The organism is Rhizobium sp. SG_E_25_P2 (genome assembly GCF_029892285.1).
Lineage (GTDB): Bacteria > Pseudomonadota > Alphaproteobacteria > Rhizobiales > Rhizobiaceae > Rhizobium_E.
The window spans coordinates 114,157-171,827 of record NZ_JARXVM010000012.1 but is presented as its reverse complement, the minus strand read 5'-3'; the positions used below and the strand labels follow the sequence as shown (position 1 = coordinate 171,827).

The following is a 57,671-nucleotide window of genomic DNA, read 5'->3' as shown; positions in this document are numbered from 1 at the left end:
AATCCGACCGGACCGATGCATGTCGGCCATTGCCGCAACGCCGTGGTTGGCGATTCGCTCGCCAATGTGCTGATCGCGGCGGGTTATGACGTCACCAAGGAATATTACATCAACGACGCAGGCTCGCAGATCGACACGCTGGCGCGCTCGGTGTTCCTGCGCTATCGCGAGGCGCTCGGCGAGAAGATCGGCGAGATCCCCGAAGGGCTATATCCCGGCGACTACCTCGTGCCGGTCGGCCATGCGCTCAAGGATGAGTTCGGCTCCAAGCTGCGCGGCATGACCGAGGCCGAATGGATGCCGATCATCCGGGATCGCGCCATCGACGCGATGATGGCGATGATCCGCGACGATCTCGCCATGCTCAAGGTGCATCACGACGTGTTCTTCTCGGAGCGCTCGCTGCATGCCGATGGCGGCGCGCTGATCCAGAGCGCGATCAACGACCTGACCTATAAGGGCCATGTCTATCGCGGATCGCTGCCGCCGCCGAAGGGGCAGACGCCCGAGGATTGGGAGGATCGCGAGCAGGTGCTGTTCCGCTCCACCGATGTCGGCGACGACATGGACCGGGCGCTGATGAAGTCCGATGGCTCCTACACCTATTTCGCAGCCGACGTGGCCTATTTCAAAAACAAATACGATCGCGGCTTCAGCGAAATGGTCTATGTGCTTGGCGCGGACCATGGCGGCTACGTCAAGCGTCTCGAAGCGGTGGCGCGCGCCGTGTCCGAGGGCAAGGCGAAGTTGACCGTGCTGCTCTATCAGCTGATCAACCTCTACAAGGACGGCGAGCCGTTCAAGATGTCCAAACGTTCCGGCAATTTCGTGACGCTGCGCGATGTCGTGGACGAGGTCGGCTCCGATGCCGTCCGCTTCATGATGATCTATCGCAAGAGCACCGAACAGCTGGATTTCGATTTCGCCAAGGTGACGGAGCAGTCCAGCAACAATCCGGTCTTTTATGTGCAATATGCGCATGCGCGTTGCGCTTCGGTGTTGCGCCAGGCGCTCGAAGCCTTTCCGGATCTCGATATCAGCGCCGAAACGCTCTCGGAAGCGGCGAAAAAGCTGATCACAGATCCGAACGAGTTGCAGCTTGTCGCCAAACTGGCAGAATATCCGAGATTGATCGAATCAGCCGCCTCCGCGATGGAGCCGCACCGCCTGCCTTACTACCTCTATGATCTGGCGGGTGTCTTCAGCGCGCATTACAACAAAGGTCGTGACAATCCGGAGTTACGGTTTGTTAAGGCTAACGATAGAGAATTGACGCAGGCCAGGCTTGGGTTGGTGCGCGCCGTTGCTGCTGTTCTGAAATCCGGATTGTCCATTGTCGGCACATCCGCGCCGGATGAGATGTAACGGAAGTCACCATTTGCCCACAATGCTCTGGCATGTCCTGTGTGAGATGCGTGATCGAGTGGTGAAATGGCAGATAACCAGCGGGTGCTGAAGAAAAACGCCGACGGCGGCTTCCTTTCGGAAGACGATCCGTTGTCCGAGCTTGCCCGGATCGTCAATTTCGACCTTCCCGTTACCCCGAGTCGCGCGCGGATTTCGACGCCTCGACGCGAGCCGGAATTCAATCTCGAAGACGAACTCCTCAAGGAGCTCGAACAATACGAGATCGGTGAAGACGCGTCCGCTGCCTCCATTTCCCGCCCACCAGCGATTGCCCCGGCTGTCGATGGCGACGTCCGTTTCGCCGCGACTCCGGTGGCTGAGGCGCCTTTGGTTCAGGCGTTCGACCCGTTTGTCGAGGAAGAGCCGGTCGCCTATGCGCCGGTGGAGCCAGCGCCGTCCGTTGCGCGCTCCGCGTCCGCTCAGGCCTTTGTCGCATCACCCGCCGAACCGGTTTTCCAAGCCCAGACGCAGCCGCGAATCGACCCTGTCGGTCGGTCGCTGTTTGATCTCGAGGAAGAGATCATGCAGGAATTCGCAGCGTTCGACGCCCGAAGGGATGGCGCGATCGCCGCGCCCTCAGCGCCCTTCGTTGAGCCAGTCCTGGTTCGTCGCGAACCGGAACTCCCCGTTTACGAAGTTGCGCCGCAGCCCGAGCCCGTCGATCTTCCGGTCGATGCGGCTCTCGATGCCGACGTCTGGCGTCTGGACGAGAGCGATTTCGTCGATGTCGAGGGTGATCTCGATATTGACGCCGAGCCAGAGGCAGAGCCGCATTACGAGGAAGCGCAAGATCTCGTCGAGGACGAATGGGACGATGCGGCGGATTTCCCTGCCGATACGCTCGTTGCGGCGCTTGAGGATGAACTGCATCGTTCAATGGCCGATGCGGTCGATTTCGCCGATCTGGATGACGCGGAGCCTGCCGCGATAGCCCAGGCGGAACCAGATCTGGCGAGCTGGCCCAAACCTTCGATCGAACCGTCGTCTTTGGATGACGACGCCTTCTGGCGTCAGCCGCTGCAGGCAGAGCCGGTCGCTGTGGTCGAGCCCGTTGCGAATGTCCAGCCTTCCACGGCCGACGCCATGGCGCTTGATCGCCTCCTCTCCGACGTCGAACGCTACCCTGTCGTCACCCGCACTGGATGGTCGCGCTCGACCGCGTTCGGCGTTGCCGCCGAACATGTCGATCCCCGGGCGGCGGAAACGTCCTCGCAGCGCGCGCCTGAGCCGGTTCCAGCCGCCCCCGTCGCTGCTCCGACCTTGGAGGCGTCTGTCGGCCGTAGCCGCGACGCGTTCGTCGAATCGGGTGACGAGGACGACTTTCCGTTCTTCTCCGACGCCGAACTCTTCGACGAGAACGCTTTCGAACTGGATCTTCGTGAAATCGAACTCGACTTGCTCGACGTGATGGACGATGCGCCGGCCGCCAAACCCGCCGCCGCCGCCATCTCCCCCAAGCCGATCGACGATTCCTATCCCGCCGTGGAGAATATCGCGGCGCCCGTTCGCCACGCCTCCGTGGTGGTTGACGCTTCTCCGGTCAAGGCGGGGAGCGCTGATTACGCCTCTCTGCCTTTCGACCCCTCGCAGATCTCGGTCGAGGAGGATGTTCTGGAAGCTCTGGCCGAGATCGATGTGCCGGAACTTCCGGTGGTCGATCAGGAGCCTGGTTCGACGGATCCCGCCGACTACGATCTCGATATCGACGCCGACATGGCGGAGTTCTTCGCTGCGCGTCCGGAACCAGCCGCAGCGACGTTGCCTAATCGCACGGCTTCGCGAGCCGATAGCGGTCTTGCCGCTCCGGCTGCCGCTGCCGACAAGGCGACCGGTGATTTCGACGAATTCGAGAAGGCGCTGGAGGAAGATTTCCGCCGGTCGCTGTCGGAGAATCGCGCCACCGTAAATCTCGATCGCGTCGCGCTGTCGCCTGTGGATCTCGAAGAGACGCGGGAAGATCGCGGCCGCTCAAAGCGCGTTCTTGTGCTCGCCGCCTCGGTCGTCGGCGTTGTCATGCTGGGCGGCGCGGGCGTCTACGCCTTCATGGGCGGCGCAGATGGGCTGGTGGCTTCTTCTGGCGAACCGAAGGTCATTCTCGCCGACAAGGACCCAATGAAGGTTGCGCCCGTGAACCCTGGCGGCCAGAAAGTGCCGAATCAGGACAAGGCGGTCTATGATCGGGTCTCGGGCGTCAGCACGGATGCAGCCAAGCAGCCGCGCCTCGTGACTTCGAACGAAGAGCCCGTCGATGTCGTCCAGAAGACGTTGTTGCCGGAAAATCTGCCGATGGACGACGAGCAGGACGCCATGGGCACGCCGACGCAAGACACGTCCGACGCCCGACTGCTGCCGGAAGGCGCGACGGAGAATGTTTCCACTTCGGAAAAGGTGGCGACCGGCGTCGCCCCGCGCAAAGTGCGCACGATGATCGTCCGTCCGGACGGCTCGCTGGTGCCGCGTGAGGAGATCGTGGAGCAGACTGCCGCCGCGTCGCCCGATGCGCCCGCCGTCGCGCCCCAGGCGACCGACGTTCCCGAGCGCCTGCCGCCGGATGACATTTCACGCACCATCGAACAGGCGTCCGCCGATCCGGCTGTCGGCCAGGAGCAGGCGGCGCAGCCAGTGGCGGACAATCAAACCGACGCCGCCGAAACAGCTGCGGAGGCGCCTGCGGCCAATGTCGACGCCGATCAGTCTGCCATCGCCGCCGTGGCGCAAGCCGAAGTGCCCGCCGCCGCCGCAACTGGCGTGGCGACGGCTGAAACGCCGCCAGCGGCTGCCGAGGAAACCGCGTCCGCGCCGCTCAATATGCCGGTCCCGACCAATCGTCCGGTGGAACAGCCCGTCAATGTCATTGGAGCCGTGACCGATCAGGGCCGCGTCACCGATGGCCAGCCCGCCGAAACCCAGACGGCGAGCGCCGAGCCGCAGACCGAAGCGCCCGCCGCACAGACGCCGACGCCCGCAGGGTCCTACGTGATCCAGATCGCGTCGCTGCCGAGCCAGTCCGACGCCGAAACCTCATACAAGCGTCTGTCGGCGAAATTCTCCGGCGTGATCGGCGGGCGTGGGGTGGACATCAAGCGCGCCCAGATCGCCAACAAGGGCACTTATTATCGCGTTCGCATTCCCGCCGGCTCGAAGCAGGACGCCCAGGAACTCTGCGCCCGCTACAAGGCCGCCGGCGGTTCCTGCCTTGTTTCCAAGTAAGTTTTCCGCTTAATCTGCGCGCGGCCGGGACATCTCGTTCCGGCCGCGCGTGTTTTCCAGCATGTCGCGCAAGCCCGCGCAGCGGTTTGCGATCACGGCGTCTGAAAAATCCACACGAGAGATCATTCATGACCGACGTCAATGCCGTTATCTTCGGGGCGAGCGGCCTCACACTCACTGAAGCTGAGCGCGCCTTCTATCGCGACGCCAATCCCTGGGGCTTCATCCTGTTCGCCCGCAACATCTCCGCCGACGCCGAGCAGATCAAGCGGCTGGTCGCGGATATGCGCGACAGCGTCGGCCGCAACGCGCCAGTGCTGATCGACCAGGAGGGCGGTCGCGTTCAGCGTATCCGTGAGCCGCTCTGCCCGCGTTACCCTTCCGGCCGCGATCTCGGCGATATCTGGCGGCAAGATGCGGAAAAGGGCGTTCGCGCCGCCTGGCTGATGTCACGGCTGCACGCCTTCGATCTCCTCAGGCTCGGCATCAATGTGGACTGCCTGCCAGTGCTGGATGTGCCGGTCGAAGGCGCAAACGACGTGATCGGCAACCGCGCTTACGGCAAGAATCCCGATATCGTCACCCAGATGGGCCGCGCCGCCGCCGAAGGTCTGAAAGCTGGCGGCATGCTGCCGGTGATGAAGCATATGCCCGGCCATGGTCGCGCCTTCGCCGATTCCCATCATGATCTGCCGGTGGTCGACACGCCGCTCGACGACTTGCGCGCCCATGATTTTCCGCCCTTCATGGCCATGACGAATGAGGTGATGGGCATGTCTGCCCATGTTGTGTTCACCGCCATCGATCCTGACAACCCCGCCACCACATCGCGCAAGGTGATCGAGGAGATCATCCGCGGCGAATTTGGTTTCGACGGTCTGCTGATCTCAGACGACAGCTCCATGAACGCGCTCAAGGGGACGCTGGGCGAACGCGCCCGCGCCATCGCCTCGAACGGCTGCGATGTCGTTCTGCACTGCAATGGCGTGATGTCGGAAATGCTGGAGGTGCAGGCCGAAGTGAAACTGCTCGCCGGAAAGTCCAGGGAGCGCGCCGAAAGAGCCGAAGCTGCCTTTACGGCCCCAGATGGCAGCAATGAGCCGGATCTACGCGCGGAATTCGCCGCCCTTCTTCCCTCGGCCTGAGGCGGGGCGATGACGGCGGGACCCGACGCGCAGGATCAGGCGCCTCTCGAAAAGCTCTGGGAGGATCGCCCCATAAGGATCGATGAGACCTTGCCGGTGGCGGAGGCCGAGCCTGCCCTCGTGATCGATGTCGGGGGATTCGAAGGGCCGCTCGACCTGCTTCTGCATCTCGCGCGCAATCAGAAGGTCGATCTCGCCCGCATTTCCGTGCTGGCTTTGGCCGAGCAATATCTCGACTTCATCGAAAGCGCCCGTCGTGTCAGGCTGGAATTGGCCGCCGATTATCTGGTGATGGCCGCCTGGCTCGCTTATCTCAAATCGCGTTTGCTGATCCCGCAGGCGCCGAAGGACGACGGCCCTTCAGGGGAAGAGCTGGCGGCCACGCTCGCCTATCGTCTGAGACGCCTGGAAGCGATCCGCGACGCCGCCATGCGGCTCGTCAATCGCAACAGGCTCGGCCGTGATTTCTTCGCCCGCGGCGCGCCGGAATTCATCCCCGATGAGCGCAAGTCGGCGTACGACGCCTCTCTCTATGATCTCCTGTCCGCCTACGCCAATCTCCGCCAGCGGCAGGCGATCACCAATGTCACCATCCAGAGACGCAAGGTCTGGTCGCTGGCCGACGCCCGGCTGATGCTGGCGCGCATTGTGGGCGCGCTGGACGACTGGACGGCGCTAGACACATTTTTGATCCGCTATGCGGCCGATCCCGAGGAGCGGGCCACCGCCATCGCCAGTTCGTTTGCCGCGACGCTGGAATTGATCCGCGAACGCCGCATCGAGGTGCGGCAGGAAGGGGCCTTCCAGCCGATTTTCATGCGGACGGGATCCAACCCGATCACCGACGCCGATCTCGAAGCCATGGAGGCGGGACGTGACTGACGCGATCGCTCCGGAAACCAAAGCTCTTCTGAGCGATATCTTGAATTCAGATGCGGCGCGGGCGGCCGAAGCGCTGATCTTCGCCTCCGCAAACCCGGTCTCGGAACATTACCTGTCCGAGCGCCTGCCACGCGGCGCCGATGTGCCGCGCATCCTCGCTGAACTCAGCCGATTTTACGCCGCGCGCGGCGTCAATCTCGTCAAGATCGACGGCTTCTGGGCCTTTCGCACCGCCGCCGATCTGTCCTTCGCTGTCCGCCAGGAAGGGCAGGAGCCGAAGAAACTGTCGCGCGCCGCGCTCGAAGTGCTGGCGATCATCGCCTATCACCAACCGGTGACGCGCGCGGAGATCGAGGATGTCAGGGGCGTTCAGACCTCCAAGGGCACGCTCGACGTGCTGCTGGAAGCGGGCTGGGTCAAGTTCCGGGGCCGCCGACGCACGCCGGGGCGGCCCGTGACTTTCGGCACGACGCGCGATTTCCTCGATCATTTCGGTCTTGAGGAAATCCGTGATCTTCCGGGCATCGAGGAGCTCAAGGCTGCGGGCCTGCTCACGGGGCGCATTCCGCCTGGGCTTTCCGCGCCAATTCCGAAGAGCGACGACGAGCTTGCCGGCGACGAAGATCCCATCACCCAGCTCGATCTCGAAGAACTCGGCCTCTTGACACCCGGGGGTGAAGCGGATGAATAGCGTCATCTTAAAATGAGCGGGCGCGATGTCCGCCGGGATAGACGCAATTGCCGAGCACAAATAGCCTGAAGGATGCGCAGAGTCCTCGCCGATCGGCCGGCGTGACCTTCGCCGCCGGCTTGAGCTTCGAAAACATCACCCACAGTTATGGCGACAAGCCGATCCTGTCGGATCTGTCGCTTACCGTGGAGCCGGGCGAGGTGCTCTGCCTTCTCGGCCCGTCTGGGTCAGGCAAGACGACATTGCTGCGCATCGCCGCCGGAATAGAGGCGCAAAGCGCGGGCCGGGTTCTCCTCAATGGCCGGGAGATCGCTGGCCCCGACGCCTTCCTGCCGCCCGAACGGCGCGGCGTTGGGCTGATGTTCCAGGACTTCGCGCTGTTTCCGCATATGACCATCGTCGACAATGTCCGCTATGGCCTGACGGCGCTGCCGAAGCCCGAGGCGCGGGCCGAAGCGCTGAATGCGCTGGAGCGTGTGGGGCTTGCCGACTATGCCGAAGATTACCCGCACCGGCTCTCCGGCGGGCAGCAGCAGCGCGTCGCCTTGGCGCGCGCGCTGGCGCCGCGTCCCGCCGTGCTGTTGATGGACGAGCCGTTTTCAGGCCTCGATTCCCGACTGAAGGATGCGATCCGCGCCGACACGCTGTCAATTCTCCGCGAGGCGAGGGTGACGGCGATCGTGGTGACCCATGACGCGGAAGAGGCCATGCGCATGGCCGACCGGATCGCGCTTCTCAAGGACGGCCGACTGGTGCAGGTCGGCCCTTCCGAAATTCTCTATCGCAACCCGGCCAATTTGTTCGCCGCATCGTTTTTTTCCGAGGTGAATCTGTTCGAGGGCGTGGTTTTGCGCGGGCAGGTGGAAACTCCGCTCGGCGCAATCGCCGCGCCCGATCTCGCCGACAACAAAACTGTGGATGTAGCGCTGCGTCTTTCCGGATTGAAAATCGCGGCCGAAGGCGAGGGGGCGGCGGCGCGCATCCTGTCACGCCGCTTTCTCGGCGTTGTTGACATGTTCACATTGGCCGTCGAAGGGCTCGATGAGCCTATCCGGGCGCGCATCCGGGCGGACGAAGTGCCGCATGGGCTACGGGATGTCGTTGTCTCGATGAACGAACGTGATACATTGGTGTTTGAAAAAGCCATAAAGACCGACTAAGTCTTGTTGGCACAAAACTGGGAGTGTGAGCATGGGTTCCTTTAGCGTATGGCACTGGCTGATTGTTCTGGCCGTGATCCTGATTTTCTTCGGCCGCGGCAAAATCCCCGAATTGATGGGCGATGTCGCCAAGGGCATCAAGAACTTCAAGAAGGGCATGGCCGAGGAAGAAACCGCCGACAAGACGCCGTCCGTGGATCACAAGGCCGACGAAGCGAAGTAACAGGGCGCCGGCAGGGGCGGCCCGAGCCGCTCCAGCCGCAGGATAATTATCATGCTGGAAGTCGGCTGGAGCGAGATCCTTGTCATCGCGCTCATTCTCATTATCGTGGTGGGTCCAAAGGATCTGCCGGGTATGCTCAGGACGTTCGGGCGGATGGCGACCCGCGTGCGCGGAATGGCCAATGAATTCCGTTCACAATTCGATGAGGCTCTGCGCGAGGCGGAACTCGACGATGTCCGCAAGGGATTGAGCGAAGTCAACAAGCTCAACCCGACCAACAGCCTTCGCGACGCGATCAACCCGATCCGCAAACTCGGCGAAGACATCAAGTCCGACCTGCGCAAGGCGACCGATCTGAAGGACGAGCCTTCTACGTCCGCTGGTGTGTCCGCAGTCGAAGAGAAGACGGACGCGGCCTTGCCGGCGTCCAATCCGGTTCTTGAACCGGTGGCGCAACTCGCGCCGACGCAAACCGAGCCGGAAGCGTTGAAGACGCCGCCGGTCGTCGTGCAGCCTGCGCCGCTTCCGGCTGTCGTCGAGCCCAAGCCTGTGCCCGCCGTGGTCGACGCCAAGCCGCTTGCGGTTGCCGCTGACGAGAAACCCAAGGCCAAGCGCACGACAAAGCCCAAGGCCGAAAAAGCCGATGGCGACGTCGAAAAGCCGGCGCGCGCACCGCGCAAGTCCACTGCCAAGGTCGCAAGCGAAACGCCGGACGCGCCGAAGACGCGGAAAAAGTCCGCCAAGAAATCCGATGAGACCGGTGACGCATGAGTGAAGAGATCCAGGACAAGCCGCAGCCGCTCATCGAGCATCTGATCGAACTGCGCCAGAGGCTGATCTGGGCCGTCGTCGCGTTTTTCGCGGCCTTTCTGGTCTGCTTCTACTTCGCCGAACAATTGTTCAATGCGCTGGTGGTGCCGTATCGTATTGCCGTCGATTGGTCGCATCTCGACCCCAGCACGACGGAGATGATTTACACTGCGCCGCAGGAATTCTTCTTCACCCAGATCAAGGTGGCGATGTTCGGCGCCATGGTGATCGCCTTTCCGGTCATCGCGACGCAGATCTACAAATTCGTGGCGCCCGGCCTCTATAAAAACGAACGCGCCGCCTTCATGCCGTTCCTCATCGCCTCGCCAGTGCTGTTCCTGTTGGGCGGCGCCATGGTGTATTTCCTGTTCACCCCGATGGTGATGTGGTTCTTCCTGTCGATGCAGCAAACGGGCGGCCAGGGGCAGATTGCGATTTCGCTGATGCCGAAAGTGTCGGAATATCTCAGCCTGATCATGACGCTGATCTTCTCCTTCGGCTTGGTGTTCCAGCTGCCGGTGGTGACATCGCTGCTGGTGCGCGTCGAACTGCTGAGCTCGAAGACGCTCGCCGAAAAGCGCAAATACGCCGTCGTCATCGCCTTCATCGTCGCCGCCGTGTTGACGCCGCCGGATCCGATCTCGCAGCTCGGTCTGGCGATCCCGACGATCATCCTCTATGAGGTCGCCATCTATGCGGCGCGGCTGATCGAGAAGTCCCGCAAACAGCGGATTTCGGACGAAAGCTCCGAGGGGTCCGCCTGATTTGACCGGCGAGCCGCGCTTGCGGCTTGTCTTTCCGCTCTCCGCGCGCCAAAACCACGGTGATCCGGAATCACGACGCGTCGGGATTCCGCCCCTGAGCCAAGAGACGGTGTTCACATGCTCGATATCAAATGGATTCGCGACAATGCAGCGGCGCTCGACGCCGCGCTTTCCAAGCGCGGAGCCGAAGCCCAGTCCGCCACCCTCATCGCGCTCGACGAGACGCGCCGCGCCATCGTCCAGAAGGCGCAGGACATGCAGTCGCGCCGCAACGCCGCCTCCAAGGAGATCGGCGCGGCGATGGGCCAGAAGAACATGGAGCTGGCGGAAAAACTGAAAGCCGAAGTGGCGGCGATCAAGGTCGATCTGCCGGCGGCCGAAGAAGAAGAGCGCCGCATCACCGCCGAACTCAATGACGCGCTGTCGCGCATCCCCAATATTCCGCTCGCCGATGTGCCTGTTGGCAAGGACGAGAACGACAATGTCGTGACCCGGGTGCTGGGCGACAAGCCCCGCTGGAACCATCCCGCCCGGGAGCATTACGAGATCGGCGAAGCGCTCGGCTGGATGGATTTCGAAGGCGCCGCCAAGATCGCCGGCGCGCGCTTCACCATCCTCAAGGGCCAACTGGCCCGTCTCGAACGCGCCATCGGGCAGTTCATGCTCGACACGCATACGATGGAGCATGGCTATCTCGAAGTGCAGCCGCCCTTGATGGTGCGCGACGACGCCATGTATGGCACCGGCCAGCTGCCGAAATTCGCTGAAGACCTGTTCCGCACCACCGATGACCGCTGGCTGATCCCGACGGCGGAAGTGCCGCTCACCAATCTCGTGCGCGAGCAGATCCTCGAACACGATGTCCTGCCGCTGCGCCTGACCGCGCTCACCCCTTGCTTCCGCTCCGAAGCCGGCTCCGCCGGCCGCGACACGCGTGGCATGCTGCGGCAGCATCAGTTCAACAAGGTCGAACTCGTGTCGATCACCGACGCCCAATCCTCGATCGCCGAGCATGAGCGGATGACCGAATGCGCCGAAACCGTGCTCAAGAAGCTCGGCCTGCATTTCCGCACCATGACGCTGTGCACCGGCGACATGGGCTTCGGCTCGCAGAAGACCTATGACATCGAGGTCTGGCTGCCGGGGCAGAACACCTATCGCGAGATCTCGTCCTGCTCCGTCTGCGGCGATTTCCAAGGGCGTCGCATGAATGCGCGTTATCGCGATCGCACGGATAAGTCGGTCAAGTTCGTGCATACGCTGAACGGTTCGGGCACCGCCGTTGGCCGCGCCTTGATCGCCGTGATGGAAAACTATCTCGATGAAGACGGCTCCATCACAATTCCGGATGTGTTGCTGCCCTATATGGGCGGTCTGAAGAAGATCGAGAAAGCGAGCTGAGTCCATGCGGATCCTCCTGACCAATGACGATGGCGTCCATGCCGAAGGGTTGGCGGTGCTGGAACGTATCGCCCGCACGCTGTCGGACGACGTCTGGATCATTGCGCCGGAGACCGATCAGAGCGGGCTTGCGCATTCGCTGACGCTTTCGGAGCCCTTGCGGCTCCGAAAGATTTCGGACAAGCATTTCGCGCTGCGCGGCACGCCGACCGATTGCGTCATCATGGGCTGCAAGGAAGTGCTGCCGGGCAAGCCGGATCTGGTTCTTTCGGGCGTCAATGCCGGCGCCAACATGGCCGACGACGTCACCTATTCCGGCACCATCGCCGGCGCGATCGAGGGTACGCTACAGGGTGTGAAGTCTTTCGCGCTCAGCCAGGCCGCAGCCTATTTCGACGGCGAGCGCGTCACCCCCTGGGAGATCGCCGAGCTCTTCGCCCCGGACCTGATCAGGAAGCTCCTGGACGTCGATATGCCCGCCTGGACGCTGATGAACCTCAACTTCCCCAATTGCGCGCCCTCCGACGTCAAGGGCGTCGAGGTCACGTCGCAGGGCAAGCTCGATTTCGGCGTCAATGTCGAGCGCCGCATCGATGGTCGCGGCTTTCCCTATTACTGGCTGAAATTCGACAATCGGCAGGGTGATTTCCGCGAAGGCACCGATATTCACGCGCTGAAGGCCGACAAGATTTCGGTGACGCCGCTCAAACTCGATCTGACCGATTACAGCCTGCTCGACCGGATCGATCAGGCTCTCAAGGATTCCTGACATGCCGCAGAGCGTGAGCAGCAAGGAAGGTTTTGCCGCTCTCTGCCTCAGGCTGCGCGCCAAGGGCGTCAACAATCCCGATCTGCTCAACGCGATCGAGCAGACGCCTCGTCATTTGTTCGTTCCGTCCGACTTCAGTGGCAACGCCTGGTCATCCAGAACCTTGCCGCTCGAATGCGGCGCGGTGATGGAAGGCGTCGATCTCTCCGCCATCCTCATTGATCTCCTCAAGCTGAAGCCAAGCCATCGCGTGCTGGAAATCGGCACAGGCAGCGGTTTCACCGCCGCCGTGATGGGGCGCATCGCCGAGAGGGTGTTGACCATCGACCGCTACCGCACGCTGGTCAATCTCGCTCAGGAGCGCATGGACAAGCTGGCGCTGCGCAATGTCATCGTCCGCCAGGCCGACGGCAATGTCGGTCTGCAGGGTGAGGGGACGTTCGATCGCATTCTCATCACCGCCGGTTTTTCGGCTTTTCCGCGAATTTACGCGGAACAGCTTGTCTCCGGCGGCGTCATGCTCGCGCCCGTTCTGGGTGAAGACGGCGTCGCCAGGATGATCCGGCTGGTTAAGGCCGGCAGCCGTTTCGAGCGCGAAGATCTGTTTGATACGCCCTTCCAGCCAATCGTGCAGCAGGTGGCGCAGACGCTGTGAGGCAGGGCTTTGAGGCCTTTTGCAAGATATTGTTAAGGTTATCGTTTTCTAGATTTATTTTACTCATTTCCGCGCAGTTAACCGCACGGTAACTCTAACGCGCTTTAATCATAGCTAAGGTAATGCGTTGCACGGGTTGCAGTCATGCGTAGCTATGAAATCGTAAAGTCAAGAATGTCTTCCATCCGTTTGGTTACGGTGATGCTCCTCGCCGGCGCGGCGACGGGTTGCAGTTCGGACGTCACGCGTTTCGACAGCCTGTTCTCCCGCTCGCGGACGGACACGCTGACGACCGCTTCGGTTCCCCATCGGGTCAATGCCGTCAATGGCAAAGTTCCGACGCCCAGGGCCGACATCTCGAAAGGCGATCTCGCCGGCAATGACGCGCTGAACCAGCCATATCCGGATCAGCCTTATGACGCGCTGGCGACCAGCACGGTGCCCCCGGCTGCGTCCCGCGTGCAGCGGGCGGAATTGAGCGCGCCGGGTCAAAGTCCGGAGCGCGTGGCTCTCGCCCAGCCGATGCCGGCGCGCCAGGTGATGACGCTCGACAGCCAGAAGAACGCCGACCCGATCCGCACCGGCAGCGCCCAGTCGATCTGGAAGGTGACCAGTCGCTCGCCGCGCGTCGAGATCAAGAGCGGTCAGACGCTGTCGGGCCTTTCCGCCAAATACGGCGTGCCGCAGCGGGAAATCCTGCGCGCCAACAATATGCAAACCGCAGCCGACCTGAAATATGGCCGCACGGTTGTGATCCCGGTCACCGACACGATGGCCCAGACCATGCCGCCGGCTGTCGAGAGCTCCAAAAAAGTTCCGGTGCCGGGCAAGGCCCCGAGTCAGGAGCAGGCCGCGCTGCCCGCCTCGCTGCAGGACAAAAAGAAGGTGGTCGACGCCAAACTCGCGGACGCCGGAAGCGCCCCGGATGGCGCTGGCTATGTGGTGAAACCCGGCGATTCGCTCGCCAAGATCGCCCGCGCCAACAAGGTCAGCATCGATGCGCTGAAAAAGGCAAACGGGATGGCGGTCGCCGATATCCGCATCGGCCAGAAGCTCGTCATCCCCGCCGCTGGCGCTGTAGCGGCCGACCCGGTCAAGACTGCGGCCGTTCCGGAAGGTCAGGCCGTCAAGCAGGCGACTGCCGCCAAGCCGAAGACCTATACGCCGCCTGCGGCTGAAAAGAGCGTCGCCGAAGTCCAGAAGTCGTCCGACAGTGGCGAAGACGCACCGGACGCCACGGGCATCGGCAAGTTCCGCTGGCCGGTTCGCGGCGCGGTGATCGCCGGCTACGGCCAGAATGTCGAAGGCGCCCGCAACACCGGCATCGATATTTCGGTTCCGGAGGGAACGCCGGTGAAGGCCGCCGAAAACGGCGTCGTGATCTATTCCGGCAGCGGCCTGAAGGATCTCGGCAACACGGTTCTGGTGCGCCACGACGATGGCACCGTCACCGTCTACGGCAATGCGGCTGATCTCAATGTCAAGCGCGGCGACAAGGTGACGCGCGGGCAGGTCATCGCCAATTCCGGCATGAGCGGCGGCGCGAAACGTCCCAAACTGCATTTCGAGGTCCGGCAGAATGCCGTGGCCGTCAACCCGATGACGTTCCTCCAGTAAGTTGTGCGTCGGAGGATCGCGCGTGAGAAGCCCGGCCCCTCAGCCGGGCTTCCTTACGTTTCGGGACCTGCTTGTCAGAGCGTCTGGCGCAGCCGTCCAGCGAGATCCTGGATGAACTGCCAGGCGACGCGACCGGAGCGCGAACCGCGCGTCGTCGCCCATTCCAGCGCCTCCGCATGCAGGCGCTCGCGCTCGACCGTCAGCTTGAAATAGTCGGCATAGCCGTCGATCATCGCGAGATAGTCGTCCTGGCTGCATTTGTGGAAGCCGAGCCACAGGCCGAACCGGTCTGACAGCGACACCTTTTCCTCGACCGCTTCGGACGGATTGATGGCCGTCGACTGTTCGTTTTCGATCATATTGCGCGGCAGAAGATGCCGCCGGTTCGAGGTCGCGTAGAACACGACATTGTCGGGCCGTCCCTCGACGCCGCCATCCAGCGCTGCTTTCAGCGACTTGTAGGAGGTGTCGTCGTGATCGAAGGAGAGGTCGTCGCAGAACAGCACGATGCGCTCGCTGCTGGTCTTCAGGATCTCCATCAGCGCCGGCAGCGTGCCGATGTCCTCGCGGTGCACTTCCACCAGCTTCAGCCGGATGGAGAGGGCGTCGTTTACGGCGGCGTGCACCGCTTTCACCAGCGAGCTCTTGCCCATGCCGCGCGCGCCCCAGAGCAGCACATTGTTGGCCGGATATCCTGCGCCAAACCGCTCGGTGTTGTCGTGCAGGATTGATTTGACGTGATCGACGCCCTTGATCAGCGAGACATCGACGCGATTGGGGCGCGATACAGGTTGAAGAGCAAGGCGTTCCGGCGACCAGACGAAGCAGTCGGCCGCCGTCCAGTCGACTTCAGGCGCTTTGGGGCCGGCGCTGCGTTCGGCGGCGTCGGCCAGTCGTTTCAACTCCGTGAGGATCGCGGCCAGGATTTCGTCGTTCATCGTGTCGCTCCTTTTTTCAGGTGGAGAGGCAGCTAACATGCAGGCCTGGACCCCGAAAGGTCGGAAGCCGGTGAAAACGTCGGTTTACGAAGTGTTATTTCCATCCGTCCTGTTGCATTGACAGGCCATGTTCCTATATTCCGGCGGCCAGAAAACCGGCCGGACCAGGCCGTCTACGTTTCATCGTCGGGAGTATCAAATGATTTTCACGGAAGCCTTCGCGCAGTCGGCAACGTCGCAGTCCTCGCCGCTGGGTGGCGGGTTGGACATTCTTCTTCTCTTCGTGCCGATGATGGTGGTGTTCTATTTCCTGATTTTCCGGCCGCAGCGCCAGCAGGTCAAGAAGCGCGAGGAAATCCTGAAGAACATCCGTCGCGGCGATCAGGTCGTGCTCGGCGGCGGCCTTGTCGCCAAGGTCACCAAGATCACCGAAGGCCAGGATGAGCTCGAAGCCGAAATCGCCGAAGGCGTGAAGGTCCGCGTCGTCCGCGCCATGATCGCGGAAGTCCGCGTCAAGGGCGAGCCAGTGGCCGCCAACAAGCCCTGATAATTTTGACGGCGCGGTTTCCGCGCCGTTTTGCATTTTCGCCTGACGGAACCATATCGAGACGCTCATGCTGTATTTTTCGCGCTGGAAAGCCATCGCCATCTGGCTCGTGACGCTGGTCAGTATCCTGATCGCCACGCCGAACTTCATCCCCAAGGATGTGCTCGCCAGCATGCCGTCCTGGTTCCCGAAGACGACGATGACGCTGGGCCTCGACCTTCAGGGCGGCTCGCATATCATGCTGCAGGTCGAGCGCGGCGACATCGTCAAGGAGCGCATGGAAACCGTGCTCGACGATGTCCGCGGCAACCTTCGCAAGGCCTCCATCGGCTATACCGGCCTCGCCGTGCGTGGCCAGCAGGTGACCTTCAAGCTGCGTGACGCGTCCCAGATCGACGCCGCCAAGGAATCGCTGAAGGATCTCACGCAACTCGTGAGCGTCGGCGGCTTCGCCGGTTCGTCGATTCAGGAAGCCACGGTCAACAACACTGCGGACGGAACCTTCGAGGTGAACCTCACCGATGAAGGCTTGAATTACCGCATCCAGTCCGCCGTGTCTCAGTCGATCGAAGTGGTTCGCCGCCGCGTCGACGAACTCGGCACCACCGAGCCGCTGATTCAGCGCCAGGGCGTCGACCGCATCATCGTGCAGGTTCCCGGTCTCGACGATCCGCAACGCCTCAAGGCCATTCTCAACAAGACCGCGAAGCTGACCTTCCACCTCGTCGACAATTCGATGCCGGTCCAGGAAGCGATGAACGGTCGTCCGCCGGCCAGCTCGGAAATCGTCTATTCCAATGATGATCCGCCGGTTCCCTATCTTCTGCAGAAGCGCGCCATCCTGACCGGTGAAAACCTCGTCGACGCCCAACCGGGCTTCAATCAGGAAAACAACGCCGCCATCGTGTCGTTCCGATTCGATTCGGCCGGCGCGCAGAAATTCGGCCGCATCACTCAGGAGCATGTCGGCGAGCCCTTCGCCATCGTGCTCGACAATCAGGTCATTACGGCCCCTGTCATCAATGAGCCGATCCTTGGCGGCGCCGGTCAGATTTCCGGCAACTTCACTGCCCAGAGCGCGGCCGACCTCGCGGTTCTGCTGCGGGCCGGCGCGCTGCCCGCGACGCTGACCGTTGTCGAAGAACGCACCGTCGGCCCCGGCCTCGGCGCCGACTCGATCCGCGCCGGTTTCATCGCCGGCGTGATCGGCCTGGTCGCAGTGATCGCCTTCATGCAATTCTTCTACGGCACGCTCGGCGCCATCGCCTCGGCCGCCATGGTCATCAACGTGGTGATGATCATCGCCATCCTGTCGATGCTGGGCGCGACGCTGACTTTGCCCGGCATCGCCGGCATCGTCTTGACCATTGGTCAGGCGGTCGACTCCAACGTGTTGTTCTATGAACGCTTCCGGGAAGAGGTGAAGGCGGGCAGGCCGATAACGCAGGCGATGGAAACCGGCTTCAACAAGGCGTTCGGCACCATCATCGACGCCAACCTGACGACGCTGATCGCCGCCGTGATCCTGTTCTATATGGGCTCTGGTCCGGTGCGCGGCTTCGCAATCACCCTGTCGATCGGCATCATCACCACGGTTTTCACCGCCTATACCGTTTCGCGTCTGATGATCTCCATCTGGCTGCGCCGCACGCGTCCCAAGGCGCTGCCGAAGGGCGTGCGCACCGGATTCTTCGATTTTGCCCAGATTCGCTTCATGAGCGTGCGCAAATGGACATTCGGCATTTCGGCCGCGTTGGCCATCGCGTCGGTGGCTGGCGTTGCGACCCAAGGCCTCAATCTCGGCATTGATTTCACCGGCGGCTCGATGATCGAACTGAAGGCGAAGCAGGGCGACGCCAACCTCGCCAATATTCGCGACCGCCTGGGCGAACTCAATCTCGGCGGCGTGCAGGTCCAGGGCTTCGGTGATCCAAGCTCGGTGCTGGTGCGCGTCCAGAGCCAGGAAGCCGGCGAGAACGCCGAACAATCTGCCGTCAACAAGATCCGCGGCGAGTTGAACGACGAATATGATTTCCGCCGCGTGGAAGTGGTGGGGCCGTCGGTATCCGGCGAACTCGCCATGACGGGCGCGATCGGCGTCGGCCTGTCGCTGCTGGCGATCATGGTCTATATCTGGTTCCGGTTCGAATGGCAGTTTGCGCTCGGCGCCATTGTCGCCACCCTGCATGACCTGTTGCTGACCATCGGTCTGTTCGTGTTCACCGGGCTCGAATTCGACATCACCAGTATCGCGGCGATCCTGACCATCGTCGGCTATTCGCTCAACGACACGGTCGTGGTCTATGACCGAATGCGCGAGAATTTGCGGCGATACAAGAAGATGCCGCTCGAACTGCTGATCGACACCTCGATCAACTCGACGCTGTCGCGCACCATCTTGACCTCGGTCACGACGATGATCGCGATCGCGGCGCTGGTGCTGTTTGGTGGCGAGGTCATTCGCGGCTTCACGATTTCGATGCTGTTTGGCGTCGTGGTCGGCACCTTCTCCTCGATCTATATCGCTGCGCCGATCCTCATCCTGTTCAAGCTCCGGTCGGACGCGTTCGACAAGAAGGATGAACAGGACGAGAAGGCCCCCGAAGCGCAGGCGGTGTAAGGCGTGGCCAGAGGCATCATCATCCGCGAACAGCATTTCCCCGGACGGGCGCCGATCGACGCCTATGGCAATGGCGGCTTCCGTTTCGCCGATATGAGCCATCGGGGATCCATTCTGTGCCTGCCTTCGGGCATCTATGGCTGGGATGTCGCTGACGGAGCCGATATCGATGAAGAAAGCCTCGCGCGCGTTTTGTCCGAGGCCGCCGAAATCGAGGTGCTGCTTGTCGGCACCGGAAAGAATCTGATGCCGCTGAAGCGACCTCTGCGCGAGGCGCTGAAGGCGGCGCAGGTTTCCGCCGACCCGATGTCCACGGGCGCGGCGGTGCGCACGTTCAACATTCTGCTCGCCGAAAGCCGCGCGGCTGCAGCCGCGCTGATCGCCGTGGAGTGAACCATGGCCATGGGCCGCATCGAAGCCTATGAGGCGTGCCTGACCACGCTGCGGTCGACCGATCTCGACCGCTATCTCGCCTGTCTGCTCATGCCGGAGGACAAGCGCGGCGCGATCGCGGCGCTTTACGCCTTCAACGCCGAACTGGCGCGGGTGCGCGATATCGTCCGCGACCCCCTGCCAGGCGAGATCCGTCTGCAATGGTGGCGTGATCTCGTGGAGGGACAGGGCGCCGGCGACGCCATGGCCAATCCGCTTGCGGCGGGATTGATCCATGCCATCGAGGAACACAAACTGCCGCGCCCGGCGCTGGCGGCCATGACCGAGGCGCGGATTTTCGATCTCTACGACGATCCGATGGAAAGCCGACGCATGTTCGAAGGCTATGCTGGAGAAACGTCGTCGGCGCTGATCCAGTTGGCGGCGCTGATCCTGGCTCCCGACGCCGCGCCGTCACTCGCCGACGCGGCCGGCCATGCCGGCATCGCGCAACTGGTCGCGGGAACGCTGCTGCTGATGCCGCTGCATCGCCGCCGCGGGCAGGTCTACCTGCCCGCCGACATTCTCGCCGCGACGGGATTGAACGGGCAGGCATTGTTGAAAGGCGAGAGCCCCGCCGTCGTTCATGCGATCACCGCCTTTATCGGCTATGGCCGCGATCATCTGGCGACAGCGCGCGCAGCCGCGAAGGGCAGATTGACGACGCCTGTCGCCGACGCCTTCTTGCCGCTGGCCTTGATTGAGCCCGTGTTCGATCGAGCGGAAAAACTTGGCGCCGGCTGCTTGTCAGAAGCCGTTGTCTCGGCCCAATGGCTCAGAATGTGGCGCCTTTGGCGGGCGCATCGCCGCGCCGCTTTCTGATTCTCCGGTGCATAGCTAGAAAGCTTTACGCTCCGCTAACCCTTTCGGCCCTAAACTGAGCAATCGCATCGGAATTTGGCCGACGGATGAGAGTATGCGTTTTGCGTTCTGTGTCACTTGGAGCCGGCGTCTTCTGACGGCCAGCGTCGCCGTCGCGCTGACATCCTGTTCGGGAGATCTGACGCCGCCAGCCGATATCGGCTCTGAAACCGTCTCCAGCGTCAAGGTAACGCGGCAGACGCGCCAGTCAACATATGCGGCGCCCGGCAATACGGCCCAGACCTCCGAAAATGTCGACATCTATCTCGATCAACCCAATCTCGCCGGTATGGGAGAAACGCCGCAGGATCAGCCGCTGGTGGACGCCGCGTCTGACGCAGATCAGCCCATGCCGTCTGGCCCGCAGGCGATGACGATTCCCGATCAAGGCGTCAACATCGATGACAGTCTCGGCGTCGCGCCGGTCGGTCTTGCCGAAGAGCAGGCCCGCGACATCGCCGAGGGCGACACGGCGCAGCCTGTCGTCGCCGGCGTCGGCACGGATGAACTGGTCGACATGTCCGCCCCCTCGGCGGCAAGCGCCGTGCCGTTCGATCAGGCGGCCCAGGCCAGTGAAATCACCATGCCCACGCGCCGTAAAGAAGCGCCGGAACAGCAGGTCGCTTTCATTCCGCGCTTTTCCGATCCGATGCAGGTTCCCGAATCCTATGGCGGCTTGACCAAGGCCGACAAAGCCTGTCGTCAGGATCTTGAGAAGCTTGGGGTGCGCTTCAAGGAAATTCCCCCTATTTCGGACGGCGCCAGTTGCGGTATCGCCCATCCGATCCTGGTGAGCGGCTTTGCCAGCGGCGTGCAATTGAAGCCCGCCGCCAAACTGAACTGCACTGTCACGCGCGCTTTCGCCAAATGGGTGCGCAACGAACTCGTGCCCGCCGCCCGCTATCGCTATTTCTCGGGCATCAAGACCATCCATCAGATGTCGTCCTATTCCTGCCGCAAGATGAACTCGCGATCGAACAATCCCTGGTCGGAGCATGCGCGCGGCAACGCCATCGATATCGGCAAGTTCATTCTGAACAACGGCAAGGAGATCGATGTCCGCAAGAAGGGCTTCTTTCAATTCCGTGAGAAGGGTCTGTTGAAAACTGTTCGCGAGGACTCCTGCCGCTACTTCACGACCGTGCTCGGCCCTGGCGACCCCTATCATGGCGATCACTTCCATTTCGACATGCGCGCCCGCAAAAAGGGATACCGGCATTGCAGCCTGTGACGCCGCGCCACAATTGTTAAGATTTTATCGTTCGCCATGAATAGTCTTTAATTGCGGCGCGTTATGCTGGCGACAGATAGAGTTTGCCGCCATGACCAAGACATCAGCTTCCAGAATTCACCGAATAGCCAAGCCTACTTTGCTCGCCGCCATGCTTCTTCTGGTTGGGGGCAAGTGGTACGCCTATGTCGCCCATGCCGACAGTCCCTTCGATGATGTCGGCTCAAGCCTCAACGCCATCATGCCCGGGCCGATCAACAGATATGGCTGCGAGATGCTCAAGCAGCGGTTCGGCGATCTGCCCATTCCACCGAAAGGCTGCGACGTGGACGGTGAATGGAAGTAGTCCAAACCTGGTGTTGAGGACGGATTGACCGCGTTTGCGGCTTGTAGCGCGAACCGAAGGGGCTTAGCGGAAGTCTCCAGCCAACAGGAGCCCGCCTATGCCCGATATGTCGGAACTGATCGTCTTTGCCGCAGCTCTCGTCGCCGCAGGCGTCGTCTCAGGCCTTTTGGCGGGCTTGTTCGGCGTAGGCGGCGGGGCCATCCTTGTTCCGGTCTTCTATCAGGTTTATGGTCTCTTGGGCGTCGCCGACGCCGTCAGGACCCATGTCGCGGTCGGTACCTCGCTGGCCATTATCGTGCCCACCTCGATCCGCTCTTTCCGCGCTCACAAGGCCCGCGGCGCCGTCGATATGGAGGTTCTCAAAGGATGGGCGCTGTCCATTCCTGTCGGCGTCGTCGCGGCTGCGCTTGTGGCCGCCTATGTGTCGGGCTGGGAGCTGCGCGCCATTTTCGCCGTTCTTTCCCTGCTGATCGCCATCCGCATGTTCCTCAACCGCCAGAGCTGGCGGCTGGGGGATGACTTGCCTAAGGGCGCGGTGAATGCGGGCGCAGGTTTCGGCATCGGCCTGTTTTCCGGGCTGATGGGCGTCGGCGGCGGCGTCTTGTCGAACCTTTGGATGACGCTGTTCGGACGCAGCGTGCATCAATCGGTCGCCACGGCCTCGGGCGTCGGCGTGCTCATCTCCATCCCCGGCCTGATCGGCTACGTCTGGGCGGGATGGGGCGAGCCGTTCCTGCCGCCGTTCTCGACCGGTTTTGTCAACTGGATCACGGTGGCGCTGGTCATGCCGATGACGTTGCTGGTCGCCCCTTATGGCGTGAAGCTTGCCCATGCGCTCGACAAGCGGCAGTTGGAAATCGGCTTCGGCCTGTTCCTCACCGTCGTGTCGATCCGCTTTTTCGTCAGCCTGACCTGATCAGTCGCGGAGCTTCAACTCGTCGCCTTCAAAAGAGAAGGCGCTAAGCGTTTGCAGGAAGCTCATGCCGAGCAAGCTTTCGGCCATCCGGCCCCGTTCGGCCACGCCGGCGCGGATATTGGTGCGCTCAATGCCGCCGATGCTGAGCGAGGGGATGGTCACCGGCGCCATCATCGCCCGCCCGTTGGCGGTCATGACAGGCGATGTGAAGGAGAGCCCGGCCATGTCGAGGCCGGCGCGTTCTGCGTCTTCATAGGTCAGCGCGATCATGCTCGCGCCGGTATCGACCATCATCGGCACGTTTTTGCCATTGATCGACACTTCGGCCTGGAAATGACCATTGCTGGCCTTGTAGAGCACCACGGTGTTAAAGCCCTGTGCGTCGGTAAAGGTCGAGGCGCGGCCAGGGATCAGGCCGGCGGTCAGCCGCGAGGCCACGTCCTGTGCGTCGTTGCGATAGAGATAGACGGTGACGAGCGCCAGCGCGATGAGCGACCAGATGGCCAGACTGCGCACCGCCTGGCCGAGATTGCGTTGGCTCGCCAACACGCCGGAGCCGATCAGGGCGGCAATCATGCCGTATTTCACCAGTTGGGCGATCTGGTCGCCGTCCATGTTGAAACTGTCTGGCGCCAGCGCCAGGGCGCCGATGAGCAGCAAAAGGCCGACGATGATGGCGATCAACACGCGCTGCATCAGCTAATATTCCCTCGCGCCATCCGTGTGCGGCGCGTCTCGCGGCGCGGTTTGCGCTCCATTGTTTCGAGCCGGGCCGGCAGCGCCGTCATGATGTCGCGGCGTTCCTGGCTGGAATACTGCGTCCAGGCTCCGATTTCCTCGCGGGTCCGCCCGCAGCCGAAACAGTAACCGGTCTTGTCGTCGATGGAACAGACGAGAATGCAGGGGGATTCCATGGCGGACCTTCTGATGCGTATTGCAGCGAATATGGGGATTGTCATGTCAGGAGCGCAAGAGCAAGCAGCGCGGCGATTTCGGACAATTGCTGCGTGGCTCCGATCGTGTCGCCGGTTTGACCGCCAAGGCGGCTTCGGACATAGCGGCTGAAGCCCGCTGTCGCCGCGGCTGCCGCCGCCATTGCGCCGAGCGCCTGGAACGGTCCGGCGAAAGAACCGATCAGCAAGGCGGCGATGATCGCCGCCGAGACGGTGGAGAACAGTGCGCTCGCACCGTCGGGCCCGCCCATCGCCACTGCGAGCCCATCCGTGCGCGCCGGCGGCAAGACGCGCCAGTGCCAGACCATGGCGGCCCGGCTCAAGGCGGCGACGGCGAGCAAGGCCGCCATGCTCGCCAAGGGGCCAATGGCGGCGCAGACAGCCGCGAGCGCGCTTGTCCTGAGACCGTAGGAGAGAATGAGCGCGGCTGCGCCGAACGAGCCAATGCGGCTGTCGCGCATGATGGCGAGCGCCCGGTCACGGTCGCGTGTCGCCCCAAGACCGTCGGCGGCGTCGCTCAATCCGTCCTCATGCAGCGCCCCGGTGGTTCCGCCCATAACGGCCAAGGCCAGGACACTGGCGACCAAAGGCTCGAGGCCGAAAGCAAGCGTGGCGGCGAGCAGCACGCCCGCCGGCGCCGCGACGATAAGCCCCGCCAGTGGGAAGGCCCGCGAGGCCCGCGTCAACGATCCGTCATAGCCATCGAAGAAGCGGGCGGGAACAGGCAGGCGGCTCAGGAAGCCCACGGCGCGCGCGGTGTCCACCAGCAGATTTGCATGCGTCATCAAACTCATTCCTTTGCGACCGGCGGCGGCGTGATGAAGGTTGCCGCCCGCGGCGACTGCGGATAATAGGGACGCATCCGTCGCCGGGAAAGAAAAAACAGGAGACCTGGGTCATGAGCGTGAGCGGCCTGCCATTCGACGATTTTCGCAATCTGATCGTAAATCTGCCCGGTCCTGACAGCATGGCGCTCGCAGCCGCGCGCGATCGCGACAGCCAGCTCACCAAACCGCTGGGCTCGCTCGGCCGGCTCGAGGAAATCGCCTATTGGCTCGCCGCCTGGACAGGCCGCAAGCCCGCCGTTAACAGGCCGTTGGTGGCGATTTTCGCCGGCAATCACGGCGTGACCAAACAGAAGATCACGCCCTATCCGGCTGAAGTCACCAAGCAGATGGTGGCGAATTTCTCCAATGGCGGCGCGGCGATCAACCAGATCTGCGCCACCTATGATCTCGGCCTCAAGGTCTTCGACCTGGCGCTCGATTATCCGACCAACGACATCACCGAGGAGGCGGCGCTTTCCGAGCGCGATTGCGCCGCCACCATGGCATTCGGCATGGAGGCCATCGCTGGCGGCACGGATCTGCTCTGCCTGGGTGAAATGGGTATCGGCAACACCACAATCGCCGCCGCCATCAATCTTGCGCTCTATGGCGGGACGGCTGAGGATTGGGTCGGCCCCGGTACGGGCTCTGAAGGCGAGGTGTTGAAGCGCAAGATCGCCGCTGTCGAGAAGGCCGTCGCGCTGCACAAGGATCATCTCTCCGATCCGCTGGAAATTCTGCGCCGCCTCGGCGGCCGCGAAATCGCCGCCATCGCCGGCGCCATCCTCGCCGCCCGCATGGAACGCATACCGGTGCTGCTCGACGGCTATGTCGTCACTGCCGCCGCCGCCATTCTGAAGGCCGCCAATCCCTCGGCGCTCGATCATTGCCTGATCGGTCACGTGTCTGCTGAACCGGCGCATATGAAGGCGATCGACAAGCTCGGCAAGACGCCGCTTCTGGCGCTCGGCATGCGGTTGGGCGAGGGCTCGGGCGCGGCGTTGGCCGCCGGCATCGTCAAGGCCGCCGCCGCCTGCCATGCGGGCATGGCGACTTTCGATAGCGCAGGCGTCAGCAACAAGGGTTGACGGGCCGATGGGCCGCAACGCAGGCCTCGCAACAGGATCGGCTTGATAAAGGTCATTCGGGCCAGGCGCGATTCGCAGGCGACATGTCCGAGCGAACGCGCGATTGGGGCGACAAGACGGGAGACGCACGATGGAAGCGCCGGAAGAGAAGAAGACGGGTCTGGCGCATCTCTTCGCGGCAGCCAGCTATTCACTGGCTGGCTTCAGGCGTGCGCTTGGGGAATCCGCCTTCCGTCACGAAATGCTGATGTTCGTGGCGGCGCTGGCGCTTTTCGCCGCCGTCGGCGCGACCCTCGCCGAATATCTCATCCTGGTCATTCTCTTCCTGATCCTGTTCGGCTTTGAGGCGCTCAATACGGCGGTGGAAGAGCTCGTTGACCGTGTGTCGCCGGAAGTATCGAAAACCGGCAAGCACGCCAAGGATCTCGGATCCTTCGCGGTGTTCTGCATGCTGGTGTCGGTCGGGCTTTATATGGCCTGGGTCGTTTTCCTGTAGCGGCTCCCGCGCTCGGCGGGGTCAGGATCAGGCGAACGTCTTTTTCTTCCGATCGACAGCAGCGGTCTCCTCGACCGCTGGAAGCGTCTGCAGCACGCGCTTGGCGGGCAGGATGGCGATGCATTCCGTACCTTCGCGCAGCTTGGACTTCAGGTAGAATTGACCATCATGCTTGTGCAGCAGCGCCTGCACGATCGGCAGGCCGAGACCCGTGCCCTGTTCGGCGCTTTTGATGGCGATGGAGCCTTGGCCGAAAGCCGACAGCACGACGGGAATTTCCTCTTCGGCAATTCCCGGGCCATTGTCCTTGATGGACACATATTGGCCACCCGAGGCGGTCCAGCCCGCCTTGACGACGATCTCGCCGCCTTGCGGGGTGAATTTCACCGCGTTGGACAGGATGTTGAGGATGATCTGGCGCACCGCCTTTTCATCGGCCCAGATCGACGGCATGGAAGGTTCATATTGCTCGACGACGCGGATCGATTTGGACTTTGCCCGGAGCTGCACCATGCCGATGCAATCTTCGGTGATGTCGACCAGCTGCACGGCTTCTTCGTTGAGCTGGTAGCGGCCGGCCTCGATGCGGGAGAGATCGAGAATTTCGTTGATGAGGTTGAGGAGATGCTGGCCCGACGTATGGATGTCGGCGACATATTCCTTGTAGGTCGGGTTGTTGAGCGGCCCGAGGACTTCAGTGGCCATCACTTCCGAAAAGCCGAGAATCGCGTTGAGCGGCGTGCGCAGCTCGTGTGACATCGATGCGAGAAAACGCGATTTGGCCAGATTGGCCTCTTCAGCGCGGCGACGGGCTTCGTCAGACATCGATTTCGCCACTTCGAGCTCGGCGATCAGGTCGTCTTTTTCCGATTGGAACGACATCACCTGGATATTGGAGCTGTAGAGCCTGTTGGTGATGAACACGAAGAACACCAGAGACATGGTAAACACCGCCGTCAAGGCGAGATCTGTCGCCGCGCGCGACTGAAATCCGCCATAGGCGAGAGCGACCACGACAGGCAGAAAAGTGTAAAGGGTCGCGCCCCGCAGCATGGATTGCGCCATCGACGTGGCGGACAATGCGAGAATAAGAACGGCGCTCTTGAAGTAGAAATAGGAATCGACGGTGCAGGCGGAACAATCGATGACCGCGAACCACGCCCAGCACAGACCGACTGGCGCCTGTGCGGCGATCAGCGCCCGACGCCATCGTTGCACATTTTCATGGGTGATGCCGCTGCGTTGCGCCCGCCTCGAAACAAACAGCTGCAGGGAATGAACCGCGAGACTGGCCAGCATCCAGCTGAACAGATTGACGCCGGTGAAAACGGAATTGGCGATAAGACTGATGACGATGGCGAACAGCGGCAAGGCAGCCGCGCTATACTGGATCGACGACAGGTGCAGGGCGAGCAATTCCTTGTCGAAGGAATTGCCGACAGAAGCGTTGGTCTGCAGCCGTTCACGCGTGGTTTTCACCGCCCGCGCCACGTCCTTATTCCGGGACACGCGGGATCGATCCACGATGATCTTGTCTGGAGACAAACTTGCTTTCTGACTCATGACCTGAAACTGGCACACGCAATTACGGGGGTGAGATTATCACTCATTCGTTAAAAAGATGCTGCCTCGCTAAGCATTTGTTTGCCATGCCGCATTCGGCCGCTACAGGTTGCCGTGGAATCCATTGAGATGAAAAAATGAGACTCGTCAGGGACTTGCTCCTTACATTCTGCTTTTTATGTCTGCTGGGCCTGGTCGCGCTCAAGCTGGGGCAGGACGAGGCGGAGCGCCTCGGCGGCTCTTTCAGGGTCGTGGATGGCGACAGTCTCGACCTCGATGGCCGCAAACTCAGGCTCCGGGCGATCGACGCCCCGGAACTCGCCCAGACCTGTTTTCGCGGCGGAAGGGCTTGGCCGTGCGGAGCCGAAGCGCGGGACGCCTTGCGCAAACTCATTGCCCAGCGTGGCGTCATATGCTCGGGTGGACGCGAGGATAAATATCGCCGGCTGCTTGTCGACTGCGATGCCGCCGGCGAGGATGTCAACGCCGCCATGGTCTGGTCCGGCATGGCCGTTGCTTTCGGCGGGTTTCGCACCGAGGAGGAGGACGCGCGACAGGCGCGGCGGGGCGTGTGGGCGGGAGAGTTCGAACGTCCGGCGGATTGGCGCAAGGGGCATCGGCACGCGATGTCCGAGGAGCAGGAACATGGCGGCTCCTTCCTTGCGCGGTTTTTCGACCTTCCATAAATATTGGGCAGGCCCGCCGCCGCGCGGCGTCTGCTGAAACGCCAGCGCAGGGTAGTGGAATGAAACTCTATGATTCCGATTGGGCGCCCAATCCGCGCCGGGTGCAGTGTTTTCTCGCCGAAAAAGGCGTGACGATCCCGCGTATTCACGTCGATCTCAAATCCGGCGCCCACTTGCATGCCGATTTCGCGCGCATCAATCCGCTGCATCGCGTTCCGGTTCTGGAGTTAGATGACGGCGCGCATATTTCGGAGTCGGTGGCCATCTGCCGCTATGTCGAGGAGATTCATCCCGAGCCTCCCTTGTTCGGGCGCGACGCTCGCGAGAGGGCGCTGGTGGAAATGTGGAACAGGCGCGTCGAACTCGGTCTGTTTTCCCATGTCGGGGCCGCCTTTCGCCATGGCCATCCCGGCATGGCCGTGGCCGAACAGCCGCAGATCAAGGAATGGGCCGAAGCGAACCGGCCCAAAGCTCTCGACGCCATGCGTTTCCTCGACCGGCATCTGGATGGGCGCAACTGGCTGCTCGACGACTATTTTTCCATCGCCGACATCACGCTGCTGGTCGCCTTTGACTTCATGAAAGCAGCGCGGCTGTCCTGTCCCGACGAATATGGCGCGCTGATCGCCTGGCGGGATCGGATCGGCGCGCGTCCCTGCGCGACGGCGCGGTGACGCGGGAAATCGAAGCGCTTGCAGCGGAGATCGCCCGCTGTCGTCTCTGTCGAGACGCGCCTGCAGGCGGGATCGAGCGGCGATTGCCGCATGAGCCGCGCCCGGTGGCGGTGCTGTCGGCCAAGGCGCGCATTCTGATCGCGGGGCAGGCGCCGGGGTTGCGCGTGCATGAAAGCGGCCTGCCGTTCAACGACGCCTCGGGAGACCGGCTGCGCGACTGGCTGGGCGTCGACCGGGAACAATTTTACAATCCCGATAATTTCGCCATCCTGCCGATGGGCTTTTGTTTTCCGGGCTATGATCGCCATGGTTCGGATCTGCCGCCGCGGAGGGAATGCGCGCCGCTCTGGCGCGACCGCGCCCTGTCGGTTATGCCGCAGATCGAACTGGTTCTTGCCATCGGCGCGCACGCGCAGGCTCGGCATCTCGGACGGAAGGCGCCGATGACCGAAACAGTGCGCGACTGGCGGCGGCCTGTCGAGCAAGGCGTTCTGCCGCTGCCGCATCCGAGCTGGCGCAATACCGGCTGGCTGAAGCGCAATCCCTGGTTCGAGATGGACCTGCTGCCAGAACTGCGCACAGTCGTTTCCCGGTGGATTGTCTGATTGCTCGACTGTCTTTTTTTGGGAAACATGCAATTATGCGAAAAATTATTCCACTGGAGGCGTGAATGGACCGGCTCGATAGAAAAATCTTGAGACTTCTTCAGGAGGACTCCACGCTCGCCGTGGCGGATCTCGCCAAGAAGGTCGGTCTTTCCACCACGCCCTGCTGGCGTCGCATCCAGAAGATGGAGGAGGACGGCGTCATCAAGCGGCGTGTGGCCATTCTCGATCCGGTAAGGGTCAACACCAAGGTCACCGTATTTGTGTCGATCCGCACCAATTCCCATTCGATCGAATGGCTGAAGCGTTTTTCCGAAGTGATCGCCGAATTTCCCGAAGTGGTCGAATTCTACCGTATGAGCGGCGATGTCGACTATCTCCTGCGGGTGGTGGTGCCGGATATCGCCGCCTACGACGCCTTCTACAAGCGCATGATCGCCAAGATCGAGATCCGTGACGTCTCCTCGGTCTTCGCCATGGAGCAGATCAAATACACGACCGAATTGCCGCTGGATTACATGATCCTCGAACAGCCCAAGAATCACGAGGAATAATCAGTCGCGCTTCGCGAGGCGCTTGTAGACCGCCTCGCTCTCCAGTTCGCGAACTGCGTCCTTGCCGATCCAGCGGGCGGTCTTGTCTTCGCTTTCGGCAAGATGTTCGGCGAGCGCCAGCGCCGCCGCATGGCAGGCGCGGTTGCGTTTGCCGATTTGCCGGAGCGCCCAGTTCACCGCCTTGCGAACGAAATTGCGCGGATCGCGGGCCTGCGCCTCGACATGGACGAGCCAGCCAGTGACATCGTCGTCCGCCAAAGCCTTCTGATGCACCGCGCCCCAGCAGATCATCGAAAACGCCATGCGGCGAACGAATTCGCGGTCATCGCCGGCGAATTCGGCAATCAGCATCGGTCCATGCCCGGCGCGCATGATCGGTTCGTTGACGCAATCGACCAGTTCCCAGGAATTGCAGTCCGCCGCCCAGGCGCTCGCCTGATCGATGGACATCAGTCTTGGCTCTTCGGTGAGAGCGGCGAGCAGCCGCGCCTCGCGAATGCCGCTGGCCCACAAGGCCAAAGCGCGGTCATGATTGCGGCCGATCTTACGGCTCAACGCCCGGAGATCGGGGTTGGAGACGCCAATCGCCGTCTCCGTAACGATGCCGAACCGCGCCATGCTGGCGACAGCGTCGGGATTGGCCATCGCCCTGAGCGCGGCGATGACCTCGTTTGCGTCGGATGTTTTGGCGAGCCCGCTCATTTCTCCAGACGGGCGAGCAGCGACGAGGTGTCCCAGCGATTGCCGCCCATGGCCTGCACATCGCCGTAGAACTGGTCCACCAGCGCCGTCACCGGCAGTTTTGCGCCGTTGCGACGGGCTTCGTTGAGGCAGATGCCGAGATCCTTGCGCATCCAGTCGATGGCGAAACCGAAATCGAACTTGCCTTCGTTCATGGTCTTGTGGCGGTTTTCCATCTGCCAGGAGCCGGCGGCGCCCTTGGAGATCACGCTGACCAGGTTTTCGACGTCCAGTCCGGCCTTCTTGGCGAAATGAATACCCTCGGCGAGGCCCTGAACGAGCCCGGCGATGCAGATCTGGTTGACCATTTTGGCGAGCTGCCCTGATCCAGCCGGGCCCATCAGACCGACCATGCGGGCATAGGCGTCGATCACAGGCTTGGCGCGCTCGAACACGTCAGGCTTGCCGCCGCACATCACTGTCAGCACGCCGTTTTCCGCGCCGGCCTGGCCGCCGGAGACGGGCGCGTCGATGAAGAAACAGCCGCGCGCTTCCGCCGCCGCTTCGAGTTCGCGGGCGACTTCGGCGCTTGCCGTGGTGTTGTCGATCAGGATGGCGCCGGGCTTCATCGTCGACAGGCAGCCATCGGGACCGGTGGTCACGGAGCGCAGGTCGTCGTCATTGCCGACGCAGGTGAAGACGAAATCCGCGTCCTTCGCCGCTTCCGCCGGCGTGAGCGCAAAAGCGCCGCCAAACTGGGCCGCCCATTTCTCCGCTTTTGCCGTGGTGCGGTTATAGACCGTCACCTCATGGCCGCCCTTGACCATGAGATGGCCCGCCATGGGATAGCCCATTACCCCAAGCCCGATAAACGCCGCCTTCGCCATGAAAAAACTCCCGCAAGTCTGATGAACTGCGGGAGGTTTAGAGGATTGGAAGAGGTTGGGAAAGGGCGGATTGCACCCGATCAGGCAGTCTGAGAACAATCAGTCGGCGCGCTTCTTCGCCGTCACCAGATGCCCCGCGATCGGCGCGCCGTCCTCCAGCCGCACCGTGATGTCCACGATCTCGACCAGGTCGAAGCCGGCTCCATCGAGCGCGCGCGTCACATAGGCGCTGGAATGGGCGAAACGCTGGTGGGGGCCGACCATGAAATCGCGACCTTGCAGCGTGTCCTCGGGCAGCGTCTCGGAGGAGAAGATGAAATGGCCGCCGGCGGTCATATTGTCGGCGACGCCGAAGAATAGTTCTTCGAGAAAGCCGAGATAGGGCAGCACGTCGGTGGCGGTGACGAGATCGAAGGGACCGTCGTCGTTGTCTTCGAGATAGTCCGCGGCCTCTGAGACATAGAGCGTCTCGTAGAGATCCTTCTCATGGGCGATCTCGACCATGTTTTCGGAAATATCGAGGCCGGTGATGTCCTCTACGATATCGCGCAGCGCGCCGCCGGTGAGGCCCGTGCCGCAGCCGAGATCGAGCATTTTCTTGAACGGGCCAAGGCCGAGCGCCTGGATGCGCTGGCGCGAAAGCATCGGCACGCAATATTCGAGCTGATCGACCAGAATGCTCTCGAATGCTTCGGCATGCTGGTCAAACAGCGTGGCGACATAGGCGTCGGGCGCTTTCGGCGGGATTTCGCCCAGGCCCATCGAGGCGAGACGGACGGCCGCGCCGCCGTGATCGTCGGGATCGAGCGCCAGAACCTTTTTATAGGCTTCGGCCGCTTCAGTGAACTGGCCCAATTTTTCCAGCGACAGCGCCAGATTATAGGCGTCCGCGAGCGCCTGTTCGTCGATCTTTTTCTTGTTCTTGGCCATCACTCGCTGTCCTTCGCCCGTGTTCAGGGGCTCATACGGCTGATGGCCGGTAAAATCAATGCAGGATCATCTCGCCTTTCAGCGCCCGCCATTCCGTCGGCGTGATCAGCCGGTTATGGACATAGCGGACCGAATGCAGCGCGCCGTCGAGCTTCGCCCGCCAGAAGGCAAGAAAACTCATCATTTCGGGAAAGTCGGGCGCCAGATCGTAATGCTGCCAGACATAGCTTTGCAGCAGGCTCGGATGATCGGGCAGGCGATAGATGATTTCGGCTGTGGTCAGGCCGTAGCCTTTGAGCCGCATGTCGAGTTCTTGATGCATGGCAATCTCTTATGTTTGAGTTCCCTGAGCTTGCCGTTCCATTGAACGCCCTCTTGGTTGACCAAAGCTTAAGAGATTGCGTAGTTTATGACATTTCTATGAAAAATCAGTGGGTTGGCAGCGGAGTGCAATGAGTGCTGCCAACGCTTTTTAGCGTTTGAGATGCCGCGACAGCCGCGCTTCCAGCCAGTTCCACACATTTCGGAGCGTCTCCACCATCACCAGATAGATGATCGCCGCCCAGATATAGATCTGGTAATCGAAGGTGCGGGAAAAGGCGCGCCGCGTCTCGCCCATCACATCGAGCACGGTGACGATCGACACGATCGCCGAGCCCTTGATCATCAGGATGATCTCGTTGCCATAGGGCCTGAGCGCCACGATGATCGCCTGCGGCAGGATGACCTTGCGGTAGGCGTGAAAACGGTTGAGACCAAGCGCATGGCAGGCCTCCATCTGGCCGCGCGCCACGCTTTCGATCGCGCCGCGCAGGATTTCGGCCTGATAGGCTGCGGTGTTGAGCGTGAAGGACAGGATGGCGCAGTAATAGGCTTCGCGGAAAAACCACCAGAGACCCAGACTTTCCCAAAAGCCCTTGAAACTGCCGAAGCCGTAATAGATCAGGAAGAGCTGGGCGATCAGCGGCGTGCCGCGAAACAGATAGACATAGCCGTAGGACAGAGCCGACAAGGCCCGATTCTTGCTCATCCGCGCAAAGGCGACCGGCAGCGACAGAAGCGCGCCGAGCGTGATCGACACGGCGACCAGTTCGAGCGTGATCACCAGGCCGGAGAGCAGCTTGGGCGCGTAGCGGGCGAATTTGTCGCCGCTGAACCCTTCCACCATAGAAAAGCCGGCCGCGATAAACACCGCCAGCCACACGCCCATGAACACGATGCCAACAAGCCGCTCCAGCGAAAAGGCGCGAGGCGGATCGGGCGGGGCCGGCTGCGGCGCGATCAAGTCATGCGCAATGCTCATGCCCGCACCTCCGCCTGCTTGGCCTTTCGTTCAATCCAGGAAAAGACGAAGGACGATAGGATGGCGAGAACCAGAAACAACAGGCAGGCGACGCCATAGAAGAAGAAAGCCTGCTTGCTGACCCGGGCGGCGATCTGCGTCTGGCGCATGATGTCGGACAGACCGACGATCGAGACAAGCGCGGTGTCCTTGAGCAGCGTCATCCAGAGATTGCCCAGGCCGGGCAGGGCGATGCGGATCAGTTGCGGCAACACTACTAGGCGCATGGTCTTGCCGCGCGACAGGCCGACGGCATAGCCGCCTTCATATTGGCCGCGCGGAATGGCCTTGAAGGCCGATTGCAGCACTTCGGCGCAATAGGAGGAAAACACCACGCTGAGCGCGATCATGCCGGCCGCGAAGGCGTTGATTTCCACCGGACCTTCATAGCCCAGGCCGGCGAGTGCGGACTGCAGCGCCTGCTGCGTGCCGTAATAGATGATAAACAGCGTCAGCAGTTCGGGCAGGCCGCGAAACAATGTCGTGTAGACATCGGCGGCGCGGCGCAAATAGGGTTCCTGCGATTGTTTGGCCAGCGCCAGGAAAAAGCCAAGCAGCAGGCCGAAGGGCAGGGTGCAGATCGACAGCGACGCGGTCACATAAAAACCGAAGGCGATCTCGTCGCCCCATCCAGCCGCGCCGCAGGCGAGCAGCGATTTCGACAGGAAAAGATTGAACACCCCAACGGGACCGCACAGCGGATCAACCGTCGCCAACACCGGATGCAGAAACGCCCAGATGGCGCTGAACAGCGCATCGACACCAGACGATATGGAAGCGAGGAGAGACACGTTGCTCTCCGCCGTCGAAACGGCTTCTCCCTGCATTCTATTCCCCTTTGCTCCCTTTTCGGGATTTCTCGCTCTTCTTGTCAGGCAAAACGGGCGGGAGAGCAAGTCTCCCGCCGCGTTTCAGCATTTTGCCTGTGATTATTCGCCGTAGACGTCGAACGGGAAGTACTTGGCGTTGATTTCCTTGTACTTGCCGTTGGCGCGAATGGCGGCGATTGCGCCGTTCAGCTTTTCGCGCAGCGCATCATCGCCCTTGCGGACGGCGATGCCAGCGCCGTCGCCGTTGATGGCGGGATCGACCGGCAGCGTGCCGAGGATCTTGCAGCAGGCGCCGTCTTCGGTCTTCAGCCATTCCGACAGCACCACGACGTCGTCGATCACGGCGTCGATGCGGCCGTTGGCGAGGTCGAGCTTATACTCGTCCGCGGTCGGATAGAGCTTGAGTTCGGACTTTTTCATATGCGCTTCGGCATAGTTGGAATGGGTGGTCGAGGACTGGGCGCCGAGAACCTTGCCGTCGAGGCCGGCTTCGCTGGCTTCGGTGATCGCAGAATCCTTCGGCACGGCGATGGCCGGCGGCGTGTTGTAGTATTTGACGGTGAAATCGACCTTTTCCTTGCGCTCCGGCGTGATCGACATGGAAGCGAGGATGGCGTCGAATTTTTTGGCTTGCAACGCCGGGATGATGCCGTCCCAGTCATTGGTCACGAAGGTGCATTCGGCCTTCAGTTCTTCGCAGAGCGCCTTGCCGATATCGATGTCGAAACCGGTCAGCGTGCCGTCGGCTTCGAGATTGTTGAACGGCGGATAAGCGCCTTCCGTGCCGATCACGATCTTGTCGGCGGCGAAGCTTGCGCCGGAGATGGCGGCGATGACCGAAACGGCCGCGGCTAGGGTCAGGCGACGAGCGATTTTCATGATTTTCCCCTGTATGCGAAGCAGGCATTGCGCCTGGCGGTTGTCTGTTGGCGCTTTTTCATAGCGCCTCGCCTTGAAATAATGGTCCTTTTCCCACGCCAATTGCAACACCATAACACCGCCGCGTCCCCACGAAAATTCGCGAGGTCGAATATGAACGGGAACTGAACCGTCGGTTCAGTGTTGATAAAGGCCGGATTTCGTAAGTCTGGCGGCAAGGCTGGTGTGAAAACATAAAATGGCCTCGAATCGACTGAGATTCGGAAAACAGAACAACATGAAGCGCGAGGAAACAGTCTCATGGCGTTACGACACAAGCTATTGGCCACGGCGGCGATTCCGCTGATCGCCCTGATGGGCCTCTCTCCGGTTCAGGCCGCGCCTATTCCGCAATCGGTTATCGCTGCGCCGCAGAGCACGGATGTCGTTCAAGTCCAGTCCGAGGAAGAACTGCTCCAGCAGCAGAAAGAACAGCGCCGCCAGCAACGCCAGCAGGAAAAGCAGCAGAAGCAGCAAGAAAAACAGCAGAAGCAGCAGGAAAAACAACAGAAGCAGCAGGAGCGAAAGCAGCGGCAGCAGGAGCAGGACCAGCAGCAGGGCGAACAGCGCCAGCAGGAAAAGCAGCAGCGCCAGCGCCAGAAGCAGGAAGAGCAGCAGCGCCAGAATGACAACGCCGAGAGCCAGAAGGAGCAGCGTCGTCAGGAGCGCAAGCGCCAGCAGGAAGAGCAGCAAGGTCAGCAGCAAGAGGAAAACCGCAAGGACCGCAAGCGCAACACCGCCGAGGGCCAGGACAATCGCGTGATCGAGGATCAGGGCCAGGACAAGCCGCGCAAGCGCAACAATCAGGCCGAAGACAATGCGGGTCAGACCGATCAGGTTGAAAAGCCGCGCAAGCGCAACAATGGTTCGGTCGAGGAGATCGAAACGCAGCCCCGCGCCGACAAGAAGGCGGAGGCTGACGAAAAGCGCGGCGAGCCCAAGCGCCTTCCGGTCAAGAACGGCGCCGCCGTGCTCGACAGCGAGAAGGACGCCGACAAGGGCGATGAAAACGCTCGCGAGCGCCGCCGTCGTGAACGGCAGGACGCTGAGCCCGTGCGTGCGCCGCGTTCGGACCGCGAAGCCCAGGCCGGGTTCAAGGATCAGGACGGCAAGCCGATCCGCGTTCGTCCCGTGATGGAGGAGAAAGGCGAACGCATCACCGGCTTCCAGGGCTACGACCTTGGCGAAGGCCGCCGTGTGAACGACCGCGACAACCGCGTTATCATCAAGCTGAACGACCGCGTCATCGTCCGCGACGACGACCGCGATCGGTTGGGCCGTCGCGGCGATACCCGTTATGAGCGCCTCAACAACAACCGCATCCGCGAAATCATCGTGCGTCCGGATGGGACCCGCATCGTGACGGTTCGTAACCGCTATGGCGAAATCATCAAGCGCACCCGCATCGAGCGTCCCGGTCGCGAGGTGGTGATCTTCTATTCGCCGATTCTCGATGCCGGTCGCGCCGATCGCCTGTACCTGCGTGATCCGGGCGCGCGCCTGCCGCCGATGCGTCTCACCATTCCGGTCGAAGACTACATCATCGACGTCTCCAGGGAGCCGAACCGCAATTACGTAGAATTCCTGGAAGAGCCGCCGGTTGAACCCGTCGAGCGCGTCTATTCCGTCGATGAAGTGAAGTATTCGGCGCGTATCCGCGACAAGGTGCGCCGAATCGATCTCGACACCATCACTTTCGACACCGGCAGCTGGGATATCTCGATGAACCAGGCGGCGTCGCTGAAGCGCGTCGGCGCGGCGATCAAGCAGATTCTCGACCAGGACCCGGGCGAGACCTTCCTGATCGAAGGTCATACCGACGCCGTCGGCTCGGACGAATCCAATCTCGTCCTGTCCGATCACCGCGCGGAATCGGTGGCCGAGGTCCTGTCGGACATGTTCGAGATCCCGGCGGAAAACCTGGTCACCCAGGGCTATGGCGAGCGCTACCTCAAGATCAACACCGAGGAAGCCGCCCGCGAAAACCGCCGCGTCACCATCCGCCGCATCACGCCGCTGGTGCGTCCGGTCGCCCAGGCCGAGTAAACGATCGCCATGACGAAAAAATGCGCCGGAACACCTTGTTCCGGCGTTTTTGCATGGGGCGACGATTGCGTGGCGGCCCACATTCACGCAAGCTTGATGCGCTAGCGAATGGACGTTGATGCTGGAGTGGGCCGATGGTCTTGGCGATTTGGGCGGTAATTCTGGCCGCCGCCTTGGGATTCTTCTATTGGGCGACCGGTTTCGTGCGCCAGAGCGAAGCCAATGAGCGTTTTGACGCCGGCTTGGCCGTGCTCGAATTTGCGCGCGCCTATCCCAATGAAGCCATTCGCAATCTGGTGATGACGATCGATGGCGACATGGTGTTCTTGCGATTGTGGACAGGCGGCGCAGGCTGCATGCGGCGCGTGTCCAATCGCTATCTCTGCAGCCTGATCGACGCTGAACGGGTGACACTCTCGGCGACCGCGGATCCCAAAACCCTCTCGATCGAATTTCACGAGCATACGGCCCTGACGGGCGTGTTTTCATTCCGGAGCGAAAAGGACGCGGCCGAAGTTTCGCTCTGGCTGCTGGGTTCCGTGGCGAACCGCGCCGACAGGGATCTCGAGCCAAGCGCCACAATCTGAGCGCTCGGCGTTTTCGTCATAGTCCGCTGTTTCGTCTCAGCCGGACGGTGTCCCGGCAAGCCATTCGCGGCAATGCGCCAGCGCCCGCGCCGCGATCGCCCGGCGCTTAGCCACGGTTTTTTCCTTGCCGCGCAGACGCTTGCCCTCGGATTGGGTCGCGACGCTGCCGGGTTCCGGCTCCGGAAACAGGCCGAAATTGATGTTCATCGGCTGGAAGGAGCGTTTGCCGGGCTCTTCGTCGGTCGCCAGATGCCCGCCGGTGATATGTCCCAGCAGCGCGCCGAAGGCGGATGTGGCGGGTGGCGGCGTCAGCGTCTCGCCCAGCCGTTCGGCGGCGGCGAAGCGGCCCGCCAGAAGCCCGATGCTGGCGCTTTCCACATAGCCTTCGCAGCCGGTGATCTGGCCGGCAAAACGCAGGCCCTTGCGGCTTTTCAGCATCAGGCTGCCATCAAGCAATACCGGCGAATTGATATAGGTGTTGCGGTGCAGGCCGCCGAGACGGGCGAATTCCGCGTTCTCAAGACCGGGAATCATCCGGAAGATCTCGGTCTGCGCGCCATATTTCAGCTTTGTCTGGAAGCCGACCATGTTGAACAGCGTGCCGAGCGCGTTGTCCTGGCGCAACTGCACCACGGCATAGGCCTTGACGGTGGGGTTATGCGCATTGGTCAGGCCCATCGGCTTCATCGGCCCGTGACGCAGCGTTTCGGGACCACGCTCGGCCATCACTTCGATCGGCAGGCAGCCGTCGAAATAGGGCACGTTTTCCCATTGCTTGAACTCGGTCTTTTCGCCGGCGATCAGCGCGGCCACGAAAGCCTCGTATTGTTCGCGGGTCATCGGGCAATTGATGTAATCCTTGCCCGTGCCGCCGGGGCCGACCTTGTCATAGCGCGACTGGTGCCAGGCGATATCCATGTTGATCGTTTCGTGATGAACGATGGGCGCGATGGCGTCGAAGAAGGAGAGGGCGTCGGCGCCGGTTGCAGCGCGGATGGATTCGGCGAGATCGGGTGCGGTCAGCGGTCCTGTCGCCACCACCGCATTGTCCCATTCCTCGGGCGGCAAAGTGGTGATTTCCTCGCGGATCACAGTGATCAGCGGATGGTCCGCGATCCGCTGCGTGACGGCTTCGGCAAAGCCTTCGCGGTCAACCGCGAGCGCGCCGCCCGCCGGAACCTGGTTGGCGTCCGCCGCTGACATGATCAGCGAGCCCGCCATGCGCATTTCCGCATGCAGCACGCCAACGGCGTTGGACGTGGAATCATCAGACCGGAAGGAATTGGAGCAAACCAATTCGGCGAGGCTGTCGGTCTGGTGGGCGTCGGTTTTGCGCCGGCCGCGCATCTCGTGCAGGATCACGGGAACGCCGCGGCTGGCGATCTGCCACGCGGCTTCGGAGCCGGCCAGTCCGCCGCCGATGACATGAATGGGGGAGGGATATGTGCTCATGGCGCGGCTCTTAACATGACGATCGGCAAAAGACCAAGTCGGTTCAGCGGCGTTATTCGGCGGCTTCGCTGAAGACGCCCTGGGCGGCGTCGTAATTGCGCTGCGCCGTCAGGATTGCCGCCTCGTGATCCAGCGTCCAGGCATGCAACGCCCGGATCGGCTCTTTCAGCGATGCGCCGAGCGGGGTGATGGCGTATTCCACGCCGACGGGCGAGCTGGCGATGATGCGCCGCGACACCAGTCCGTTGCGCTCCAATCGGCGCAGGCATTGGGTCAACGCCTTCTGGGTGACGCTGTCGAGCGCCCGCCGGATCTCGTTGAAGCGGCGCGGCTGCTGGCAGAGCACAGCGAGGATCAGGATCGACCATTTGTCGGCGATCTGGTCGAGAATCAACCTGTTGGTGATCCCCGTGCGGATGGGAAAGCAGGCATCGCCGGGCATGTGGTTTCCTTGCGTATATCTGGTAGCCTGAAAGTGCGTTCTTGCTACTTGGTATACAATTTATACATAGGGAGTCCACCTCCCGAGGTGCGATTTCAAAGAGGACAACATGACCACGAAAACCGCAGACACGCTGTTTCGCCCGCTGACGATCAAGGGCCTGACGCTGAAGAACCGAATCGTGATGGCGCCGATGACGCGCACCTTCTCGCCCGAAGGCGTGCCCGGCCAGAACGTCGCCGATTATTATCGCCGTCGGGCCGAAGCCGATGTCGGACTGATCCTGTCGGAAGGCACGGTGGTGGCGCGCAGCGCCTCCAAGAACCATCCCAACATTCCGGATTTTCATGGCGAGGCCGCGCTCGCCGGCTGGAAAAACGTCATCGACGCCGTGCATGCCGCCGGCGGTCGCATGGGCCCGCAGATCTGGCATACCGGCAGCACCATCGCCGACAAGGACTACAATCCTGAAGGCATCGAAAGCCCCTCGGGTCTGCTCGCTCCGGGCAAGCCGCGCGGCAAGGCGATGACCGACGCCGATATCGCCGACACCATCGCCGCTTTCGCCCAGGCCGCCGCCGATGCGAAGCGGCTTGGCTTCGACACCTTCGAAATTCATGGCGCGCATGGCTATCTGATCGACGAGTTCTTCTGGGCTGGCACGAATGAACGCCAGGACGCCTGGGGTGGCCCGACCATCGCCGACCGCAGCCGCTTCGCGGTGGAAGTCACCAAAGCCGTCCGCGCCGCCGTCGGCCCTGACTATCCGATCCTGTTCCGCGTCAGCCAGTGGAAGCAGCAGGATTTCTCGGTCCGTCTGGCGACGACGCCGGACGAAATGGCGAGCTGGCTGCAGCCGCTGGTCGATGCTGGCGTTGACGTGATCCACGCCTCGCAGCGCCGCTTCTGGGAGCCGGAATTCCCGGAAATCGATGGCGAAAAGGGCCTGAACTTCGCTGGCTGGGCCAAGAAGCTCACAGGCGCCGCCACGATCAGCGTCGGTTCCGTCGGCCTGAGCGGCGAATTCATCGCGGCCTTCGGCGGTGAATCGTCCAAGCCCGCAAGTCTCGACAATCTCATCGAGCGCATGGAGCGCGACGAGTTCGACCTGATTGCGGTGGGCCGCGCCCTGCTCAACGACTCGCAATGGGTTGCGAAGGTGCAAAAGGGCGAATTGGATGCGCTCAAGGAGTTCAGCCCGGCGGCGCTCGGCGAACTGGTGTGAATGCAACGGGCGGCGGCGTAAGTCGCCGCCCGTTTGCTCCGGCAAGCGCTACAAATGCAAACGGCGCCCGAATGGGCGCCGTTGACACGATATGTATGGTAGCTCTTTCGCCGCTTAGCGGAAGGAGCGAGCCGCAATGTTGCGGATCTGGTAGCGGTTGACGCCGATGTCCTGCAGCGTGTCGTTGGACAGGTTGGACAGTTCGGAGATCGTGCGGCGATAGTTGACCCAATTGATGGCGATGCGAAGCGGGTTCATGGACGTTTCCTCTTTAGACTTCTGAAGCGGCCTGGCTTTCTGCCCGGCTCGAAAACTTATGATCTCTTTATACACGCGAATAATAATAAGGTGGAGTGCGATTTGTGTGCAGCTGCTATGCAAATAAGCATGCGATGCACAATAAGAAGGCGAGGCGCAAAGTTTCGCCAGTGGTTAACGGCCGAAAACCGGGGCTGCCCGCATTGGCGGGCTCAGAGGCAAATTCGTTGGATGTCGGAGCGTCAACGAAGGCCTGCAATGCGAGACTCCAAAACGCACGAAAGCCGCCGGATCGCTCCGGCGGCTTTCGTGGATGCAGTGCTTGAAAGCTTAGAGAACGGCCTGGCGAGCAACCTTGCGGATGTCTTCGCGAGCAATGCCGAGATCGCTGAGTTCGCGATTGGTCATGCGGCCGAGTTCGGTGACGGTCTGACGATACTTGACCCAGTTGTTGTAAGCGCGTGCGATGTTCATGATGCGGTTCCTTTTCGGTCTGGAGCGATCTGTTTCGCCGCTCCGAATTTCATGACCGGAATATAATATTGCAGCGCACACGAAACCAGCGCCATTGCAGCAGTGCACCTATGCAAGAATCGCATCTCATTAACCTAAGTGGCTCACATAATTTAACTTTTATTAATCAGATTGACGCGAGGAGGGCATTTGTATGGCCAATCGGCCTGTTTTTTAGGCGGTGCGGCTGAATGTGGCGCGGTCCTCGCAAAATGCGGGGAAACTATGGTCATTCCGAGCTTTGTCTCGGCTCCGCCAGTGATTTTTTTCGGCGTTGCATGAAGATCGCCCGGTCGCCGCAGTCGCGCATTGAAAAGCGCGATCGTCCTGCTGGCGCAGCCACGTGATATGGAAAAGGCGTGAAACGCAGGCGTTGCCGGAATCAAAACGCCCACCGGGGGAGGAGGTCCGGTGGGCGTCGTTGAGTCTGACCGACGGCTGGGAGGAGGAGTGCCATCAGTCACATCGGGGCGCGTGGGAGGAGGAGATCGCGACCCCGAATTCCATCACCCTTTCGGGAGAGCTAAAGCGATCAGATCGCCGACGGTTCGCAACTGCCGTCTCGTCAGGTCCGCCCTGTCGTTGAGAAGGACAATAGTATGATAAATTTTCTTTTTGCAGCGCAAAAAACTCAATGGCCCCATGCGCCGAGTGCATAGCTGGGAATTGGCTCCCGACATGGCCTACTATAGTAAGCTGGTATTTACATTGTGTAAAAGCGACGGCAGCACGCGATGTTTTTCTTCCCTTGCCGTTTCGACGGTGCTAAGGACGCGGCGACGAAACGGCTTGAAGCGGTTTCGCTGATGCGGGTGTGGCGGAACTGGTAGACGCACGAGATTTAGGTTCTCGCGCCAAAAGCGTGGGGGTTCGAGTCCCTCCACCCGCACCAGATCTCGAATTTCGGGACGGCTTCAGGCAGAGCACAAGCATGACATGGGCGAGCAACACGGGAAAAGACGGCAACTCCGGCTTTCACGGCCCATTTTGCTTGCAAAAGGACTCCGAATTTGCATAAAGCGCTTTTCCGGCGGATGAGCGGTGGAGTTCATCTATAACGAGAGGCTGGCGCGTTCTGCTGCGCCGCCGCGATTATGAAGGTAGGAACATGCAGGTTATCGAAACGCTCGCGGATGGGCTGAAGCGCGAACTCAAGGTCGTCATTCCGGCCAAGGACATGGAAGCTCGGATGAACGAGCGGCTTGAGGAAGTGAAGGGCCGCGTCCGTATCAACGGCTTTCGTCCCGGCAAGGTGCCCTTCGCCCACATGAAGAAGATGTACGGCAAGTCCGTGATGGCCGAACTGGTCAACGAGATCATTCGCGACCGTCCGACCGAAATCCTCACCGGCCGCGGCGAAAAGTCCGCCACCCAGCCGGAAATCGCCATGACCGAGGACCAGTCGGAAGCCGACAAGATTCTCGCCGCCGAGGCCGATTTCGAATTCACTCTCTCTTATGAAGTGATTCCGCCGATCGAACTCAAGGACATGAGCTCTATCTCCGTGACCCGCGAAGTCGTCGAGATCCCCGAGAGCGAAGTCGAAGAGCAGATCCTCCGCATCGCCGAGAGCGCCCGCAGCTATGCCGACAAGGACGGCGCGGCTGAAAACGGCGACCGCGTGACCATGGATTACGAAGGCAAGCTCGATGGCGTGCCCTTCGACGGCGGCAAGGACGAAGGCGCTGAACTGGTGCTCGGCTCCAACCGTTTCATCCCCGGCTTCGAAGAGCAACTGGTCGGCGCCAAGGCTGGCGACGAGAAGGTGATCACCGTCAACTTCCCGGCCGAATATCCCGCCGCCAATCTGGCCGGCAAGGAAGCGACTTTCGACATCAAGGTGAAGGCTGTCGCCGGCGCTGAAGCAGTCGAAATCAACGACGAACTCGCCTCCAAGCTCGGGATTGAATCTGTCGATCGCCTCAAGGAAATCGTCCGCGGCCAGCTGGAAAGCCAGTTCGGCACGGTGACCCGCCAGAAGTTGAAGCGTCAGCTGCTCGACCAGATGGACACTCTTTACGCTTTCGATACCCCGTCGCGCCTCGTCGACGCCGAGTTCGAGCAGATCTGGCGCCAGATCGCCTCTGACCTCGCCCAGTCCGGCAAGACCTTCGAGGATGAAGACACGACGGAAGAAAAGGCGCGCGAAGAATATCGCAAGCTCGCTGAACGTCGCGTCAAGCTCGGCCTGGTCCTCTCCGAAATCGGTGAGAAGGCTGGCGTTGAAGTCTCTGAAGACGAGCTCAACAAGGCGCTCTACGCCCAGATGCAGCAGTTCCCGGGCCAGGAAAAGGAAATCATCAAGTATTTCCGCGAGACCCCTGGCGCTATCGCCGGCCTGCGCGCGCCGATCTTCGAAGAAAAGGTCGTGGATCACCTGCTGACGCAGATCTCGGTGACCGATAAGACCGTCACCAAAGAAGAACTGATGGCGGAAGACGAGGACGAGGCTTCGTCCGAAGACAAGGCCGAGAAGCCGAAAAAGAAGGCCGCGAAGGCCGAAGACGAGGCTGGCGAAGAGTCCGCTCCGAAGAAGAAGGCGGCTCCGAAGAAAAAGGCTGCCGCCGAAGACGCGGGCGAATAAGTCTGTCGCTGTCTCCAAGACATTGAAGAAGGGCCGCCCGGTCGCCGGGCGGCCCTTTTTATTTTCAACAGGCGCGAAAGCCGGCGCTTGCCGACTACAGCGTGAAGTTATTGCGATCGAGGTCGGCGATCTCTGAACCGGCCACCACCAGCGCGTCGTCACTGCCGAAATCGATGACGACGCCAATCTTGGTCTGCGTGAACAGCGATTTGACCGCTGAAAACGACGCAAAGTCGAACGCGCTGAGATCGATCGTATCGGCTCCGCCGAAATCCTTAACCTGGTCGCGTCCCCAACCCTTTTCAAACACGAAGACATCCGCGCCGCCGCCGCCGATCAAAACGTCGTGTTCCATTCCGCCTGACAGTCTGTCGGCGCCCTGGGAACCCCAAAGTCGGTTTTCCGCCGAATTGCCGCGAATGACGTCATCTCCCGAACCGCCGACGGCGTTTTCGATCAGCGAGCGTTCGTCGCCATTATAGAGAAGAGCATTGTAGATGTTGCCTTTGGCGAACCGGCCACTATCGTCGGCATCGAGATGGGCGCGTTGCGCGTTGCTGAAGCGGGAATGTTGGCCTGGGCGCAGATCGATCAAAAGATCGTCTCGATAGGCTTCCAGATTGTAGGTGTCCGTGCCGCCGCCGTCCCAGATGGTTGCGAAGATGCGGTTGCCGCCGGGTTTGAGGGCGGCGTCGCCGTTGACGAAGGTCGAGCCGCTGTCGGGCTTCCATTTATACACGGTGTCGCCGCCATTGGTGTAGAAGTCCGCGCCGTACAGATATTGAAGGGCGGCGATGTCGGCCATCATGAAACTTTGCGGGAAACCCCAGGTTTCATTGACATAGCCGGTTTTGGTGGAGGCGCCCTCGTAGCTTCGATAGGACATGACCGAATATTCGAGGGAATCATAGCGCCGGGACAGCGCCTCGAGACCGTTTCCCGATTCATGCGGATGCTTGAGCCCGAGTGCGTGCCCTGTTTCGTGGATGACGGTCGCAAAAGCATAGTTGCCCAACCTGGCGTTTTCATAGGCATAGTTGTCGCCGAACCAGACATCGCCGCCGCGTTGTGTGTTGCTTGGATAATAGGCATAGGCGGTTGGGTTGGCGGAGTTGGAGTTCGCGTAGCGGATTTCCGATGTTGCATCCGCGCCTTCGTTGATTGTCAGCTTTGTGAAGCCTTCGACCGAAAAGCCGTCATTCGCCTTGCCGCCATAGGTTTGGTCGAGAATATAGCGCGCCGCCGATCTGATGTTGCTCTCGACCGCGCTGAAGCCATGGTTCTTTTCGCCCCCGTAGCGGTAGTCCGAAGCCTTGTCCGGAAAGGCGTAGGACAAGCTGTCGCCCGACCAGCTGGCGTCGCTCAGCACGCCGTCGATCAGGTTGTCGCCGCTTGCAACCACATCCGTGACTGCCGCGGACGCTATTGTCTCGCTTTGGCTTGAAATCTCGTTCGTAATGGCCATGCCTGCCCCCTCTTTTGCATCTGTAGAGATCGCGGTCTTCAGGACCGTGTTCCGCGATTCTCTAATATTTTTAGCTTGTCACGACCATGCGTCATACTCAAAGCCGAGGCGGCAAAGCTTTCGAAAGCCGAAGAAGATGCTCAATCTGTTCTCCGAAGCTAAGATTCGCCCCCAAAATATGAGGGGATAACCGCATGCACTGGCCTGAGGCGGGCCGGGAAGCCTGACGGGCCTTGTGCCGATTATCCGGCGAGGTGGCGCAGTTCCAACGCGAAGCGCATGAGTTTCTAAAATAAAATTCCGGTTGTATCTCTTCGCAAAGCATTAAGGCGGACAAATTGAACGATTAAAATCTGAGTGGTTCGGCGTGCATGTTTTTTGTTATGCCCATTGAAAATGTTGCATAAATTTTGGAGCCTCGTGCTTTCTAATACCTATACGGTAAGGTTTGCGTAATCATTCCCGCATACGATGCTCCCAAATACGCAAAAGGGGCTGTATTATGGCGACGACGAGTAAGACTGTAACTGTGAGTAGCCTGGCGGAAATCACCGCCTCCGCAAAGTCGGACGTGATCCTGATTGACTCCTCTGTCTCCGGATCGCTCGATTTGCTGGGCGGCAATGACAGCCTCGCGCTGGATGGATCCAGCAACAACCTCACGCTGACCAGCGTCGAGACCATCAGCGGGGGCGCTGGTGACGACGACATTACACTGGCGGCATCGCAGAAAGCGGTCATCGACCTCGGGGCGGGCGATGATGAGCTGACCTTGACCGCAGCGTCCACGGTGAGCGTGGCGGACCTCGAAACATTGACCGGCAGCACCAGCGCCGACGCCGTCGTGTTCACAGCCGCCGCCCAGGGCGTCGAAGTGAATATGCGCGGCAGCAATGACAAGGTCACGCTCGGCAAATTCAACAACACGATCTATCTCGAAAAGGTCGAGACGATCACTGGCGCTGCGTCGTCAGACGTTGTCTATCTCGATGGCGCCTACAACAGCGGCAAGATCGATCTTGCTGCCGGCAATGACAAGCTCATCATCGATGAGAACGGCGCGACCATCACGGTATCGAATATCGAAACGGTGACGGGTGACGAAGCCGACGACAAGATCACCTTGGGTATTCTCACCAAGAAGATGACCGTCAATCTCGGCGCGGGCGATGATACGCTTATCCTCGCCAAGGGCGCCAATGCGGTCAGCGTGAAGGGTGTCGAGGATATCACTGGCAATTCCGGCGTTGACGTCGTGACCTTCTCCGGTCGCGCCAGCGCTGTTGATCTCGATCTGCTGGGCGGCAAGGATAAGGTGATCCTCGGCGCATATGACAATGATATCACGCTCGCCAATGTTGAAACCATTGAAGGCGGCAGCAAGGACGATGACGTCACGCTCGATGGCGCGCTGAGCGGCGTGGTCAAGCTGGGCGCTGGCGACGACACGCTGACGCTCGACACGGATGGCGCGACGCTTTCGGTTTCGGATATCGAAACCATTGTCGGCAAGAGCGGCAATGACGCGATTGTCTTCACCGGCGCGGCTGATCTGGCCGTCAATCTCGCGGGCGGCAATGACTCGATCACGCTTGCCAAGGCTGTCAACACGCTCACCATTTCCAACGTTGAGACCGTCACCGGCGGCATTTCCAGCGATGTGGTGGTTGCGGCCACCATCCTTACCGATGCGTCCATCAAGCTGGGCAAGGGTTCGGACTCGCTGACCCTCGGCAACTTCCAGAACTCCCTGACGGTCAGCGATATCGAGACTGTCACCGGTTCCAACCAGAATGAATTTGTTGCGCTGAGCACGGGCATCACGGGCGCGGATTATGATCTCGGCGGCGGATCCGACATTTTGGCCCTGGCGTCCGGCGCGGTTAGCTTGACTGTTGACAATGTCGAAACGATCACTGGCGGCGCAAAGGTTGAGCGGATCATCCTCGGCGGCGTGGCTGAAGGCGTGTCCATCAATCTCGGAGCCGGTAAGGACCAGGTTACCTTGGCGGACGCCGCCAATACGGTGACCATCGAGAATGTTGAAACCGTCACCGGCGGAACAGGCGCCGATAAGGTTTATATCGAAGGCACTGCGGCAGGGCTGATCATCGACCTCAAGGATGGCGATGACACGCTCAATATTAGCGACTCGGGCGGCACCTTCACCATTTCCAACGTCGAGACGATCACCTCCGGGGCTGGCGCCAATGTTGATGTCGTGACACTGGGTTCCCAGGTCACTGGCGGCACTGTCGACCTCGGCGATGGCGCTGACAAGCTGACTCTCGGCGGCTTTGTGAACACCGTAACCATTGCTAATATCGAAACGATTGTCGGCGGCAAGACCAACGACGTGGTCGTGGCTTCCGATATCGACGACACGATGATGGTCGATCTCGGTCTTGGTATCGACACGCTTGATATCTCGGCGGCTCTGTCGTCGGGCACTTTCAGCGTCACCAATGTGGAATCGGTGATCGGCGGCGCTAACGCCGATATCGTTGCCGTCTATGGCACGATGAAGACCGCTACGCAGATCAATCTGGCTGGCGGCGCCGACACCCTGGCGCTGGACAATTCAACCGGCACATTCTCGTTGATGAACGTGGAAACGGTGACGGGCGGCGCATCCGTTCAGTCTATCATCGTTGTGACGGATATGACGGGCGGCACGATCGACCTCGGCGACGGCAAGGATACCGTGACATTCAGCGGATCCACTGGTTCGACCGCAACCATCAGCGATGTGGAAACCATCACGGGTGGCGCGGGCGCTGAAACCATCACCCTTGATGGCACTGCGGCGACTGGCGTTTCCATCAGCCTGGCTGGCGGCAACGACAGCGTGACATTCGGCGCCAATGGCGGCACGATCTCCGTCAGCAATGTCGAAACCGTGACCGGCGCGGCCGGCAATGACGAAGTTGTGTTTACCACGATCGTGGACGACAGGCTGATCGACCTCGCCGGCGGCGCAGACAAGATCACCCTCGCAAGCTTCCTCAACACTCTCACCGTAGACGAGGTTGAGTCCATCGTCGGCGGCAAGAGCGCGGATACCGTCTATGTGACGGGCGCGATGACCGGCGGCTCTTACGATCTCGGCCTCGGCGTCGACGTCGTCGATCTCTCCGCCACCACCTCTGACGCGACCCTGTCGGTCAGCAATGTCGAAAGCGTCGTCGGTTCCGACAATGGCGACACGATCACGGTCTTGACCGCGCAGAGCGCTCTGACCATCGATCTCGATGACGGCGACGACAAGGTCACCCTCAGCGCGGGCGGCACCGCCACCCTCAGCAATGTCGAAACGATCGAAGGCGGCGCATCCAGCGATGTCGTCGTTCTGACGACGGCGGCAGACGGCGCGAGCGTTGATCTCGCCGGCGGCAATGACACGCTGACGCTCTCCAACAACGCCAACTCGCTGACCGTTACCGATGTCGAGACTCTGACGGGTAATGCCGACGACGATTACGTGATCGTCGCCAGCGCCGATTCCGGCTCCACCATCAACCTTGCTGCTGGTTCGGACACGCTTGAAGTCTCCGCCGGCGGTTCGTTCACCATCTCTGGCGTCGAATCCTACACCGTGACCGGCGGCACCTCGTCGGATCTCGTGACGCTGTCTGGCGCCGAGACCGGAATGACGCTTTATTTCGGCGACGGCACGGACAAGCTGACCATGGCGGCTGCGGGCGGCACGGTCACGGTCGACTCGATTGAAACGATCACTGGCGGCGCTTCGACCGATATGGTCACGCTGCTTGACACTGAAACCGGCGCGACCATCGATCTCGGAGCCGGAACCGACTCCATTTACGCTGATGGCCCTGGCGGCGTCACGCTGACGGTGGCCAATGTCGAAGTCGTCTCCGGCAACGAAGGCGATGACGATCTGATGATCACCGGCGATGCGACCGGCATGTCTATCGATCTCGGCAATGGCACGGACATGGTCGAGTTCAGTTCGACGACCGCGACCGTCACGCTTACCGGCGTGGAATCGGTGGTCGGCGGCACGGGCGTCGAAGTGATCACCTTCGGCGACGATCGCACAGGCGACTATGTCGACCTGAAGGCGGGCAACGACGCGATCATCCTGTCGGATGCGACAAACTCGCTATCGATCGCCAATGTGGAAACCGTCACCGGCGGTCGGGACGACGACTACCTGGTCGTGGACGGCGCGGCGAACCTGACCGCCAATCTTGGCCTCGGAACCGATACGCTGGAACTCCTGGCCGGCGGCACCGTCATGGTGTCGGGTCTGGAAACCCTGACCACGACCGGTGCGACCAATGAAGACGTGACGCTCACCGCTGCTGCAACGGGCCTGACGATCTACTTCGAAGGCGGCACCGACGTGCTGACGACGTCGGACTCTGGCTCGACGATCACGCTCGACGGCGCGGAAACCATCACCGGCGGCGAAGGCAAGGACAAGATCACCTTCAGTGAGGTCATTGCCGGTACGGAAATCGATCTCGGCGACGGCACAGACACCGTCACGATCGCCAGCGGCAACGCGCTTGTTGCAACGGTGACCAATGTCGAAGTGGTGACCGGCGCGGGCACCGCCAATGACGAAATCCATGTCGAAGGTTCCTCCGCCGGCATGACGATCGATCTCGATGACGGCAGCGATATCGTCTACTTCGACGATGCCGATGTCACCGCGACCCTGACTGATGTCGAAGTCATTCATGCGAGCGACAGCATCGAAGTGCTTACCTTCGCGAATTCCATCGCTATGTCGCTGGACCTCGAAGGCGCAGCCGATACGGTGACCCTTGCCAACGCTGGCAACACGCTGACCGCGACCGCCATCGAAACCATCAACGGTTCGTCTGGCGCAGACCTCATTACCCTCGGCGCTGCTTACACCGGCGGCTACATCGACGGCGCTGCTGACGCAGGCGATATTCTGACCACCAACGGTAGCGGCGCAACCATCACGGTCGCCAATATCGAAAGCATCGTCGGCATGGGCGGTGACGAAGACATCACTGCAGCAACCTCGCTGAACATTTCCGTGGATCTCGCTGGCGGCGACGATGTGATCAGGCTCACGGCCTCGACCAACAACGTCACCGTGACGAATGTCGAATCGGTTGTCGGCGGCACCGGCGCAGATGGCGTCACCCTGACGGCTGCTGGCGACATCACGGTCACCGCGATTGAAACACTGACTGGTTCTTCCGCGGCCGATCTGGTCAAGGTGGTCGGTGCGGCCACTGCGCTCACCATCGACCTTGAAGGCGGCAACGATCAGGTGACCTTCGACGGCACTGGCGATGTGACAGCGACGCTCTCCGAGGTTGAAACCATCGTCGGCGGCGCATCCAGCGAAACCCTGACGCTGCTGACCCAGTTCACCGGCGGCGAAATCGACCTCGGCGGTTCGACCTCCGACAAGCTGACGCTCGGCGCTTTCGCTAACACTGTCTCGGTGGCGAACATCGAAACCGTCGTTGGCGTTGGCGGAGCTGACGAGGTCCACACGTCGGAAGTGGCCGACATGGTGCTGACGCTTGGCGGCGGTACGGATACTCTGACGATCGAGCAAGGCGGCACGGTGACCGTGTCCGGCATCGAACTGGTGACTGTAACGGGCACCAACAACGACAACGTCATCCTGTCGGGAGCTGAAACCGGTATTTCGATCTATGGCGGCCTGGGCACGGACACCGTGACGACCTCGGCGCTCGGTGCAACGATGACGGTCGATGATGTCGAAACCATCACCGGCGGCGCCAGCATCGAAATCGTCACTCTGGTGGACGGCGAAGCAGGCGCGGTGATCGACCTCGGCGCAGGCGACGACACGATCAACGCCAATTCGGGCGCTACGGCGGGCATGACGATCACCGTCTCCAACGTCGAAACCATCAATAGCGGCGATGATGACGACAAGATCACCGTTACCGCCGGTCATACCGGTATGGTGATCGATGGCGGCGCGGATAACGATTGGGTCATCTTCGCAGATGCGTTCAACACCACCGCCACATTGACCAATGTCGAAACCATTGAAGGCGGCACCAGCGTCGAAGTCATTACGCTCGGCTCCGGGATGACGGACCAGGTCATCGACCTCGACGGCGGAAACGACAAGCTGACACTGGCGGCTGTCGCCAATGACTTCACCGTGTCCAACGTGGAAACCGTCATCGGCAGCACAGGCGCTGACTTCATCATCGTCGATGGCGCGGCCGATGGTACCTTCTCGCTGGGTGCGACCGGGATCAATACCTTGACGCTGAACGATGGCGGCACCGTCACCATCAGCGGAGTGGATACGTTCACCGGCGGCACCGGGGTCGACATTGTCGTGCTAAGCGGCGCGCAACTGTCGGGTACTTACGACTTCGACGGCGGCGCCGACTCCTTGACGACCAGCGACTCCGGCGCAACGCTGACTGTCGACGCGGTGGAAACCGTGACAGGTGGAACAGGCATCGACGCGATCTCCTTCCTGGATGGCGTTACGGGTTCGGCCCTCGATCTGGGCGCCGGCATTGACACGGTCACGCTTGTCGGTACGTCCGCTGGCACCTTCACGGTCGAGAATGTCGAAACTGTCACCGGTAATGCGGCTGACGATGTTGTCACCGTCGAGGGTCTCACTCTCGGCGTGACGATCAACCTGGCGGCCGGCACCGGCGACAGCGTTGTCTTCACCAACGCCGCAGCCACCGCGACGCTGAGCAATGTCGAAGCCGTGACAGGCGGCGCCAGCACGCAGGCGCTGACCTTCACCAACTCGATCGCCATGGCGATCGACCTTCTGGGCGACGACGACTCTGTGACGATGACGTCCAGCGGCAATACGCTGACGGTCAGCAATGTCGAAACGGTAACCGGCGGTGCCGGGGTGGATCTCATCACCCTGGGTGCGGCATATGCGGAAGGCGTTATCGACGGACTTGGCGGCAATGACTCGCTGACCACGGCAGCCGCAGGCGCGACTGTTACCTTGGCGAGCATCGAAACCCTGACCGGCGGCGCTGGCGATGACGTCATCACCTTCAGCGACGTGGCGTCTGGCACGGAAATCGACTTGGCTGCCGGCGCTAACTCGGTGACCCTTGGTAATTTCACCAACTCCATCAACGTCACGGACGTCGATGCGGTGACCGGCGGCACGGGCACTGATACGGTTGTCTTCGACGCCGCGCAGACGGTCACGATCGCTTCGATCGAAACAGTCACTGGTGACACCAGTGGCGCGGATAAGGTGTATGTCAACAGCAGCTCGACCGGGTTGACCATCGATCTCGGCGCAGATGTCGGCGACGACGTGGTCTTCGGTGACTTCAATGTGACTGCTACCCTCGACGGTGTCGAAAGCTTCGTCGGCGGCGCGAGCAGCGATGTCATCACCATGCTGAGCGGCATCACGGCTCAGGCAATCGATCTCGGTGCTGGCAATGACTCGCTCGTCCTTGACGGCGTCGCCAACACGTTGACCGTCACGGGTGTCGAAACCTTCACAGGCGGCTCGGCCAACGACGTGGTGACCCTGGGTGCGGGCTACACCGTCGGCGTCTTTACGGACGCCGGGGGCGGCACCGACCAACTGACCTTGAACTCTGCGGGCTCGACACTGTCTGTTTCCTTCTTCGAAACGGTGACGGGTGGCGCGGGCAATGACGAGATCACCGTCGTCGAAGGCCTCGACAATGACCGCTTCCTGCTCGGCGGGGGCAATGACAAGCTGACCCTCAGCAGCACGGTGGATATGATCTATCGGATCGCCGATGTTGAAACGGTGGTCGGCGGCGATATGCAGGACTTTGTCATCCTTCAGACCGCAGCGACCGTGACGATGTCCAACGTCGATACGATCAGTGGTTCGTCCGGCGCCGATCTGATCGTCGTGACAGGCACGCATACCGGCCTATACATCGATCTCGACAGCGGCGCGGCTGACACGGTGGACTTCTCCGGAGCGGCAATTACGGCGACACTTTCAAATGTTGACGTGATCGTCGGCGGCGCGAGCAGCCAGGTCCTCACTCTGGGCAATACACTGGCCGGAAGCGTGGATCTGCTGGGTGGCAAAGACAGCCTGACCTTGTCTGCGGGCACCAATGTCCTGACGGCCACCGCTATCGAAACCATCGTCGGCAACTCCGGCGCTGACACGATCAAGTTGGCTGCAGCTCTCACCAGCGGCTCTATCGATGGCGAAGGCGGAAACGACTCCCTCGACTTTTCCGCAGCCGGTGCTTCGATCACCGTCTCGGATGTGGAAACCATCGTGGGTTCGGCCAATAAGGACGTCATCACCTTCGGCGCAGCCGTCGTCGGCGACGACTTCGATCTGGCTGGGGGTCGCGACAAGATCGTGCTCGGCGACTTCTCCAACGATATCACGGTGGCGAATGTCGAAACCATCAATGGTGGCACCGGCGCCGACCTGGTGACCTTCGCTCAGGCTGTCACGGCGCTCACTGTCGACCTCGGCAGCGGCTCCGACGAACTGACGCTCGACGCAGCCTTGGGGGCCACCATTACGGCCGCCAATGCGGAAACCATCACCGGCGGCTCCGGCTCCGACATCGTCACGATCTCCTCGGGCGGCGCGGAACTCATCGACCTCGGCGCTGGCACGAGCGATCGTCTCTCCTGGCTCGACGCTGGCTTCACCGGTACGGTGGCCAATGCGGAAAGCCTGCTCGGCGGCACTGGCGCCGATGTGGTGACGCTCTCCGGCGCGGCGGCTTTGGCTTCGGCTGACTTCGGCGACGGCAATGACCAGCTCATCCTGGCCAACGCGACCAACCTTCTGACGATCGTCAGCATCGAAAGCGTCACCGGCGGCACCGGCGACGACACGGTAACGATCGGGGACGGCGACGCGTATGGCGGCTGGTTCGACTTTGTGTCGGGCGGCGATACGCTGATCGCAAACGATAGCGGGTCGGTGTTCACCGTCTCCAACGTCGATACGCTGACCGGCGGTACTGGCACCGACGTGGTGACGCTCGCTGCAGGCACAGGTGGGCTCTTCAACCTCGGCTCGGGTAGCGACACGATCGTGATGGGCGCCTATGACAATACCGTCACCATTTCCGGTGTCGAAACGGTCACAGGCGCGGCCAATGCCGACAACATCAACGTCACCTCGACCTTTACGGGCAGGGTTTCGTTGGGCGCCGGCACCGACTCGATCACCTTCAGCGCTGCCGCGACCGGCACGTTTACGGCGGTTGAGTTGATCACAGGCAGCGGTTCGAGCGACACATTCACCCTGACGTCGGGCTACGCCAGCTCGACGGTTGACGGTGGCGCGGGTTCCGACTCGGTGATCTTGGCTGGCGACACGACGGATGTGACCTTCACGAATGTGGAAACCATCACTGGCTCCACCCGCATCGACGAAATCGTCACGACCGGCTCGCAGGGCGCGGTGGTGTCCCTGGGCTCGAACGCCGACATCTTCACCTCTGGCGCGGCAAACGACACCGTGACCGGCGGCGGCGGTCTCGACGAGTTCCACTTCAACATCACGACCAATGCCGGCAACACCGATGTCATCACCGACTTCGCCGTGGATACCGACGTCATCGTGATTGAAGGCGGCAGCGGCTCGCTGACCTATCTCGGCGACGACAGCGGCTGGACGAGCAGCGGTTCGGCAGAGGCGCGCTTCGTGACCTCGACGAATTTGCTCGAAATCGACACAGACGGGAACGGCTCGGCGGATCTCAACATCAAGCTGACCAACATCACCGCCGGCAAGCTCAGCGAAACCGATATTACTTGGTCGGTCTAAGCTTCAAAGGCTTCAACAAGGGGAGGGCGCGGAGAGATCCGCGCCCTTTTCGTTTTCGGTTTTCGCCGCGCTCCCGTAGTCTGTCGGTCTAACGATTTTGATTCTTGAAATGCGAGGAAGCGCCGATGATCGAAGTGCCCGTGTCCTGGGGAGAATTGGTCGACAAGATCACCATTCTGCAAATCAAATCCGACCGGATGACGGATGAGGGGAAGCTGGTCAATGTCCGCAAGGAATTGACGCTTCTGACTGAAAAGCTCGGAGCGCATGCCGAGAACGACGATGTTTCCCGGTTGACTAAGGCGCTTTACGACGTCAACGCCGAGCTCTGGGATATCGAGGACGATATCCGCGATTGTGAGAATTCCGGCGATTTCAGCGATAAATTCGTCCAGCTTGCCCGCGCCGTCTATATCACCAACGATAAACGCGCCGAATTGAAGCGCGAGGTCAACTTCGCGCTAGGGTCGGGTCTTATGGAGGAGAAGTCCTACCAGAAGTACAAGGTCCAATAAGGCGGTTCGCCGTCGGGAAAGCAGGAGCGAAGAAAGCATGGGCGGGGAGATGACCGGGGTTGAGCGTTATTCCGTGGATGATTGCCGGCGATTGCTCGGCGATGGCAAGATAGCGGAGAGTCTCGCGGCTTTGGAGGATCTCTCCCGTCTACATCCTCGCGACGCGTCGGTGTTTCATTATATGGGCGTCGCCCTGCATCTGTCGGATCGTTCGGCGGATTCGCTGGGTTATTTCCAGCAAGCGATCGAGCTTGACCAGACGCAGGCAAGCGCCTGGCAGAATTACTCGACGGCCTTGCTGGCCAGCGGTCAGGTCGAGGAGGCGGTTGTCGCCGCACAGCAATCGGTCGCTTTGAGGCCGGGCGCGATCGGCGGCTACACCAATCTCGGCGTCGCCCTGGCGCGCGCGGGTCGGTTCGCTGAGGCCTACGACGCCGTGGCGCGGGGGCTTGCCATGGATGCCGACAATGTCGGCCTTCTGGTTCAGGCGGCGCAATTGTCGCTCGACCTCCGGGAACATGCGCGGGCGCATCAACTCGCCGCCGCGGCGATGAAAATCGCGCCCGATAGCATCGAGGCTCACCTGTCTCTCGGGGCCGCTTTTCAGGCCGTAGGCCGGGATCGTGAGGCTTTGGCGGAATTCGAATGGGTGTTGCAGCGCAGTCCCGAGCAGAAAGTGGCCTTCATCAATGGCGGCGCGTCGCTCCGGAATCTCGGTCTGGTTGACGCTGCCATCAATCATTACGTCGACGGCCTCAAGCGCTGGCCCGATTGGGAATTGCTGCGCTACAACATCTCCGTGAACCGTCTGTATCGCGGCGACTGGCTGGACGCCTGGGACGATTACGAACTGAGGCTGCGCGTATCTGCGGCGCTGGAAAAGACCCCGGTGTCGGATATGCCTCTCTGGGCGGGAGAAGAACTGCCGGATGGACGTCTGTTGGTCGTCCACGAGCAGGGATTCGGCGACGTCTTTCAATTTATCCGCCTGTTGCCGCCGGCGCGGAAGCGGGTCAAGGAACTCGTATTCGTCTGCCATCGGCGCATGTTCAATGTCCTGTCGCGCCTTGATCTCTTCACCAAGACCGATATCCAGTTGCGTTCGGACGCGGAGCCTTTGCCCGAGCATTCCGCATGG

General features: G+C 61.4%; 50 protein-coding genes and 1 tRNA gene (2 of these 51 only partly in view). 34 read left to right on the top strand and 17 right to left on the bottom strand.

Annotated features, from left to right (window positions below; translation table 11 throughout):
- The 13 genes from argS to M2360_RS17340 all read left to right on the top strand — a co-directional run.
- A protein-coding gene (argS, locus tag M2360_RS17400) for an arginine--tRNA ligase (RefSeq protein WP_280776532.1) crosses the window boundary here: on the top strand, nucleotides 1-1,365 show its 3' portion. Its footprint begins 390 nt before the window's first position; only the last 1,365 of its 1,755 coding nucleotides appear in the window; its start codon lies beyond the left edge, outside the window; its stop codon occupies nucleotides 1,363-1,365.
- 66 nt (nucleotides 1,366-1,431) lie between these two features.
- Nucleotides 1,432-4,617: an SPOR domain-containing protein gene (locus M2360_RS17395; RefSeq protein ID WP_280776531.1), complete on the top strand. Its 3,186-nt coding sequence runs from the start codon at nucleotides 1,432-1,434 to the stop codon at nucleotides 4,615-4,617.
- Nucleotides 4,618-4,745: 128 nt separating this feature from the next.
- Nucleotides 4,746-5,762, top strand: a complete 1,017-nt coding sequence (gene nagZ, locus M2360_RS17390) for a beta-N-acetylhexosaminidase (RefSeq protein ID WP_280776530.1) — start codon at nucleotides 4,746-4,748, stop codon at nucleotides 5,760-5,762.
- A gap of 9 nt (nucleotides 5,763-5,771) precedes the next feature.
- Nucleotides 5,772-6,644, top strand: a complete 873-nt coding sequence (locus tag M2360_RS17385; protein ID WP_280776529.1) for a ScpA family protein — start codon at nucleotides 5,772-5,774, stop codon at nucleotides 6,642-6,644.
- The gene (scpB, locus tag M2360_RS17380; protein ID WP_280776528.1) at nucleotides 6,637-7,335 is read left to right on the top strand and encodes an SMC-Scp complex subunit ScpB; all 699 of its coding nucleotides are present in this window, start codon (nucleotides 6,637-6,639) and stop codon (nucleotides 7,333-7,335) included. Before M2360_RS17385 ends, scpB begins: the two co-directional genes overlap by 8 nt.
- 47 nt (nucleotides 7,336-7,382) lie before the next feature.
- Nucleotides 7,383-8,495 carry an ABC transporter ATP-binding protein gene (locus M2360_RS17375; RefSeq protein WP_280776527.1) on the top strand — a complete coding sequence of 371 codons (1,113 nt, stop codon included), beginning with the start codon at nucleotides 7,383-7,385 and terminating at the stop codon, nucleotides 8,493-8,495.
- 31 nt (nucleotides 8,496-8,526) lie between these two features.
- Nucleotides 8,527-8,718, top strand: coding sequence for a twin-arginine translocase TatA/TatE family subunit (locus M2360_RS17370; RefSeq protein ID WP_280776526.1), 192 nt, complete (start codon nucleotides 8,527-8,529; stop codon nucleotides 8,716-8,718).
- A gap of 51 nt (nucleotides 8,719-8,769) precedes the next feature.
- A complete protein-coding gene (tatB, locus tag M2360_RS17365; protein WP_280776525.1) occupies nucleotides 8,770-9,489 on the top strand; it encodes a Sec-independent protein translocase protein TatB in 720 nt (239 codons plus the stop codon).
- Complete coding sequence (gene tatC / locus M2360_RS17360) at nucleotides 9,486-10,292, top strand: twin-arginine translocase subunit TatC (protein WP_280776524.1); 807 nt, start codon at nucleotides 9,486-9,488, stop codon at nucleotides 10,290-10,292. Before tatB ends, tatC begins: the two co-directional genes overlap by 4 nt.
- Nucleotides 10,293-10,409: 117 nt before the next feature.
- Complete coding sequence (gene serS, locus M2360_RS17355) at nucleotides 10,410-11,693, top strand: serine--tRNA ligase (protein WP_280776523.1); 1,284 nt, start codon at nucleotides 10,410-10,412, stop codon at nucleotides 11,691-11,693.
- A 4-nt stretch (nucleotides 11,694-11,697) separates the two neighbouring features.
- Complete coding sequence (surE, locus tag M2360_RS17350) at nucleotides 11,698-12,462, top strand: 5'/3'-nucleotidase SurE (protein ID WP_280776522.1); 765 nt, start codon at nucleotides 11,698-11,700, stop codon at nucleotides 12,460-12,462.
- A 1-nt stretch (nucleotide 12,463) separates the two neighbouring features.
- On the top strand, nucleotides 12,464-13,117 hold the full coding sequence (locus tag M2360_RS17345; RefSeq protein WP_280776521.1) for a protein-L-isoaspartate(D-aspartate) O-methyltransferase: 654 nt from the start codon (nucleotides 12,464-12,466) through the stop codon (nucleotides 13,115-13,117).
- Between the two features lie 174 nt (nucleotides 13,118-13,291).
- Nucleotides 13,292-14,734 (top strand): LysM peptidoglycan-binding domain-containing M23 family metallopeptidase, encoded by a 1,443-nt coding sequence (locus M2360_RS17340; RefSeq protein WP_280776520.1) that lies wholly within the window; start codon nucleotides 13,292-13,294, stop codon nucleotides 14,732-14,734.
- 74 nt (nucleotides 14,735-14,808) lie between these two features.
- On the opposite strand, the gene M2360_RS17335 is transcribed toward M2360_RS17340, so the two are convergent.
- Complete coding sequence (locus tag M2360_RS17335) at nucleotides 14,809-15,672, bottom strand: ATP-binding protein (RefSeq protein WP_280776519.1); 864 nt, start codon at nucleotides 15,670-15,672, stop codon at nucleotides 14,809-14,811.
- A gap of 199 nt (nucleotides 15,673-15,871) precedes the next feature.
- Between M2360_RS17335 and yajC the strand changes: the two genes are divergently transcribed.
- The 7 genes from yajC to M2360_RS17300 all read left to right on the top strand — a co-directional run bounded on the left by yajC (nucleotide 15,872) and on the right by M2360_RS17300 (nucleotide 22,625).
- The gene (gene yajC / locus M2360_RS17330) at nucleotides 15,872-16,219 is read left to right on the top strand and encodes a preprotein translocase subunit YajC (RefSeq protein ID WP_280776518.1); all 348 of its coding nucleotides are present in this window, start codon (nucleotides 15,872-15,874) and stop codon (nucleotides 16,217-16,219) included.
- Nucleotides 16,220-16,286: 67 nt separating this feature from the next.
- On the top strand, nucleotides 16,287-18,839 hold the full coding sequence (gene secDF, locus M2360_RS17325) for a protein translocase subunit SecDF (protein ID WP_280776517.1): 2,553 nt from the start codon (nucleotides 16,287-16,289) through the stop codon (nucleotides 18,837-18,839).
- Nucleotides 18,840-18,842: 3 nt separating this feature from the next.
- Entirely contained in the window at nucleotides 18,843-19,232 is a 390-nt protein-coding gene (locus tag M2360_RS17320; RefSeq protein ID WP_280776516.1) for an Mth938-like domain-containing protein, read from the top strand.
- Nucleotides 19,233-19,241: 9 nt separating this feature from the next.
- A complete protein-coding gene (locus M2360_RS17315; protein WP_280776556.1) occupies nucleotides 19,242-20,093 on the top strand; it encodes a phytoene/squalene synthase family protein in 852 nt (283 codons plus the stop codon).
- Between the two features lie 94 nt (nucleotides 20,094-20,187).
- Nucleotides 20,188-21,363, top strand: coding sequence for an extensin family protein (locus M2360_RS17310; protein ID WP_280776515.1), 1,176 nt, complete (start codon nucleotides 20,188-20,190; stop codon nucleotides 21,361-21,363).
- Nucleotides 21,364-21,454: 91 nt separating this feature from the next.
- Complete coding sequence (locus M2360_RS17305; protein WP_280776514.1) at nucleotides 21,455-21,709, top strand: hypothetical protein; 255 nt, start codon at nucleotides 21,455-21,457, stop codon at nucleotides 21,707-21,709.
- Nucleotides 21,710-21,806: 97 nt separating this feature from the next.
- Nucleotides 21,807-22,625 (top strand): sulfite exporter TauE/SafE family protein, encoded by an 819-nt coding sequence (locus M2360_RS17300; RefSeq protein WP_280776513.1) that lies wholly within the window; start codon nucleotides 21,807-21,809, stop codon nucleotides 22,623-22,625.
- Here the strand turns inward: M2360_RS17300 and M2360_RS17295 are convergent, their stop codons facing one another.
- From M2360_RS17295 to M2360_RS17285, 3 genes are read right to left on the bottom strand one after another with little or no spacing between them, the layout of a single operon-like run.
- The gene (locus tag M2360_RS17295; RefSeq protein ID WP_280776512.1) at nucleotides 22,626-23,321 is read right to left on the bottom strand and encodes a TIGR02281 family clan AA aspartic protease; all 696 of its coding nucleotides are present in this window, start codon (nucleotides 23,319-23,321) and stop codon (nucleotides 22,626-22,628) included.
- The gene (locus tag M2360_RS17290) at nucleotides 23,321-23,539 is read right to left on the bottom strand and encodes a DUF1289 domain-containing protein (RefSeq protein ID WP_280776511.1); all 219 of its coding nucleotides are present in this window, start codon (nucleotides 23,537-23,539) and stop codon (nucleotides 23,321-23,323) included. The genes M2360_RS17295 and M2360_RS17290 overlap by 1 nt, the downstream gene beginning before the upstream one ends.
- A 41-nt stretch (nucleotides 23,540-23,580) precedes the next feature.
- A complete protein-coding gene (locus tag M2360_RS17285; protein ID WP_280776510.1) occupies nucleotides 23,581-24,363 on the bottom strand; it encodes an adenosylcobinamide-GDP ribazoletransferase in 783 nt (260 codons plus the stop codon).
- 113 nt (nucleotides 24,364-24,476) lie between these two features.
- Here M2360_RS17285 and cobT point away from each other — a divergent pair, with 113 nt between their 5' ends.
- Together cobT and M2360_RS17275 are read left to right on the top strand one after the other, a co-directional pair.
- Nucleotides 24,477-25,493 carry a nicotinate-nucleotide--dimethylbenzimidazole phosphoribosyltransferase gene (gene cobT / locus M2360_RS17280; protein WP_280776509.1) on the top strand — a complete coding sequence of 339 codons (1,017 nt, stop codon included), beginning with the start codon at nucleotides 24,477-24,479 and terminating at the stop codon, nucleotides 25,491-25,493.
- A gap of 130 nt (nucleotides 25,494-25,623) precedes the next feature.
- A complete protein-coding gene (locus M2360_RS17275) occupies nucleotides 25,624-25,989 on the top strand; it encodes a diacylglycerol kinase (RefSeq protein ID WP_280776508.1) in 366 nt (121 codons plus the stop codon).
- Between the two features lie 27 nt (nucleotides 25,990-26,016).
- Here M2360_RS17275 and M2360_RS17270 read toward each other — a convergent pair whose 3' ends face one another.
- The gene (locus tag M2360_RS17270) at nucleotides 26,017-27,552 is read right to left on the bottom strand and encodes a HAMP domain-containing sensor histidine kinase (protein ID WP_280776507.1); all 1,536 of its coding nucleotides are present in this window, start codon (nucleotides 27,550-27,552) and stop codon (nucleotides 26,017-26,019) included.
- 137 nt (nucleotides 27,553-27,689) lie between these two features.
- Here M2360_RS17270 and M2360_RS17265 point away from each other — a divergent pair, with 137 nt between their 5' ends.
- The 4 genes from M2360_RS17265 (at nucleotide 27,690) to M2360_RS17250 (ending at nucleotide 30,071) form a co-directional block, all read left to right on the top strand.
- Nucleotides 27,690-28,238: a thermonuclease family protein gene (locus M2360_RS17265; RefSeq protein WP_280776506.1), complete on the top strand. Its 549-nt coding sequence runs from the start codon at nucleotides 27,690-27,692 to the stop codon at nucleotides 28,236-28,238.
- 59 nt (nucleotides 28,239-28,297) lie between these two features.
- Complete coding sequence (locus M2360_RS17260) at nucleotides 28,298-28,912, top strand: glutathione S-transferase (RefSeq protein WP_280776505.1); 615 nt, start codon at nucleotides 28,298-28,300, stop codon at nucleotides 28,910-28,912.
- Nucleotides 28,909-29,517 (top strand): uracil-DNA glycosylase family protein, encoded by a 609-nt coding sequence (locus M2360_RS17255; protein ID WP_280776504.1) that lies wholly within the window; start codon nucleotides 28,909-28,911, stop codon nucleotides 29,515-29,517. Before M2360_RS17260 ends, M2360_RS17255 begins: the two co-directional genes overlap by 4 nt.
- Nucleotides 29,518-29,582: 65 nt before the next feature.
- A complete protein-coding gene (locus tag M2360_RS17250) occupies nucleotides 29,583-30,071 on the top strand; it encodes an Lrp/AsnC family transcriptional regulator (protein WP_280776503.1) in 489 nt (162 codons plus the stop codon).
- Here M2360_RS17250 and M2360_RS17245 read toward each other — a convergent pair whose 3' ends face one another.
- The 7 genes from M2360_RS17245 to M2360_RS17215 form a co-directional block, all read right to left on the bottom strand.
- Nucleotides 30,072-30,773, bottom strand: coding sequence for a DNA alkylation repair protein (locus tag M2360_RS17245; protein WP_280776502.1), 702 nt, complete (start codon nucleotides 30,771-30,773; stop codon nucleotides 30,072-30,074).
- Nucleotides 30,770-31,738 (bottom strand): NAD(P)-dependent oxidoreductase, encoded by a 969-nt coding sequence (locus tag M2360_RS17240; protein ID WP_280776501.1) that lies wholly within the window; start codon nucleotides 31,736-31,738, stop codon nucleotides 30,770-30,772. Before M2360_RS17240 ends, M2360_RS17245 begins: the two co-directional genes overlap by 4 nt.
- Nucleotides 31,739-32,569, bottom strand: a complete 831-nt coding sequence (locus M2360_RS17235) for a methyltransferase domain-containing protein (protein WP_280776500.1) — start codon at nucleotides 32,567-32,569, stop codon at nucleotides 31,739-31,741. It lies immediately after the preceding gene.
- 55 nt (nucleotides 32,570-32,624) lie between these two features.
- Nucleotides 32,625-32,891 (bottom strand): aspartate-semialdehyde dehydrogenase, encoded by a 267-nt coding sequence (locus tag M2360_RS17230; protein WP_280776499.1) that lies wholly within the window; start codon nucleotides 32,889-32,891, stop codon nucleotides 32,625-32,627.
- A gap of 150 nt (nucleotides 32,892-33,041) precedes the next feature.
- Nucleotides 33,042-33,872 (bottom strand): ABC transporter permease, encoded by an 831-nt coding sequence (locus M2360_RS17225; protein WP_280776498.1) that lies wholly within the window; start codon nucleotides 33,870-33,872, stop codon nucleotides 33,042-33,044.
- Nucleotides 33,869-34,738 carry an ABC transporter permease gene (locus M2360_RS17220; RefSeq protein ID WP_280776497.1) on the bottom strand — a complete coding sequence of 290 codons (870 nt, stop codon included), beginning with the start codon at nucleotides 34,736-34,738 and terminating at the stop codon, nucleotides 33,869-33,871. The genes M2360_RS17225 and M2360_RS17220 overlap by 4 nt, the downstream gene beginning before the upstream one ends.
- A 102-nt stretch (nucleotides 34,739-34,840) precedes the next feature.
- The gene (locus M2360_RS17215) at nucleotides 34,841-35,620 is read right to left on the bottom strand and encodes an ABC transporter substrate-binding protein (RefSeq protein WP_280776496.1); all 780 of its coding nucleotides are present in this window, start codon (nucleotides 35,618-35,620) and stop codon (nucleotides 34,841-34,843) included.
- 300 nt (nucleotides 35,621-35,920) lie between these two features.
- Between M2360_RS17215 and M2360_RS17210 the strand changes: the two genes are divergently transcribed.
- Nucleotides 35,921-37,705: an OmpA family protein gene (locus M2360_RS17210; RefSeq protein WP_280776495.1), complete on the top strand. Its 1,785-nt coding sequence runs from the start codon at nucleotides 35,921-35,923 to the stop codon at nucleotides 37,703-37,705.
- A 134-nt stretch (nucleotides 37,706-37,839) separates the two neighbouring features.
- Nucleotides 37,840-38,292: a hypothetical protein gene (locus tag M2360_RS17205; protein ID WP_280776494.1), complete on the top strand. Its 453-nt coding sequence runs from the start codon at nucleotides 37,840-37,842 to the stop codon at nucleotides 38,290-38,292.
- A gap of 36 nt (nucleotides 38,293-38,328) precedes the next feature.
- Here the strand turns inward: M2360_RS17205 and trmFO are convergent, their stop codons facing one another.
- Together trmFO and M2360_RS17195 are read right to left on the bottom strand one after the other, a co-directional pair.
- Nucleotides 38,329-39,744, bottom strand: coding sequence for a methylenetetrahydrofolate--tRNA-(uracil(54)-C(5))-methyltransferase (FADH(2)-oxidizing) TrmFO (trmFO, locus tag M2360_RS17200; protein WP_280776493.1), 1,416 nt, complete (start codon nucleotides 39,742-39,744; stop codon nucleotides 38,329-38,331).
- A 52-nt stretch (nucleotides 39,745-39,796) separates the two neighbouring features.
- Nucleotides 39,797-40,186, bottom strand: coding sequence for a helix-turn-helix domain-containing protein (locus tag M2360_RS17195; RefSeq protein WP_280776492.1), 390 nt, complete (start codon nucleotides 40,184-40,186; stop codon nucleotides 39,797-39,799).
- A 109-nt stretch (nucleotides 40,187-40,295) separates the two neighbouring features.
- Between M2360_RS17195 and M2360_RS17190 the strand changes: the two genes are divergently transcribed.
- A complete protein-coding gene (locus M2360_RS17190; RefSeq protein WP_280776491.1) occupies nucleotides 40,296-41,411 on the top strand; it encodes an NADH:flavin oxidoreductase in 1,116 nt (371 codons plus the stop codon).
- Between the two features lie 114 nt (nucleotides 41,412-41,525).
- On the opposite strand, the gene M2360_RS17185 is transcribed toward M2360_RS17190, so the two are convergent.
- Both M2360_RS17185 and M2360_RS17180 read right to left on the bottom strand, forming a co-directional pair.
- The gene (locus M2360_RS17185) at nucleotides 41,526-41,669 is read right to left on the bottom strand and encodes a DUF1127 domain-containing protein (RefSeq protein WP_137158085.1); all 144 of its coding nucleotides are present in this window, start codon (nucleotides 41,667-41,669) and stop codon (nucleotides 41,526-41,528) included.
- Between the two features lie 330 nt (nucleotides 41,670-41,999).
- Nucleotides 42,000-42,143, bottom strand: coding sequence for a DUF1127 domain-containing protein (locus M2360_RS17180; protein ID WP_280776490.1), 144 nt, complete (start codon nucleotides 42,141-42,143; stop codon nucleotides 42,000-42,002).
- 847 nt (nucleotides 42,144-42,990) lie between these two features.
- Here M2360_RS17180 and M2360_RS17175 point away from each other — a divergent pair.
- Nucleotides 42,991-43,074, top strand: a tRNA-Leu gene (locus tag M2360_RS17175).
- Between the two features lie 216 nt (nucleotides 43,075-43,290).
- Nucleotides 43,291-44,766, top strand: coding sequence for a trigger factor (gene tig / locus M2360_RS17170; RefSeq protein WP_280776489.1), 1,476 nt, complete (start codon nucleotides 43,291-43,293; stop codon nucleotides 44,764-44,766).
- Between the two features lie 94 nt (nucleotides 44,767-44,860).
- On the opposite strand, the gene M2360_RS17165 is transcribed toward tig, so the two are convergent.
- Nucleotides 44,861-46,231, bottom strand: coding sequence for a M10 family metallopeptidase (locus tag M2360_RS17165; RefSeq protein WP_280776488.1), 1,371 nt, complete (start codon nucleotides 46,229-46,231; stop codon nucleotides 44,861-44,863).
- Between the two features lie 502 nt (nucleotides 46,232-46,733).
- Between M2360_RS17165 and M2360_RS17160 the strand changes: the two genes are divergently transcribed.
- The 3 genes from M2360_RS17160 to M2360_RS17150 all read left to right on the top strand — a co-directional run.
- The gene (locus M2360_RS17160) at nucleotides 46,734-56,018 is read left to right on the top strand and encodes a calcium-binding protein (protein WP_280776487.1); all 9,285 of its coding nucleotides are present in this window, start codon (nucleotides 46,734-46,736) and stop codon (nucleotides 56,016-56,018) included.
- Between the two features lie 125 nt (nucleotides 56,019-56,143).
- The gene (locus tag M2360_RS17155; RefSeq protein ID WP_280776486.1) at nucleotides 56,144-56,533 is read left to right on the top strand and encodes a DUF6165 family protein; all 390 of its coding nucleotides are present in this window, start codon (nucleotides 56,144-56,146) and stop codon (nucleotides 56,531-56,533) included.
- 37 nt (nucleotides 56,534-56,570) lie between these two features.
- A protein-coding gene (locus M2360_RS17150; RefSeq protein WP_280776485.1) for a tetratricopeptide repeat protein crosses the window boundary here: on the top strand, nucleotides 56,571-57,671 show its 5' portion. Its footprint extends 3,915 nt past the window's final position; 1,101 of the gene's 5,016 nt are visible here — the first part of the coding sequence; its start codon is at nucleotides 56,571-56,573; its stop codon lies off the right edge, out of view.

Bases quoted from the DNA above. Each gene is read 5' to 3' on its own strand.
- M2360_RS17345 (WP_280776521.1), top strand. From the start codon at position 12,464: ATGCCGCAGAGCGTGAGCAGCAAGGAAGGTTTTGCCGCTCTCTGCCTC.
- M2360_RS17195 (WP_280776492.1), bottom strand. From the start codon at position 40,186: ATGCCCGGCGATGCCTGCTTTCCCATCCGCACGGGGATCACCAACAGG.
- M2360_RS17385 (WP_280776529.1), top strand. From the start codon at position 5,772: ATGACGGCGGGACCCGACGCGCAGGATCAGGCGCCTCTCGAAAAGCTC.
- tig (WP_280776489.1), top strand. From the start codon at position 43,291: ATGCAGGTTATCGAAACGCTCGCGGATGGGCTGAAGCGCGAACTCAAG.
- M2360_RS17300 (WP_280776513.1), top strand. From the start codon at position 21,807: ATGCCCGATATGTCGGAACTGATCGTCTTTGCCGCAGCTCTCGTCGCC.
- M2360_RS17275 (WP_280776508.1), top strand. From the start codon at position 25,624: ATGGAAGCGCCGGAAGAGAAGAAGACGGGTCTGGCGCATCTCTTCGCG.
- M2360_RS17235 (WP_280776500.1), bottom strand. From the start codon at position 32,569: ATGGCCAAGAACAAGAAAAAGATCGACGAACAGGCGCTCGCGGACGCC.
- M2360_RS17340 (WP_280776520.1), top strand. From the start codon at position 13,292: ATGTCTTCCATCCGTTTGGTTACGGTGATGCTCCTCGCCGGCGCGGCG.
- M2360_RS17155 (WP_280776486.1), top strand. From the start codon at position 56,144: ATGATCGAAGTGCCCGTGTCCTGGGGAGAATTGGTCGACAAGATCACC.
- M2360_RS17265 (WP_280776506.1), top strand. From the start codon at position 27,690: ATGAGACTCGTCAGGGACTTGCTCCTTACATTCTGCTTTTTATGTCTG.
- M2360_RS17250 (WP_280776503.1), top strand. From the start codon at position 29,583: ATGGACCGGCTCGATAGAAAAATCTTGAGACTTCTTCAGGAGGACTCC.
- M2360_RS17230 (WP_280776499.1), bottom strand. From the start codon at position 32,891: ATGCATCAAGAACTCGACATGCGGCTCAAAGGCTACGGCCTGACCACA.
- M2360_RS17270 (WP_280776507.1), bottom strand. From the start codon at position 27,552: ATGAGTCAGAAAGCAAGTTTGTCTCCAGACAAGATCATCGTGGATCGA.
- M2360_RS17285 (WP_280776510.1), bottom strand. From the start codon at position 24,363: ATGACGCATGCAAATCTGCTGGTGGACACCGCGCGCGCCGTGGGCTTC.
- M2360_RS17225 (WP_280776498.1), bottom strand. From the start codon at position 33,872: ATGAGCATTGCGCATGACTTGATCGCGCCGCAGCCGGCCCCGCCCGAT.
- cobT (WP_280776509.1), top strand. From the start codon at position 24,477: ATGAGCGTGAGCGGCCTGCCATTCGACGATTTTCGCAATCTGATCGTA.
- M2360_RS17310 (WP_280776515.1), top strand. From the start codon at position 20,188: ATGCGTTTTGCGTTCTGTGTCACTTGGAGCCGGCGTCTTCTGACGGCC.
- M2360_RS17290 (WP_280776511.1), bottom strand. From the start codon at position 23,539: ATGGAATCCCCCTGCATTCTCGTCTGTTCCATCGACGACAAGACCGGT.
- M2360_RS17165 (WP_280776488.1), bottom strand. From the start codon at position 46,231: ATGGCCATTACGAACGAGATTTCAAGCCAAAGCGAGACAATAGCGTCC.
- M2360_RS17185 (WP_137158085.1), bottom strand. From the start codon at position 41,669: ATGAACCCGCTTCGCATCGCCATCAATTGGGTCAACTATCGCCGCACG.
- M2360_RS17205 (WP_280776494.1), top strand. From the start codon at position 37,840: ATGGTCTTGGCGATTTGGGCGGTAATTCTGGCCGCCGCCTTGGGATTC.
- yajC (WP_280776518.1), top strand. From the start codon at position 15,872: ATGATTTTCACGGAAGCCTTCGCGCAGTCGGCAACGTCGCAGTCCTCG.
- M2360_RS17215 (WP_280776496.1), bottom strand. From the start codon at position 35,620: ATGAAAATCGCTCGTCGCCTGACCCTAGCCGCGGCCGTTTCGGTCATC.
- secDF (WP_280776517.1), top strand. From the start codon at position 16,287: ATGCTGTATTTTTCGCGCTGGAAAGCCATCGCCATCTGGCTCGTGACG.
- M2360_RS17305 (WP_280776514.1), top strand. From the start codon at position 21,455: ATGACCAAGACATCAGCTTCCAGAATTCACCGAATAGCCAAGCCTACT.
- M2360_RS17190 (WP_280776491.1), top strand. From the start codon at position 40,296: ATGACCACGAAAACCGCAGACACGCTGTTTCGCCCGCTGACGATCAAG.
- tatB (WP_280776525.1), top strand. From the start codon at position 8,770: ATGCTGGAAGTCGGCTGGAGCGAGATCCTTGTCATCGCGCTCATTCTC.
- M2360_RS17315 (WP_280776556.1), top strand. From the start codon at position 19,242: ATGGGCCGCATCGAAGCCTATGAGGCGTGCCTGACCACGCTGCGGTCG.
- serS (WP_280776523.1), top strand. From the start codon at position 10,410: ATGCTCGATATCAAATGGATTCGCGACAATGCAGCGGCGCTCGACGCC.
- trmFO (WP_280776493.1), bottom strand. From the start codon at position 39,744: ATGAGCACATATCCCTCCCCCATTCATGTCATCGGCGGCGGACTGGCC.
- M2360_RS17335 (WP_280776519.1), bottom strand. From the start codon at position 15,672: ATGAACGACGAAATCCTGGCCGCGATCCTCACGGAGTTGAAACGACTG.
- nagZ (WP_280776530.1), top strand. From the start codon at position 4,746: ATGACCGACGTCAATGCCGTTATCTTCGGGGCGAGCGGCCTCACACTC.
- M2360_RS17220 (WP_280776497.1), bottom strand. From the start codon at position 34,738: ATGCAGGGAGAAGCCGTTTCGACGGCGGAGAGCAACGTGTCTCTCCTC.
- M2360_RS17210 (WP_280776495.1), top strand. From the start codon at position 35,921: ATGGCGTTACGACACAAGCTATTGGCCACGGCGGCGATTCCGCTGATC.
- M2360_RS17395 (WP_280776531.1), top strand. From the start codon at position 1,432: ATGGCAGATAACCAGCGGGTGCTGAAGAAAAACGCCGACGGCGGCTTC.
- M2360_RS17295 (WP_280776512.1), bottom strand. From the start codon at position 23,321: ATGCAGCGCGTGTTGATCGCCATCATCGTCGGCCTTTTGCTGCTCATC.
- M2360_RS17370 (WP_280776526.1), top strand. From the start codon at position 8,527: ATGGGTTCCTTTAGCGTATGGCACTGGCTGATTGTTCTGGCCGTGATC.
- tatC (WP_280776524.1), top strand. From the start codon at position 9,486: ATGAGTGAAGAGATCCAGGACAAGCCGCAGCCGCTCATCGAGCATCTG.
- M2360_RS17180 (WP_280776490.1), bottom strand. From the start codon at position 42,143: ATGAACATCGCACGCGCTTACAACAACTGGGTCAAGTATCGTCAGACC.
- M2360_RS17245 (WP_280776502.1), bottom strand. From the start codon at position 30,773: ATGAGCGGGCTCGCCAAAACATCCGACGCAAACGAGGTCATCGCCGCG.
- surE (WP_280776522.1), top strand. From the start codon at position 11,698: ATGCGGATCCTCCTGACCAATGACGATGGCGTCCATGCCGAAGGGTTG.
- M2360_RS17160 (WP_280776487.1), top strand. From the start codon at position 46,734: ATGGCGACGACGAGTAAGACTGTAACTGTGAGTAGCCTGGCGGAAATC.
- M2360_RS17260 (WP_280776505.1), top strand. From the start codon at position 28,298: ATGAAACTCTATGATTCCGATTGGGCGCCCAATCCGCGCCGGGTGCAG.